We start from the raw sequence: 53,229 nt of genomic DNA on the forward strand, positions 1-53,229 counted from the left end.
AGTAAGGAAAGCACCTGAGGCACTCAGGTTTTTGGCGGGTGATAGGACTGCTTCGGACTGGGAAACTGCACTTTCCCAGTTTATCCGTAGCCGCTATCGGTTGTTCAGGCACATGGATGCTTGGTTGGAATTCAACCGAGAAATGGTCTCGCAAACCGTGGGGACACGCTTCCATGTGAATATGGCGTCGATGCTGTCCGGAGTCCCGGCTGTGTGGGTCACGCACGATGAGCGAACAGTTGAGTTGACGAAGACCCTTTCCCTACCAGCGGTGTCCCTTGAACAGGTCTTAGAAAAGCCTGTGCAGCAAATCGTGGAAGAGGCTGATTTCGACGCATTCCTGAAGGCAGTTCCGGAAAACTTCCGAAAGTTTAATTCGTTCTTGGCGGCAGCGGGCCTACCGCAGCAAGAAGTCCCCACGATTTAGTCCGGGTAAGATTCGGTTCGCAGTACGCGCACATTGGAGGAGAGACAAATGAGCAAGTTGGACATCGCGGTGTACGGCAGTTGCGTTGCTCGAGACGTCGTTCGTGTTGCATCTGAAAGTCTTGAGCTTCGCAGCTACTTTGCCCGGAGTTCTTGGATCTCATCAACGAATCCTGCGGTAGATATTCCTGGTGTAGAGTCCGCGCTGAGCAGTGCTTTTCAGCAAAGGATGCTAGAAAATGATTTCAGTTCCTCGGCGTTACGCCGCGCAGTGAACACAGAGAGTGATGTCCTTGTCCTAGATCTCGTAGATGAGAGACTGGGCGTCTATCCGGTAAACCGTGGGGGATACCTCACCTGGCTCAACGAATTGAACCACTCTGGATGGCTAAAGCGTGTTCCTCATGGCCCGTTGATTGAGTTCGGGACCGATGAACATTTCTCGCTCTTTAAATCGTCCGCGCAAATGGTGTCTTCCACCGTCGATCTAGAAAAGACTGTTCTTCTGCGATTCAACTTTGCAGAAGCTTCAAGGGAAGGCCAAGCAGTACCGGAGACAAAAGGCAAGCCGGCCAAGTGGTGGAACGAACAATACGCACGGTATTACGATGCAGCAGCTGATGAAGGCATAGCTGTTATCGAGGTTCCTTCTGAACTCTGTGTTTCCACGGAGCAGCATTTATGGGGAATAGCTCAATATCATTTTGTCAATGAGTTCTATGAATGGGTTTCCTTAGAGCTCGGGCGACGCTTTTCCAAAGATTCTTAGTATTAAGGGGACCGCGCAGGTACTTGACAAGGTTGTCGACTAGTCGTAAAAGCACATACAGGGCGGTGTGGTGAGTGGCCAAGGTTTACATTGTTGAACGCGGTCCATTATTGACAGCACTGCCTGATGTTTGGCAGCACGAGTGCTAGCAATACGGGCGCTCCCTGAATACGCAAAATTGCATGAAATCCTGGTCGAATGCATGATTTGCAGAAGCTTGGCGCATGCTCGCAGAAGCGTCGGACTCCGATCATCAAACGGTAGCGCCCCCTAAGGAAACTGCCAAATAACTCCATGTATTATCACGGATATGCGGATAGGATTCGAGTTACCTTTTGCCGGGGTGCCTGCCAGGCTGGCGCTGTTTGGAGACGGCGCATTCGAATATAAGGACTATATCATAAAATTTCAGTTTCCGGGGGTGACTCCTTCTGCAGATGTAGCGAGCGACCTCGGACTTTCGTTCTCCCCGGGGCTAAGGAGTCTATTCCTTTACAGTCCGGGAAGCGGGACGTCGACGCCGTCGACAACCAAGTTTTTTCCATTGCCCGAAGGGGCGGACCGTTTTTCTGTGCTTATTCAGCCGTGGTCAAAGAGGGATTCCTGCCCCAACATTGATCGAGTCGATCTTCAAGTTCGGGCACCCTGGTCCAACAACAATTGTCTCACCGTAGTAGGAGCGGAACCGCATGCATAGCAATGATTTCGCCGCATATGAAACAGGCGTGGATATTTCTGTTGTAATTGGATTCCGCGATTGGGGTTTGCGCCGCATTCGACTTGCGGTGGAAAGTATCCAAGCCTCGTTCGGCCGGTTCAACGGTGAGGTAATCATTTCTGATTACGGCTCTGAAAACCAGAAAGAAAATGAACTCCTGGCCGACAAACTTGGCGCCCGCTATGTGTACACACCGGACGTTGCGCAGTGGTCTCGGTCACGCGCACTGAACGCCGGTTTCGCCATCAGCACGGGCTCGCTCCTTGTTTCAACTGATGCAGACATGGTCTTCTCTCCGCAGTCGTTTGAGAGAATATTTGAGATAGCTCTGTCGCAACCGAAGGCGGCATACTTTTTGCAATGCCGGGACTTGCCTCAATCCATGAACGATGAGTGGGTAGAGGCCAACTCCGACGAGTGGCAGCAGATGGAACGAAACTCTCGGCTTCGACCGCGTTGGGGGATGGGCGGAATGATGGCAATTTCGCGCCAGGGCTTCTTTGAAATCCGCGGTTTTGATGAGCGGTTCCACACGTACGGGGGAGAGGACCTGGACTTCGCGCAGCGGGCCCGACGGGCAGGTTTTAAGACTGTTTGGATCAATGACTCAGCTGTACGCATGTACCACATGTGGCATCCGCCAACACGTCGAACCGTGGACCAAACTCCAGAGGGGCGCGCGGCAGTCGAGAACAACCGTGACATGCTGTACAACGACCGCTCCTTCGTCCGGAACTTTATACAGTGGGAACACAAGCCTGACGACGCTCCACCACTAGTTACTGTGGCGATTTGCACCCAAAATCGAGCAGAGTTGATTGGCGAGTCCATTCAGTCGGTCCTGTTCCAATCGATGCAGGATTTCGAAGTGGTCGTTGTTGATGACGGGGGATCCGACAACACCAGAGAAGTTGTTGAAAGCTTCGGTGATGACAGGGTTCGGTACGTGTGGCAGGAAAACGCGGGCATCGCTGCGGCACGAAATCATGCGGCACGGATCAGCCGGGGTCTATATACAGCGGTTCTCGACGATGACGACTTGATGCATCCAAGGCGCCTTGAGTGGCAAATTGGAAATCTCGAACCCGGAAACGTCGGCAATGTCGGTTCTTTTGTCAATTTTGACAACGAGTCGGGCGAGCTGGAGCTCATTGTGTCAAAGAAGCCGACCATTCAGAATGCGATGGAGAAGGGGACCGCTCCAGGGCACAGCACCTGGATGGTGAGGACAGACGTGGTCCGTCAGTTCCAATACAACGAATCATTGACCAGCGGCGTAGACAACGATTTGATGCTGCGAATGCTGCGATCTGGCGTCGCGCTGACTCATGTTGGGAAGCCGCTCACGCTGAGAAGGATGCACAGCAAGCAAGTTACCGTCTTAGACAGTGACCAGCAGCTTGCTAGCGCAGGATCAGCGCTCCGATTTATCCAGTGGCGTCTCAATCCCGGAGATTTGAGAAACATTGCTGAGAAGGCGAAGAAGCAGGGCGCTTACCCCCAAACTGCGCCTCGAGAGGAGATCGAGCGAGAGATCAGCCTCTTTCTCCCTGACCGACTTGCCAAGCGAAACTTGGCGTTGTCCGGTGACTTCGTAAACAGTGCTTCGACCGTACGCTGGCAGGGGGACTTCGTGCAGGCAAGTGTTAAGGTTGGCGCTGACGGCCCGCACGAGCTTCCGATTGCAGTCATTCAGAACGCTACCTTCCATGACATGGTTACCGCGCGGCGATGCGGCTTGGATTTTTCGGCGTCGCCAGCAGCACTTGATGACGAGTGCGTAGATATGAGACTTGGGCAATTGGCTTGGATGATCGAGGGTGCTTCAGTATCAGCCGCTGATCTAGACCTCAAGCCAGATTTTGTGTTGGCGAAGCGAGACGGAGATAGCGGAGCATCCAACGCAATCTGGGACGTACGAGTGTGTACGGAATCTGAGGCAAAAATGCTCCTTGAGGAAGACAAGACCTGGTTGATCTTCGGAAACGAGTTTTGGGGAGGCCAAATTGAAAATAACGAAGAGTAGGAATAGTTCCCATCAAATTGTTTACACGGCCGAGCTTTCGGAATACGACGCCGAGCCACCGACGAGAATGTGGATCCTCGACGGAGGACCGAATCGTATTAACCCCGAAATCGAAGCGATCGCACTCTATCTGATCTTCGGACCCTGGTGCGGCGGCGAGTTCATTTGCCCTCAGAAGATGGGGCCCAATACTGCGGCCGCGATTACGCGTCATTCACAGATGGATTTCTTTCCCGGGCCAATCGAGTACTATCCAAAGCCGCTCCCTACAGGGGCAACTGAGGTCACTGTCTCAGAGGAGTTCCCTCAGCCGGGAGTGAGGACTCTCAGTCTGATGTCTGCAGACAAATGGAATGGAGCGATGCGATCTACTAATTCGATGATTCTGAGCAGCAATTCTGAAGTGTTTCGTCTTGGTGATGATGACCCACGGCCAGTTTTGGCCCCAGCGGTACTAATGGCCGAGGAATTAAACGTGGGATCAATCGTATTGGCAAAGAGAGTGGGCGCAGCACGGCCTGAAGTGATTCAGCTTTGTTCTGAAGTACGTCTATTGGTAGCTGCCGAATCGTAGTGGGTAATGTAGTTCTCACTAACATTCGACCACGAAAACCTCAGTTATGAGGTTTGCAATTGAGACTCTACTGGCTATAGCGGTCACGACGCTGTGCCTTGCTGAACTAAAATGTCGACCGGAGTTTCTTGGTAGCAGAACAACCGATTTGAGGAAAATAACGAATGAGGCGCGACTCCTGTCATCATACGTTTCTGCCATATCAGTCTTAGTTGATAAAGTCGTAGAGTTTGTGACGGCACAGAGTCTCGCAGTATTGGAGAGAGCGGAATTGGGTAAAATGGCTCGCGCTTCCAAATAGACTTTGTACTCCGCTGCGGATCCAATCGAGAGGAACCATGAACTTTCACATTCTGACGATGTCAAGAGGCGACGAATTCAGGTTTGAGGATTGGATTCTTTATCATCAGCGATTGGGTTTTGAGCATTTCCATATCCTGCTCGATAACCCCAATGACAATAGTAAAGCCGAGCTTGATCGCATTCAGGCTGAACATGGTGTTGAACTCGATGTCTCGGTACTTGAACCAGATGGGCCATACTTCGATGGCTTAGACAATGAGGAGCGACTCCGACGAATCAAATCTTGGAAACTCGAACACAAAGACTACATTGCCAGGACCGGATACCCGATTGTCGATCCTCTTTCCGATCGACAATACAAGACCTTGCCTAAGGCGCTCGCAACGCTGAAAGAATCGTATCCGGAGGATTGGGTCGCGATAATTGATGTTGACGAGTACATTGCCGTTCCCGGCTCCGCCTCATTAGAAACTCTAATTTCTAAATCTGCGAGACCGAGACTTCGTTTGCTCAACTTTAACTTTGATATGAGTAATTGGGTCCCTGGTGAAAATGTACGTAGTCGCACACGGCGTTGGGCCCGCAAAGATATTGAAGCCTACGGAAAGGGCTGGGATCAGAGGGTAAAGTCCATCGTAAAACTATCGCACGCGTTGCCGATGGTTTCGGTCCATGCGGTTTCAGCTGGACCATTTGAAGTGCTTGACCCCCGCGTAGCGCGACTTCACCACTACAAATTCCCGAATCAGAAAATTTCCTTGGAGTACGCGGTAGATGACCGTTGCATTGAGAAGCTTGAACCAAGTCGAACTAGTAGTAGTCGCTCGGGGAAATTGACGCAGTCTCCTGTGGTACGTTCGGGTGCCCCTGGGCATGCCAAACTAGAAAATTTGCGTGGTGCTCCCGAATTCCGTCGACTGGCGATTGCAATCAAGAAAATCGCGAAAGGCGAAGGGGTTGTCTTTTCACCTTCCAAAGGAAATTGGGGCGACGGGTTAATAAATTTTGGCACGAGACAGTTCTTCGACTTTTTTGGAATTCGTTATGAGGAGTTGAATAAATCCGAGTTCGATGATGATTTGCGGCTTGGAAAATTTTCCGGGAAGGTCGTAGTCTTAGGCGGCGGAGGAGCATGGTCGCGGAACTTTAGTGGTGCGCGAAAGTTCGCAGCTTTGCTTGCAGACGAAGCACGTGCTGTTATTGTTTTGCCCACAACCTATGACCTGGGTGAAGTGTCAGCGCCCAATGTTCAGTACTTTGCACGTGACAAGTTCACGAGTCTTGAGCGAGTGCCATCGGCAACGTTTTGTCACGACATGGCGTTCTTTACCGACTTGCCCGTGGTAGAGCCTCAAAATCGCGTTTGGCGGCTTTTCGCGATGAGAGAGGACCGCGAAGGGCAGGGACTGTCGGAAAAAGTTCCGAATAATTTTGATTTGAGCAAGCTTGGGGACGGTGACTACCGTTTTGTCGACCCGTTCTTCAACTTGGCAAATAACTTTAGCGTACTAGCCACGGACAGGCTACATGTTGCGATAGCGGGGGCGATGCTTGGCCGAGAGGTAAGGTTGGTTCCGGGAAATTACGCAAAGAGCGTGGATGTGTTCAAGTCATCCATACAGCCGAACTATCCGAAAGTTCGAATAAGTTCGACCGGCGAGATTTTGAAATGGGTTGGTGGGAAATAGCGCTTGAGGGGCGGAGATCTATCGCTTCATTACTCCCGATGGCGGGAAGGGTGAACCACTAATGGCTCCTCCAACTGGGCTCGAACCAGTGACCCTTCGATTAACAGTCGAATGCTCTGCCAACTGAGCTATGGAGGAATGCGTGCGCCTTAGCTTACGTGGCGGATCCTGAGATCAAAAATTGGTGGCGCCAAAAAATCAGCAGGCCGACAGAAGAGCGAGGCAGCCGCCAAGGTATAGTTTCCTACGCGTAACACGCTGGAGGGGCTATAGCTCAGTCGGTTAGAGCCGCGGACTCATAATCCGCTGGTCGCGGGTTCGAGCCCCGCTGGCCCCACACATAGCCGGTGGCCGGAACCATGATTGGTCCGGCCACCGGCGTTTTGGCGTCAGCCCCGGTTTAGAACCCGGGGAAGAGGACCCGGTTCGTCTTGCCTGCTTGGATCAGGGCCATCTTGATGGTGTCAAAGACGAAGAGGTCTCCACCCGGTGCCGCGAAGACGGTGGCGCCGCCGCCGTTACGGACAGACATCGGGCTGAGCTTCTCCGGAGGCTGGGTGAAGCCCTGGTTCCAACAAAGCTCGCCGACCCAGCCCTTTTCCACCTTGATGGCTGGAATGAGCTGCTTCGGTGGATTGCACTCCGGGTGAGCGGGGCGCGCGGCGTCGGAAACACACAGGGTGGTGTGGGAGGTGGGGTAGTCGTAGATCTCGCAGCGGACATCGCCGCCTTGGTTCGAGTAGGTGTGCGTGGAGGCTTGGGCGGCGGGTGCGGCGAAGACCGCGGCGGCGAGGGTGGCGGCGCTGATGGCGAGGGCCGCGTGTGTACGGGTTTTCATGGCTTGCTCCTAGTGCGTCGGCAGGTCGTGCGGATGTATGGCATGTGTCACTGAGGGTAGTGATGAGTGAGGGAGCTGGCAAGCGTCGATAAGCGAGACGACCCGGGCAACGTGAAATCCCCGCACTCCGTCTGAACTGCTTTTCTAACTGGGCTCGAAGCAGTGACCCTTGGATTGCTACCTAAGACGCACGCTGAGTCCCTGTTGCGGAAGAATCGCGGGGATGGAGATCACTGACGGCGACCTCATGGAGCCCTGCGGCTGGGTACGAGCTTCGATGAGGTTCCATCAACGGGGGTGGACTCCAGCACCCTTCCCCGAAAGCTCCAAGGCGTAGGAGAGTTAGCGTTTTTGGTGTCAAGAAAAGCTGCCATCTTCTCCCCTCATCTGGAGAGCAGCCCTTGCACATTTGCGAGAGCATCACAGCCCCGACCGGCCGTTGGGGCGAAGAGCCAGAAGTAGAATTTCATGCTCTGGAGCTCCCCAATGCCGGCGGAGCTGCAAACCTTGTCTTGCCTCCGATTAGGCAAGGTCGTTCACGAGGCGCTCTGCGAGCTTCTGCGACGAAGCCGGGTTCTGCCCGGTGTAGAGGTTGCCGTCAACGGCGACGTAGGGCGCGCCCGCCTCGGGTGCCTTGGTGTACTCCGCTCCCAGGGCCACGAGACGGTCCTCGAGCAGCCACGGCGCCTTCTCGGCGAGCCCAGCGGCGCGTTCTTCATCATTGGAGAAACCCGTCATCGTCCGCCCGGAGAACGGGGAGCCACCCTGCGCATTCTCGGTTGCGAGGACAGCGGCCGGAGCGTGGCAAAGAAGGGCCACTGGCGCGTTGTTTGCCATGCGCTCGGTGAGGATGCGGGCGGACGTCTCGTTGACCGCGAGGTCTTCCATCGGTCCATGCCCGCCGGGGTAGAAGACGAGGTCGTAGTCCGCGGACTCGACGTCGTCCAGGTTGAGAGGCTTCGCCAGCACCGGTTCCAGTTCCTCAAGCTTCGCCTTGACTGTCGCCAGGGTGTCTGCGTCGCCCGCGCTGTCATCCAGGCTTACCTTGTCAACGGTCGGAGCGACCCCGCCCGGCGTTGCCACGTCTACGTCCCAGCGCGCTTCGGCGAAGACCGAGTACGGAGTCACCAGTTCTTCGGCCCAGAAGCCGGTGGGGTGAAGCGTGCCGTCGTTAAGCGTCCAGTGCTCCGCTGCTGAAACGATCATAAGTACCTTGGTCATGGTGTCCTCCTAAAATTTGACGATCATTTTGCCGGTGTTGCCGCCCTCGAACAGCTCGAGGAACGCGTTCGGCATGGTGTCGATGCCTTCGCGCACCGTGGTCTCGTAGCCAATTGATCCATCGACCACGAGTGGTGCGATCTTCTCCTGAAACTCCTCGGCAAGGTGCGCGTACTGGCCAACCACGAACCCGCGCAGCGTCAGGCACTTACCGATGGACAGCCCCAGATTTCGCGGCCCCGGTGCCGGCTCAGTGTCGTTGTACTGCGCGATTGCCCCGCACATCGCGATGCGGCCAAACGTATTCGCGTTCGCGATCGCGGCCTCGAGGTGGTCACCGCCGACGTTGTCGAAATAGACGTCGACGCCCTCGGGTGCCGCCTTGGCCAGCTGGCCTTTGACGTCGCCGTCCTTGTAGTTGAACGCTGCATCGAAGCCGAGGTCGGTGATGTAGTCGATCTTTTCCGCGGAACCCGCAGACCCGATCACCTTCGCTGCGCCCAGGTGCTTCGCAATTTGGCCTGCCGCGGAGCCCACAGCGCCTGCCGCGCCTGAGATGAACACGACATCGCCCTGCTTCATCTCGCCGACCGCCGTCAGCCCCACGTACGCGGTCAACCCAGTCAGGCCGAGGATGCCCAGATACGCCTCGGCCGGGGCGATGCTGGTGTCAATGTGTTCCGCCTGGTCCTCGTGCAACACAGCGTGGGTGCGCCACCCAGCAAAGTGCCGGACCGTGTCGCCCACCTTGAACTTTTCAGAGCGGGACTCTGTCACGGTGCCGACCGCAGTGCCGGTCAGCGGCTGGTCGACCTGAAACGGCTCGATGTAGGACTTCGTGTCGTTCATCCGGCCGCGCATGTAGGGGTCGACGCTGGCGAAGGTGTTCTCCACAAGGATCTGGCCATCGGCAAGCTGCGGCAGCTCTACCTCTTCGAGTCGGAAGTTCTCGCTGCTCGGCGCACCCTTGGGGCGCGAGGCGAGAACCCATTGCTTGGCTGTAGTCAACGCATTCCTCCTTCGTGGTTATGTCACCTGAGTAACCGTAGGAACGCAGTGCGGGCCCTCGTTATTCCTTGCGCGCGGACCTCGCGGACCAAACACGAAACCCCGCACTCCGTGGGGAGTGCGGGGCCTTGCAAGTACTGCTCCTCCAACTGGGCTCGAACCAGTGACCCTTCGATTAACAGTCGAATGCTCTGCCAACTGAGCTATGGAGGAATATTTTCTTTGTTGCTCTGTGCAACGGTTAATCATTTTGGCGCATATCCGGCGAAAAACAAAATCGCCAGTTCAGAGGGGGTAAATCGCGCATAAGGCACGCGCAAGTGTTAGTGTTTGATTCATGAATTCACGCATCATCGCCGCCGCTACCGCGCTCACGGTGGCCACCGCTTCGCTCACCGCCGCACCCGCCCACGCCGCGAATGGGGACACCGTCAATCTGGGCGGCAGGCCCGTGGTCCGCCAGGACGCGTCCGAGATTGTGGACAGCATGAGCTCGGTGAAGAACAACTACGAAAAGGCTGCGGGCTCCAGCCTGGACGACCTGGTCGCGGGCAGGGGTGGCTCCTCCGAGGAGGGCAAGTCCACCACCACGCAGGTGGTCATCTCCGTGCTGTTCGCACTGGGCGCGGTCGCGGCGACCGGCTACTACATGGTGCAGGAGGGCATGATCCCCAACCCGCTGCCGGGCGTGCTGCCCTCGCCGCAGCCGAAGCAGGACAATGACAAGGACGACTCGCGCCACCTCGACGACGGCGCAGCCTCGCTCAAGGGCCGCGTCTAGTTGCCCCACGTAGGGTGGGCCCATGCGATTTATTGATCACGATGACGTCTTCAGCACGGTGTCGCCGGCGGAGGCCGTCGAGAAGCTGCGCCAGACCCTCGCCGCGGGTTTCGACCCCGCCACGGACCCGCTCCGCACCAAGGTGCCGCTCCCGCACGGGGAGATGCACCTCATGCCGTCGGCGGCCGGCACCGCGGTGGGTGTGAAGATCCTGGGCATTCAGCCCGCGGGCTCCACGGTGGACGTCCCGCTCGTGCAGGGGTCCTACCTGCTCATGGGCTCCGAGACGCTGACCCCGCACATGCTTATCGACGCCACCGCGCTCACCACCCTCCGCACCCCCGCAGCCTCAATAGCCGGGGTGCTGGACCGACTCACGGCCTCGAACGAACCGTTGGACGTGGCCATCTTCGGCACCGGGGCGCAGGGCCTCGGCCACGCCGCCACCCTGGAAAGCGTCCTGGACGGGGTGCGCGAGCCGCGCATCACCTTCATCTCGCGCACGGAGCCCGCAGACCTGGCCTACCCCTGGGCCGCCTCCGGCTCCGCGGCGGCGCAGGATGCGGTCGCCCGCGCGGGCCTGGTCATCACGGCGACCACGTCGCCTGAACCCATCGTCACGGGCGCGGCGCTTCGCGATGACGCCACCGTCCTCGCCGTCGGCGCCCACACCGCGGACACCCGCGAGCTGGCCGCGGACGTCTTCACCGGCGCCCAGGTGATCGTGGAGGACCCGACCGTGGCCTACCGCGAGGGCGGCGACGTGGTGCTCGCCACCGAGGAAGGCACCGTGCGCCGCGAGGACCTCATCACGATGGCCCAGGTGGTGCGCGGCGAGGTCGCGCTCGACCCGGACCGCCGCGTGGTGTTCAAGACGGTGGGCATGCCGTGGCAGGACCTCGCCACCGCCCAGGCCGTCGCGCAGGCGGCCGAAAACCCGTTAGAGTAGTGGGCATGAAGAACACGCTGCTTTCCCTCGGCGTCGCCTCCGCCGTCGCCGTCACCGCCGTTTGCCCCGCCTACGCCGCCGAACCGGCCCAGGAGTCTTCGTCGCTGAGCCCCGGCGCCATCGCCGGCATCAGCCTGGGCGTGCTGGCGCTCGTCGGCGCCGGCAGCTACTTCGCCGTCTCGCAGGGGCTTATCGACGTCCCCGGTTTGGAAATCCCGGAGGTTCCGGGGCTTGGCGAGCTCGCCGCGCTGGCGGGCGCCGCCGGCATTGCCATCCCGGCGCTCGGCGCCGGCGCGGCTAAGGGCGGCGACGCGAAGGCCGCGTCCTGTCAGCCGGGCGCGTTTGATCAGCTCGTCCCCGGGTGGCCCAACCACACCGGCACGAACGTGGACTACTGCGACGGCAAGTGGGCGGTTGCGGGCGCGAACCAGACCGACTGGATCGTCGCCTTCCGCGCTGACGGCGAGCAGTGGCACGTGGTCGAGCCCGACGGCAAGACGGAGACCAGCTTCAAGTGCTACAACACCGGCCGCCTGCGCGAGCAGGGCGCGCCGCAGGAGTTCACCGACAAGCTGCTCACCTGCGCGGCGTAGCTGTTACTGGCGCAGCGCCCGGGCCGCGATCGCGAGCTTGCGGTGATTGGGTACGCGCACGCGGGTGGTGCGCAGCTGGGCCGGAGGGGTCGCCTCGATGCGGTCGGTGAGGTCCTCGAAGAGGGCGGTGGCGACCTTCACCGCCGGGCGGACCCGGGCCGGTAGATTGGGGATCTGCTCCTTGGCCTGGGCGAGTTCGGTGCGGATTTGGGCTATGAAGGGGTGGGTGGGGGCGTCGATAAGCGAGTGCTCGGTGTAGCTGCGGCCGAGGGCTGAGTCCTCGGCGGTATCGCGCAGGAAGTTGATCTTTTGAAACGCGGAGCCGAGCGCGCGGGCGCCGTCGGCGAGGTCGGGGGTGAGCGCGGCCTCGTCGCCGCGGAAGAAAACGCGCAGGCAGAGAAGCCCGATGGCTTCGGCGGAGCCGTAGATGTAGTCGTCGAGCGGAAGGTCCGGCTGGTCGGGCAAGTCCGAGCGCATGGAGGCGAAGAAGGCGCGCAGCTCGGCCTCGGGGAAGCGGCACGCGCGGGCCGTGGCGGCAAAGGCGTGCAGGACGGGATCGGCGTGGAAGCGGTGCGCGGGCGCGTGGAGGACGGCGGCCTCGTAGGAGTCGAGTGCGGTTTCGGCGCACTCGTGGGCCTGGGCGGTGGTGCCGTCGACGATCTCGTCAGCGATCCGCACAACCGCGTACAGGTTGCGGATGTCCGTGCGCATGGGCTGCGGCAGGAGCCTGGTAGCCAGCGAGAAGCTGGTGGAGTAGTGGGCCATGACCTGCGCGGCTGCGCGGTCGCAGGCGGCATCGTAGGTGTCGAGGTAGCGGCCGGTCATGGTGTATAAGCGTAGTTTGCTGGTGCGGGTTCGGCGTGTGTGGGTAGCATCGGTCGCATGATTATTCCGCTTGGATGGCCGCGGCCACGCGCGTTGGCGGGAGGGCTGCTCGCGCTAGGCGTGGTGATGCTGCTCAGCGCCCGGGAGCTGCCGGATTGGCGAGCACTCACGTTCCTGGGCCTGGCGCTGGCGGTGCCGAGCGCGGTCTGGCTCGCTGCGGATGTGTGGTTTGCGCGGCCGCGCGGGGTGCTGTGGTGGGTGCTCGTCGCGGTTGCCGTTGCCGTGGGTGTGTGGGGGATTGCGCTGTTTCCGGAGCGGTGAGTTTGCGGCTCGCTACAGTGAGATGTGTCATTGTTTCCCGCTGTACAAAGGGGTTTGAGTCAAAGTGAATCGTGTGGTGGTAGCGCTCGGCGCGGCGTGCGTGCTAGTGCTTTCGGGATGTTCGGGTGCTGGGACCGGACCGGGGGAGGCGGAGTCGACGACGGTGACGTCGACAACCTCCGTGCCGGAGTTCGCGGCGGTTGGAGATACCCTGCCCGTTGGCTGCGACGGTGGGGAGTGCCAGGGCAGCCTCGAGGTTGAGGAGATCCTGCTTGGCGGGCAGTGTGTGGCTGGCGGGGACGCCGCCGTGGCTGAGGGCGAGACACTCGTGCAGGTGCGTGGCGTGCTCACCGCTGAAGACGGGGAGGTTAGCCTGGACGCGCCGGTGGTGTGGGACAAGGAGAACTTCAAGAACACGGGCAAGCCTGTGGATGCGTGCGAGAAGCCATCGGGGTACGAGCCGTGGTCGACTGGCGCGTCGGCTGGAGAGAAGGTTCGTGTGTACGGGGCGTATGCGGTCCCGGAGGCTGCGGTGGCGCTGGGAATCGCGGATGCGAAGTTTGACCTAGCGGAAGTGGGAAAGGGCGGTGCTACCCCAGCCCCCGCGGCGACGCAGGCTACTGGGTCGGCGGACGCGCCTGCATCGGAGGCTTCCGCCACTGTGGTGACCGAGCAGACCCTCCCGCCGGCCGAGGCTGAGCCCGCTGAACCCGTCATCGGCTTTACGGAGGCGCCGGGCAACGAGGCGCCCCACGTGATAGACAAGCAGATTGCCTCGTGCGGCGACCCGAGCATCCACGAAACCGGGACCACGTTTTTCACCGACGGGACGAGCGGCTGGACGCAGCAGTGCGCGTCGCAAATGTGGCCCGCGCAGGAAGCGATGAACGCGGAGCAGGAGGCAGGTACGGATGGCGATGGGCCGGTCGGTGAGGGCGTGGGCGCTGACGACTGGGAGTAACCGGGCTAGACGTACGAAAGAGCGGTCCGAGATCGAAATCTAGGACCGCTCCATGAAGCTCAGACGAGTGAGCCGAACTACTTCAGTACCGGGGAAAGTGCTGCGAGGCCGTTGGCCGCTACACCTTTGTTCTCGTTGCGGTTGTTCACAGCTTCAAAGTAGATATGAACTCGACCGCCGCCGCGGACGTCGATCTTCTGTGACTTTTTCTGACCTTGCTTGATGTAAACCTTGCCACGTTCACCCCCGTCGAGGGTGACTGTGACGATTCCTACACCGCCGGAGTTAGGAACAGTGTCCGACCACGCAGCGGTGAAATTCAGGCTTTCGTATCCTGCTGGCACGATGAACTGCTGGTAGCTCGAGCGTGCTTTATTATCGGTCGAGATCAGAGATTTCGCATAGTCCTTACCGTTCACCGTGACGGACACGTTCGATTTGAGCTCACGCGGGTCAAACTTCTCTTGGTCGACCAGGTAGTTGCTGGAAGAAGTCTCCGGCTTCGAGAACCCACCCTTCGAGTCGGTCGGGCGGCTGTTGCTCGTACCGCCGTTGCCGCCAAGTGCGTTGCTGCTGGAGCCGTCTTCCAGGCTTGGGACGAGGACACCGATAGCTGTTGCGATCGCAACGATTGCGCCGACGATGGCGGGGACGAGCTGCTGGACGTCGTTGAGCATCCGGGTGAGTTCACGAGCGTTTGGCACGGGAAGTCTTCCTTTCGTAGCAGAGGGGGAAGCAATGACGTGTTTATGAAAGCACGTTTCTCCAGTGTGTGCACAGTGAAATCGGATAATTTTTTCAAGCTTGGGGTCCCGCACGCACCCTGGTGGGTAGCCCGGCCACTGGGGCAGTGCCTTTCCTGTCGTCCCGCGTATAGATACCGATACTAAGAACCCGAAGACGCTGCTCAGGAGCGTGTTGTCGGTATCTTACTAACGGTATCTGCGGAACGGTCGGCCAAACCCGCATGTCCCGGCGGGTCCCCCAGTCAAGACCCGAACCCAAAACGCCTACCTCGCAAAATCGATACAAAAACGTGTTACTGTGAGCGGCATGCAACATTGAGTCCCCGTCGTCGCCACCGCAATTGCTGTGGCCACCATGTCAATCTCCCCAATTTCTTCCCACGCAGCCACCCCGAGTCGTCCGAGCTACGACGAGTTCCAGCGAGACGCTACCGTAGTGGTCAACTCCGGCAGCTCGGTAAAGAACAGCTACGAGCGCGCCGTCGGCTCCAGCTTCGAGGATGCCATCGCCGCGGGCAGTCTCTCCGCGGTGGTGCGCAACGCGAGCCGCGCCGACATCGTGCTTACCGCGCTGCTCGGTGTATTCGCGGCCGGGTCGACCGGCTACTACATGGTGCTCCAGGGGATTGTGCCCAACCCGTTGCCTGGGATCATCCCGTCGACGTCGAAGTAAACGCCCAAAAACACCGAGGCCCCGCGCTCTCCCGGAACGGAGAAAGCGCGGGGCCAAAAACGCGTCGTTGACTTAGACCTGGTAGTGCATCGGCGAGCCCGGGCCGAGCGGGATGCCCACGTAGTACCAGATGAGGAAGAAGATGAACCAGCCCGCCAGCATGGCAATCGTGTACGGCAGGGCCAGCGACATGAGCGTGCCCACGCCGGCCTTCTTGTAGTAGCGCTGCAGGAACGTCAGCGCGAGGGCGAAGTATGGCGACATCGGGGTGATGATGTTCGACGGGGAATCGCCAATGCGGTAGAGCATCTGGGTCACCTCGGGGGCAACGCCTACGTACATCATCATCGGGACGACCACCGGGGCCATGAGCGCCCACTGCGCGGAGCCGGACGTGATGAACAGGTTGATCAGCGTGACCATGAGTACGAAGCCCAGGAAGAGCAGCACGTTCGGCAGGTTCCAGCGCTGCAGCAGCTCCGCGCCGTTGATCGCTGTCCAGGCGCCCAGGTTGGACCAGTTGAACCAGGCCAGGAACTGGGAGACGGCGAAGAAGAGCACCAGCATGGGCAGCAGCGTCTTCAGACCGCGGGCCATGAACTCGGGGATGTCCGCGGCCGAGGTGATCGTGCCGACAATGAGGCCGTAGACCAGGCCCATGAGGAAGAACGCCAGGGAAATCGGGACCGCGATCGCGCGGATCAGCGGAGACTCCATGAAGCCCTCCTCGGGGCGCGCGAACGGCGACCCCGGGATGAACAGCAGGCAGAAGTATGCGATCAGGAACAGCACCAGTGCGATCGTGGACCACACCATGCCCTTCCACTCGATGGGGGAGAGCTTGAGCTGGTCCTCGGTGAGCTCGCCCTCCTGGTAGTCGTCGGGGCGCCCGTCGGCCGCCGCGTTCTCGGCTGCGGCCTTCTCCTTGGTCTTGCCGGCGGCCTCCTCCAGCAGCGGGTCGCCGGATTCGGCCTCCTTCAGCGCCTTGGCGTGCTCGCGGCTCTCAATCTTGTCAAAGGAGAGCTCCTCGGTCTCGATGTGGTCGTGGTTGACCAGCGCCTGCGCCTTCTTGTCCACGTAGAACTCGGTCACGGCGGTGATCACCAGCGCGAGCACGATAGCGGACGGGATGACGAAGTAGATGTTGGCCAGCGGTGAGACCTCGTAGGTCTCGTCGACAATATTGGCGGCGGAGGTAGAGATACCGGCCAGCAGGAGGTCCGTGATGTTCAGGATCAGGGACGCGTTGAAGCCTGCCGACGACGCCGCGAACGCCACCATCGCGCCCACCACTGGCGAGCGGCCGAGCGCGTGGAACGCCAGCGCGCCCAGCGGGATGATGATGACGTAGATCGCGTCGGAGGCGACCGAGCCGGTCACGCCGGCCAGCGCCACCATGAAGGTGAGCATGCCGGGGCCGACCTTGGCCACCATCGCGCGCACTAGCGCGCCGAGGAAGCCGGTCTGCTCCGCCACGGCCACGCCCAGCATCACCGACAGCACCACGCCGAGCGGCGGGAAGGCGATGAAGTTTTCCACCGCGTCGGTGACCATGCGCGAGATGTTCTCGGTGGTCAGCAGGGACTGGACCTCGATTGTCTCGCCCGTGCCGGGGTCTACCGCGGACATGCCAGCCTTGTGGCCGATCCAGGACGTGACGGCTACGACACCCGCGAGGATGACAAATAGCCAGAATGGGTCCGGCAGCTTGTTACCAATCTTTTCAATGACGCCGAGGAAGCCAGCGCCCTCGCCGTGCGTGTCGTGCGCGCGGTCGTCGCGCTTGTCGGGTTTCGTCTTTGTGCCCGCGGAACCGGGCGTGACTTTGGAGGAACCGGTCATCGATTCTCCCTCTCGTGCTCGTTGGGGCCTGCCCGGGTCTCCGCGCAGGCTGCGTGCAGTTATGAAGGCCGTTCGGCCGGTGACCCGTGGCCCGGAGGCACTTAGGTGAGAGCTAGCTTACACGCCACGTGTGTCACGTCCACATCAGTGGAGTGCAGGTACGCTCGGCACCATGGATTTCCGCCTCGACGACTACCTCGACACCTGGCCCGCCGACAACGTCAGCGCCGCCCTGATCGGCACGCGCACCGCCACCTACGGCGACGCCGAGCGCGTCTACGAACTCGCCAGCGTGACCAAGCTGCTCTCGGCCTACGGGTTCCTCCTCGCCGTCGAAGAAGGAGCGTTCTCGCTAGAGAGCGCCTGCGGGCCCGAAGGCGCGACCGTCCGCCACCTCCTCGCGCACGCCTCCGGCGTCGGCTTCGCCTCCCGCGAGCCGCAGAAGCCGGTGGGGGAGCGACGCATCTACTCGTCGGCCGGCTACGAGATCCTGGCCGACTACCTGGAACAAGAGACTGGGTTCGCCTTCGCGGACTACATGCGAGAGGGGGTCTTCGAGCCCTTGGGGATGCGTACGGCTGAAGTGTATGGGTCGGCGGGGCATGGCGGGAGGGCGTCGATAAGCGATCTCGCCCTGTTCGCGCAGGAGCTTATGGCGCCGACGCTGCTGGCGGAGGAGACGCTGCGCGAGGCATTCAGCAACCAGTTCGGGGACCTGCGCGGCATCGTGCCCGGCTACGGGATGCAGAAGCCGTGCCCGTGGGGGCTGGGGTTTGAGATTAAGGGGGAGAAGGCGCCGCACTGGACGGGCGACGGGATGCCTGCAGACACGGTCGGCCACTTCGGTATGGCGGGCACCTACCTGTGGGTCGCCGATGGGCAGGCGATGGTGGCGCTGACGGACCGCGAGTTCGGCGACTGGGCCAAGCCCCTGTGGCAGGAGACCAACACCGCGATCTGGGCAGCGCTGGGGAAGTGATTTTGCACCCCATGCCCTAGGCTGATGGGTATGCAACCCAACCAGGCGCCCGGCGCGGCCGGGCACAAACTTCCGTCCTCGCAGGTCTGGCCGCTCATGCTGGCCCTGCTCACCGCTATTTTTGCGTTCCAGCTCAACGCATCCATGCTCGCCCCGGCGCTGGCGACCATGGAGGTGGAGCTCAACGCTACCACCAACCAGATCGGTATGACGCAGACCGCGTTCTTCACCGCCGCGGCGCTGTTCTCCCTGTTCATGCCCCGCTGGGGCGACCTGATCGGGCGCCGCAAGGTGCTCGTGGCCATGATGTGCGTGACCGTGATCGGCTCCATCATCGCCGCCCTGTCCACCAACGTGCCAATGCTCTTCCTTGGGCGCGTGGTGCAGGGCGTGTCCGGCCCGACGGTGGCGCTGACGTCGGTCATGCTGCGCCAGGCGGTGCGCGATGAGAAGCAGTTCGCCCTGCTGGTGGGCGTGCTGACCTCCATTAACGGCGGTATCGCCGGCGTGGACGCCCTGCTCGGCGGCTGGCTCACCTCCGCCTTCGGGTTCCGCTCCCTGTTCTGGGTCATCGGCGCGTTCGCGCTCGCGGCCGTCTTTACCATCCGCTTCGGCGTGGCGGAGACGAAGTCCAGCGAGACCCAGCGCATGGACTGGCTCGGCGTGGCCCTGCTGGTGGTGGCCATCGGCACGATCCTCACCGCGTTCAACGAGGCCGGCGCGCTTGCGGAGGCCAACTGGTTCCTGGTCATCGTGCTGCTCATCATCGGCGCGATCGCGCTGTTCTTCTTCTGGCGCGCCGAGAACTCGAGCTCCCACCCGCTGGTCCAGCCCGAGCTGCTCACCCAGCGCCGCACCTGGGCGCTGCTGACTACAACCACGCTCACCATGACCGGCATCTTCGCCGTCATGAATGGCTTGGTGCCCAACCTGGCGCAGGACGCGACGAACGGCCCGGGCCTGTCCGCCGGCACCGTCTCCTTCTGGACGCTCACCCCCTACGCCATCGCCGGCCTCATCTTCGGGCCCATCGCGGGCTACATGGCTGGCCGCCTCGGCTACACCACGGTGCTCAAGATCGGCATCGGCGGCGCGGCCCTGTCCGTCCTGCTCGGCGTGTTCGTGGTGGGCAACCCGACGCCGTGGCTGCTTTTCCTCGTCTCCGTCGCCGCCGGCGTCACCTACGCCGGTATCGCGAACATCATGCTCGGCTCGCTCCACGTCGTGCTCGCGCCGAAGTCCAACCAGGGCTACCTGCCGGGCCTGAACGCGGGCGCGTTCAACCTGGGCGCCGGCATCTCCTTCACCGTCATCTTCGCCGTGGTCACCTCGTTTGCGGACAACGGCGGCGGCTACCGCGCGGGCATGATCGCCGGCCTGGTGCTGCTCATCGCCGCGTTCTGCACCTCGTTCCTCATCCCGCGCCCGCAGGACCTCCCCGACACGATCGCCGCCGAGGAGGCCGCGCGTGCGTAAGATCATCCTGGACTGCGACCCGGGCCACGACGATGCGGTAGCCATTCTCCTCGCCCTCGGCGACCCCTCAATCGAGCTGTTGTGCTTAACGACGATCGGCGGCAACCACACCATCGACAAGGTCACCCGCAACGCAGCCCAGGTCCTCACTGTGGCCGGCCGCACCGACGTGCCCGTCTACCGCGGCGCGCACCGCCCCCTGGTGCGCCCGGTGGAAACCGCCGAGGCCATCCACGGCGACTCCGGCATGGAGATCCACGGCTTTGACCTTCCGGAACCGGAAGTTGCGGTCCAGGAGGGGCACGCGGTGCGCGCGATCATCGACACCATCATGGCCGAGGAACCCGGCACCGTCACCCTCGTGCCCACGGGCCCGCTGACCAACATCGCCCTCGCCGCCCGCCTGGAGCCCCGCATTGTGGAGCGCGTCCGCGAGGTCGTGCTCATGGGTGGGGCCTACGGCACTGGCAACTGGACCGCGTCCGCCGAGTTCAACGTGGTCGCCGACCCCGAGGCGGCCCACATCGTGTTCAACGAGTCCTGGCCCGTGGTCATGGTCGGCCTGGATCTCACCCACCAGGCCCTGGCCACGCCCGAGGTGGAACAGCGGTTCGCCGCGCTCGGCACGCCCGTGGGCGACCTGGTCGTCGGGCTTTTCGACGCCTTCCGCACCAACTACAAGGACAACCAGGGCTTCGACAACCCGCCGGTCCACGACCCCTGCTGCATCGCCTACCTCATCGACCCGTCGGTGGTAAAGACCGTGCCCGTGCCGGTGGACGTGGAGCTCTCCGGCGCGCTCACCGCTGGCCGCACCGTCGCCGACTTCCGAGCCCCCGCCCCCGCCGACTGCCACACCTCGGTAGCGACCGAGCTGGACGCCGACCGGTTCTGGGACCTGGTCGTGCGCGCCGCCGAGAACCTGGGGTAGGGGCCAGGGGATGTCTCCGGGGGCTGCGGGATGACGAGAATGCGTAAGGTTTTCCCTTTCCCGCGACCCCCTCTATCGTTTCCCCAGGTGGGGCGGTCTAGGCCATTCGCGGGACGGGGAAATATTGCGCGCCGCGCGATTGCCTGCACCCGACCAGATAGCATGAGTGCCTATGTTGCACCTCCCCATTGCGCTGGCGATCGGCGCGATCATCCCCATCCAAACCGCCGCCAACTCCCGCCTGCGCCAGAGCGTGAACAATAAGCCGGTGGTCCCGGCGCTGACGTCGTTTAGCATCGCGCTGCTGCTGTCCATCCTGGCCACTACCGTGCTGGTGGGAAACCCATTGCCGCAGTTCGCGCCGGGCACGGAGACGCCGTGGTGGATCTGGCTCGGCGGACTCATGGGGTCCTGCTTCGTGCTGGGCAATATTTTGCTGTTTCCCAAGCTCGGCGCGGTGCAGACGGTGGTGTTGCCCATCCTTGGGCAGATCATCATGGGGTTAAGCATCGACCACTTCGGCCTGTTCCACTCGCCGCAGGAGCACGTGAGCTTCATGCGCATCGTCGGTGCCATGGTGGTGCTGGTGGGCATCGTGGTCACGCTGGGCGTGGGCAGGAAGAATGTTGCGGGCGATGCTCACGGGCCCGAGGTGTGGCTCTACCGGCTCATCGGTGTGGGCGTGGGGATGTGCTCGTCGGTCCAGGCCGCGGTCAACGGGTACCTGGGCACGGTCGCGGGATCGTCGCTGCACGCGGCCGAGATCAACCTGGCCGTCGGCGCGGTGCTGCTGCTGGTCGCGGTACTTTTGACCAGCCCGAAGCAGCTGACCCGGAAGGTGCAGCCGGGGCCGTGGTGGATGTGGCTCGGCGGCGTGGTGGGCGCGATCTTCGTTATCGGCGGCGCCACGCTCGTGCCGATCCTGGGCACCGCCACCACGGTCATCGCGTTCAACGGGGGCACGATCGTCGGCGGCCAGGTGATGGAGTCGGTGGGGGCGTTCGGCGCGCGCAAGTCGCCTATCGACGCCACCCGTGCCCTCGGCCTCGCAGTCATCATCGCCGGCGTGTTGGCGGTGCGGCTGCTGTAGGGGGCGCGGTGGCGTCGATAAGCAAACTGCTAGGAAGTGTGGTGGACCTCCGCGAGCTCGTAGACGGGGGTGTCCATGCCCTCGTAGCGGGCCTTGAGCTGCAGGGCGAGGTAGCGCGAGTAGTGGCGGGACTGGTGGAGGTTGCCGCCGTGGAACCAGAGCTGGTCGACCTGGGTGGGCTTCCACATGTTGCGCAGCTCGCGCTCCCACGGGCCCGGGTCCTTGGTGGTGTCGGAGCCAAGGCCCCACACGCGGCCGACGCGGTCGGCGGTCTCCTTGTCAATGAGGCGCTCGACCCATCCGTTCATGGACCCGTAGCCGGTGGCCAGCACGATGACGTCGGCGGGGAGCTCGGTGCCGTTGTCAAGCACGACTGAATGCTCCTTGACCTCAGCGATCGTGGTGGGGGAGTGGACCGGGATCGAGCCGTCCGCGACGAGCTCGGAGGCGCCGACGTTGATGTAGTAGCCCGAGCCGCGGCGCAGGTACTTGAGGAAGAGGCCGGAGTCGTCGTCGCCGAAGTCCACCATGAATCCGCGGTCTGCGAGCGAGTCGTAGAACTCGGCGTCGTCCTTGCGGATCTGGTCGAAGGCGGGGCGCTGCGCGTCGGGGAGCACCTTGTACGGCCAGGAGGCAAACAGGAGGTCCGCGGTGTCGGTGTCGATGCCAGCCTCCACCGCATCCTCCGAGTACAGCGGGCCGAAGACGTACTTCATCAGCGAATCCGACTGCGAGATGTGAGTCGACGAGCGCTGGATCATCACCGGGCGCGCGCCGTTGTGCACCAGGTCCGCGGCGATGTCGTGGGCGGAGTTGTTCGCGCCGAGGATCACCACGTCCTTGCCCGCGTCCACATCACCGCCGGGGTGCTCAGAAGAGTGGCGAATCTCGCCGGCAAAGTTTTCCTGGCCCTTCAGCTGCGGGCGGTTCGGCACCCCAGACATGCCGGTGGCGAAGACGAGCTGGGTCGGATGCAGCGTCATCTCGTTGCCGTCGCGGGTCAGGCGCACGTCCCAGCGCTGCCGGGCCTCGTCGAACTCGGCGTGCTTGACCTCGGCGTTGGTCCAGTAGTCCAGGTCCATGATGCCCACGTAGTGCTCGAGCCAGTCGCCCATCTTGTCCTTCGGGGTGAACACCGGCCAATCGTCGGGGAACGGCAGGTAGGGCATGTGGTCGTACCACACCGGGTCGTGCAGGCACAGGGAGTGGTAGCGGCCGCGCCACTGGTCGCCGGGGCGATTCGCCTTATCGACGATCAGCGCCGGCACCCCCTGACGCTTCAGCCGCGCCCCCAGCGCGATGCCGCCCTGTCCGCCGCCGATGATGAGCACGTACGGCTGCTCCGAAACGCCGAGGGTGGCGCGGCGCTTCTCCCTGCGGTCGGCCCAGTTCTCCGGGTCCTGCGTCGGGCCGTGCTGCGCGCCGAGCTCGCGGTTGCGGCCCTTTTTCTCCGGGAAGTCTTTCAGCTCGCGGCCGGAGATGAGCAGGGTCCACGCCTTGCCGTCCCGCAGCCTGGCGATGCCGCGGCAGTGGAAGTGGCCGGTATCGCAGGTGAAGTGCACGCGCGTGACGCCGTCGCCTTCGTCCTCGACGTCAGTGAGCTCCGTGTTGGTGATCGTGCTGTCCGGGTGCGTCGCGGCGACCATGCGCGCGATCTCTTCCCGTCCTTCAGCGGTGTAGAGGTTCCAGGTCATGCCGATGAGGTCGCGCCAGAACCCCTCCGGCTCGAAGAGGTCGGCGGCGGCCTGGCCCGCCGCGTCTGGGTCGGCTGTCGCCGTCGCCGCTTCCAGGTCGGCGAGCCATTGCTGTGCAGCGTCGCGCAGGTGGTCCTTTTCGCTCACGTTCTCGGCGTTGGCCTGCAGGGTCTGAGTCATGGTGTACCTTTCCGGGTCTCAAGGGCAGGGTGTTGGTAGACACGGTAGACCCATGAGGGAGACGTAGCCCACATAAAGGGGTGGATATGGCAAATCGCGGATCGGTTTAACAAGGCCTCACGGCACTCACCCTCTACCTCAGCTTGAGCAAATAGGGGGATCAACCTGGGGTTTAGGGTTGCCGGAGTGTACGCGTGTGGCGCAAGATTGGTCGCGTTAAGCCAGAGGCCGTTGGGGAAGACGAACCTCTCGTCTTGCACCCCGCCGGCGCGCCTAGTCACCGCGCCGGAACCCGCCTAGTCACCGGGTGTGGGGTGTTGTTCACCGAAACCGCGAAGCAATCCACGGAAGGTCCCCCACACCATGACTACGACATTGGTCGCGCCGTACACCTCGTTGACTGCGCGCGAAGCCACCCACACCCGCCAGCACAGCACCGCTACGGCCACGCTCACGGTGGCCGGGATGGAGGGGCGGTGGAGGCGTGGCGTCGAAAAGCTGCTCTGCGAGCTGCCCGAGGCCCCGACCACGAGCGAGGACGACGCGATCTGGTTTACCCGGTGGCGCCGCGCGGCCGACGGCACGTACGAGTGTCGCGAAACCTTGCGGGCGCCTGCGGAGGCGCTGGTCACGTTCGCCGATCGTCTGGACGCATACGCCAAATCGCATGGGTTTGTAGCGAGCGTCACGCCACGGCCGTACGATGGGGCGCATGTCTGATCAGTATCGAGTACAAAACCCCGGAAACGACCAGGTCGTCGAGACCTTCGACTTCATCTCCGACGAGGACCTCGCCACGGCCCTCGACCGCGCCGACGCCGCCTTTGCGCAGTGGCGCGAGGTTAGCTTTGAGGACCGCGCGGCCCTGCTGCACAAGGTCGCCGAGCTTTTCGACGCCAAGCGCCCCGAACTCACCCGCATTATCGCCGAAGAGATGGGCAAGCCGCTCGACCAGGGCGAGGCCGAGCTCGACGATGTAGTCAACATCTTTAACTACTACGCGGACCACGGCGCCGAGCTGGGCGCCGACGAGCCGATCGAGCACACCGGCGGCGAGGCTGTGATCCGCAAGGTCCCCACCGGCGTGATCGTTGGCGTCATGCCGTGGAACTTCCCGTACTACCAGGTCGCGCGCTTCGCTGCCCCGACCCTCATGGCGGGCAACACTGTGCTGCTCAAGCACGCCGAGATCTGCCCGCGCTCCGCCGAGGCCATCCAGGCGATTATCGACGAAGCGATCCAGGCCACCGGCGTACCTGCCCACCTGTACACCAATATCCGCGCTACCCACGACCAGGTCGCCGACCTTATCGCCGACATGCGCGTCCAAGGCGTGTCGCTCACCGGTTCCGAGCGCGCCGGGCGTGCCGTCGCCGCGACCGCCGGCCAGCACCTGAAGAAGGCGTTGCTGGAGCTCGGCGGCACCGACGCCTACATCATCCTGGACACCGACGACGTCGAGGCCGCCGCCGACACCGCGTGGGGCAAACGCATCGCCAACACCGGCCAGGCCTGCACCTCGAACAAGCGCATCATCGTCATGGAGGACATCTACGACGACTTCGTCGACGCCATGGTGCGACGCGCGAAGGCGTTCACCCAGGGTGACCCGATGAACCCCGAGGAGGGGCACTTCTACCCGCTGTCCTCCCGCGACGCCGCAGAGATCCTGGACGAGCAGGTGAAGAAGGCTGTCGAGGAAGGCGCGACGCTGCACACCGGCGGCGAGCTGACCGGCGAGGGCGCCTACTTCACCCCCGCCGTGCTTACCGACGTCCCCGTCGGCTCCGAATCCTACTACGCCGAGTTCTTCGGCCCCGTCGCCGAGATCTACAAGGTGGCCAGCGAGGACGAGGCCGTCGAGGTGGCCAACAACTCCAACTACGGCCTGGGCGGCGCCGTCTTCTCGCAGGACGAGGAGCGCGCGAAGAAGGTGGCCAACCGCGTGGTCACCGGCATGATCCACGTGAACATCCCGCAGGCGCGCGGCCCGGAGCTGCCGTTCGGCGGCGTGAAGAACTCGGGCTTCGGCCGCGAGCTCGGTACGCTCGGCATGGACGAGTTTGTGAACAAGCAGCGCTTCTACGTCGCTGACTAGTCCCCGAACGGGTCGCGGATCCGCCCAACCAGATCCGCGACCGAATCCACGATCTGGGTGGGGCGGTAGGGGTAGCGGGCGATCTCGGCGTCGTCGCTAATGCCCGTGCGCACGAGCACGGTGCGCATGCCGGCCTCCATGCCGGATTTCACGTCGGTGTCCATGCGGTCACCGATCATCACGGTGTGCTCGGAGTGGGCGCCAATGTTGTTCAGCGCCGAGCGCATCATCACCGGGTTCGGTTTGCCCACGTAGTAGGGCTCGCGGCCAGTCACCGCGGTGATCATGGCGGCGACCGCGCCCGTCGCCGGAATAACGCCGCTGGGCCCCGGGCCGGTGAGGTCCGGGTTGGTAGCGATGAAGCGGGCGCCCCCGCGGATCAGGTTGCAGGCCGTGGTCAGCGCCTCGAAGGAATAGGTGCGGGTCTCGCCCAGCACCACGAAGTCCGGGTCCGCCTCGGTGAGGATCCAGCCCATCTCGTGCAGCGCGGTGGTTAGCCCGGCCTCGCCGATCACGTAGGCGGACGCCTCGCCGGCCTGCTGGGAGAGGAACTTCGCCGTCGCCGTGGCGGAGGTCCAGATCCGCTCCGGCTCAATGTGCAGGCCCATCCGCGTCAGCTTCGCGGACAGGTCCCGCGGGGTCTGCATCGAATTGTTCGTGAGCACCATGAACGGGATGTCCTCCTCGCGCAGCCGCGCGATGAACTGGTCCGCGCCCGGAATCATGTCGCCCTCGCGGTGCAGGACGCCGTCCATGTCAGTTAAGTACGCGATACTCACTCGTGTTCCTCCAAGAATTCTGCGAGCTGGCCAACAGTCTCGTACTCATCGTAGATCTGCTCGGTCACCCGCGCGCCGAACTCGTCCTCGATCCGGATGGCCAGCTCGACCCGGTCCAGCGAGGACACGTCCACGTCCGACAGCCGCGATTCGCGGTGCACGCTGTCCTCCTCGCCGGTGATGCGCTCGATCAGCGCGGCGAGACGGGAGAACGCGTCGTTGCCTTCGGGTTCGGTGGGGGAGTCGGTCGAAGGGGCGTCGATAAGCTTGCCCAAGTCCCCAAGATTGAGGCGTTGTGAGAGTTCCATACCCTCATAATAAGGTGTAAATATGCTGCATCCGCTCGCGTACCTTCGCACCCTCACGCCCGCCGCGCGTCGCAACCTGCTGGACACGCGCGCCAAGCTGCACGACGCCGACGGCACCTTCGGCCTCAGCTACGAGCGCTCGGGCACCACGCTTATCGACGCCACCGCCCACCACCCCAGCGTCCACTGGTACGAAGTCGGTCCGACCGACCCCGCGGCGCCCACCGTCATTTATGTCCACGGCTTCAACATCTCCGCGGAAACCTATTACATGCAGGTCCGGGACGTGCGCGAGCAGTGCCCCGAGGTACGCCAGCTCCTCGTGGACCTGCCCGGCCACGGGCAGAACTCGACCGCGGCACCCGCGACGCTCACCATTGACCACGCCGCCGACGCTTGCGCCGCCGTCCTCCGCGAGCGCGGCGCCACGGGCCCCGTGATTGTGGTGGGGCACTCGCTGGGCGGGCCGGTGTCGCTGTCCATGATGCGGCGCTACGCGGACGAATTCACCTGGGCCGGAAGCGTTCAGGTGTCCAGCGCCGTCGAGCCGTTCACCATGCAGGGCCTGCCGCAGGTGCTCGCGGGGCCGATCGGCGGGGTGCTGGAGAAGGCGGTGCGCTACACGCCGAGGTTTGCCGAGGGTGTGCGCGAGATCGTCACGGACACCATCTCACCCATCCTGGCGCTGGCATTCTACTTCCGGCCGATGCCGTACGACATCGTGGACTTCCACGCCGCCATGATCCGCGAAACACCCCTGGAGACCTACGCCGGCTACTTCCAAGACCTGCTTTCTCACTCCGAGCTGCAAGCAGGTATAGTCCTTTCTGAGATCCCTGGGTATATCCTGGTGGGAGACCGTGATGATGTCACCCCCGTCACCCAGTCGGAGAAGTTGCACGAGATCTGGCCGCGCGCGTACATGCAGGTGCTGCCGGACTCCGGGCACATGCCTCCGCTCGACGCACCCGGTGCCGTCACCACCGCCATCGTCCGCCTGATCCAAGGAGCCTAGCCGTGCTGCGAATCGCCCCCACCTCGGTCACCTGCGCCGTTGCCCTCGCCGTGGGCGTGAGCGCCGTCGTCGCGCCCGCAGCACAGGCCGCCGAGGCGATGAAGGACACCTACCAGCCCTACGTTTCCGCCGAGCCGCAGGTGGTGCGCACCGTCCCGGGGCAGTGGATCAGCACCTCGGCCTTCTTCGACCTCGAGGGCATGCCCGACGGGGCGACCTGGAAGCTGATCGCGCAGGACAACCTGACCAAGCCGCTGATGACCAAGCGGGAGAAGGACCAGCTGCAGGTCAACCTCACCCATTCGCGCCCCACCCTGGTGCACGCCGGGCCGAACACCTCGGACAAGGTGGACATCCGCATCAACTACCCGGACGGCTCGACTGAGATCGTGCAGGTGACGCCGAAGCTCGCGCCCACCAGCGAATACCTCTACGAGCCGCTGTATGACTCGGTCGAGGGCGACCCCGGCCAGAAGCTGACCATCTCGCCGTTCAACCTGTACGAGACGCCGCTTGGCAGCGACGTAAACAGGTGGCACGTCGAGTCCTCGGAGAAGTGGGACGTGCACGTGGACGAGCACGGGACCGTCACCACGACGATCCCCAAGGACACGGCGTGGGGCTCCAGGTTTGCCGTCACCACTACTTACGCGGACGGGACCACCGACAACACGACGTTCGTGGTGAGCAACACCGGCAAGGGAGTAAGCAAGGGCACGGGTACTGCAGGCACTGCCGATACCGGGAAGCCGGCGGGGCCCGGGCACACCGGAACCGCGCAGGCGGGTTCCTCTAACGCGCAGGTGGCGGCCCTGGTCATTGGGCTGATTGCCGCTATTGGCGGCGCCGTCGCGTTCCTACTCCCGCAGCTGGCGGGTATTTTTGGCGACGGCATCACCGTCCCCACGCGCTCGGCCTAGAGTGTGAGCCTCGGGCGCGCCTGATGCGCGCTGTTTCCTGAAACGCGGGACGCCCCCGCCGCGCGTGGCGCGGCGGGGGCGACGGGGCGTCGAGAAGCGAAAGCTCCTTACTCGGTGCCGCCATTCGGGTTCGGCTCGGTCGGGTCGTCGATGTGCAGGTCCTTCGCTGCCTGGGCGGCGACGGACTTGTCAATCTTGCCCTCGTTGGCCAGACCGAGGAGGGCGGCGACGGCCATGGACTCCGCGTCGATGTTGAAGTAGCGACGGGCGCCCTCGCGGGTGTCCGCGAAGCCGAAGCCGTCCGCGCCGAGCACGATGTACTGGCCCGGAACGTAGGCGCGGATCTGCTCCTGCAGGCTGGTGGTGAAGTCCGAGGTGGCGATGTACGGGCCCTCGGTCTGCTTCAGCTGCGTGGTGGCGAACGCCTCGCCGGCGTCCTCACCCGGGTGGAGCAGCTGCTCCTTGGCAACGCGCGCGCCGTCGCGGGCCAGCTCGACCCACGAGGTGACGGAGTAGATCGCGGCACCGACGTTGTACTGCTCCTGCAGGATCCCCTGTGCGCGCAGCGCCTCCTGCATGCCCACGCCGGAGGCGAGCAGGGAGACGTTGTGCTCCTTCTTCTCGCCCTCGTCGTACAGGTAGATGCCCTTGTGCAGGCCCTCGACGTCCAGGTTCTCCGGGCGGGCCGGCTGGTGGGTCGGCTCGTTGTAGACGGTGATGTAGTACATCACGTTCTCGTCCTCGCCGGAACCCTTGCCGTACATGCGCTCGACACCCTTGGAGATTAGGTACGGCATCTCGTAAGCAAACGCCGGATCGTAGGTGACCACGGCCGGGTTGGTGGACGCCAGAACCGGGGAGTGGCCGTCCATGTGCTGCAGGCCCTCACCGGTCAGGGTGGTGCGGCCTGCGGTGGCGCCGATGATGAAGCCGCGGGCCATCTGGTCACCAGCAGCCCAGAAGTTATCGCCGGTGCGCTGGAAGCCGAACATGGAGTAGAAGATGTACATCGGGATCATCGGCTCGCCGTGGGTAGCGTAGGACGTACCGGCGGCGATGAAGGATGCGGAAGAGCCGTCCTCGTTGATGCCCTCGTGCAGGATCTGGCCCTGCGGCGACTCACGGTAGGACAGCTGCAGGTCGTGGTCGACCGGCACGTAGTTCTGGCCCTTCGGGTTGTAGATCTTCTGCACCGGGAACCAGGAGTCCAGGCCGAAGGTGCGGGCCTCGTCCGGGATGATTGGGACGACGCGCTTGCCCAGCTCCTTGTCGCGCATCATGGCCTTGAAGGTGCGCACGAGCGCCATGGTGGTGGCGACCTTCTGCTTGCCCGAGTCCTTGAACATGGCCTTGTAGGTCTTTTCAAAGTCGGCCTGCTCAAGCGGCGTGTACTGCTCGCGGCGCTCCGGCAGGTAACCGCCGAGCTCCTTGCGACGCTCCTTGAGGTACTTGATTTCCTCTGCGTCCTCGCCCGGGTGGTAGTAGGGCGGCATGTAGGGATCCTTCTCCAGCTCTTCGTCGGAGATCGGGATTTCCTGCTTGTCGCGGAACTGCTTGAGGTCCTCGAGCGTGAGGTTCTTCATCTGGTGGGTGGCGTTGCGGCCCTCGAAGTTGTGCCCGAGCCCGTAGCCCTTGATGGTGTGCGCGAGGATGACGGTCGGCTTGCCCTTGGTCTCCAGTGCGCGCTTGTAGGCGGCGTAGACCTTGCGGTAGTCGTGGCCGCCGCGGCGCAGCGCCCAGATCTCCTCGTCGGTCATGTCCTCGACGAGCTTCTTCGTGCGCTCGTCGCGGCCGAAGAAGTGCTCGCGGACGTAGGCGCCATCGTTCGCCTTGAAGGTCTGGTAGTCACCATCCTTCGTGGTGTTCATGATGTTGACCAGCGCGCCGTCCTCGTCCTTCTCCAGCAACTCGTCCCACTCGCGGCCCCACACGACCTTGATGACGTTCCAGCCAGCGCCGATGAAGAAGGTCTCCAGCTCCTGGATGATCTGGCCGTTGCCGCGCACCGGGCCGTCGAGACGCTGCAGGTTGCAGTTGATCACGAAGGTGAGGTTGTCCAGCTCGTACAGCGACGCCATCTGGAGCAGGCCGCGGGACTCCGGCTCGTCCATCTCGCCGTCGCCGAGGAATGCCCAAACGTGCTGCTCGTCGGTGTCCTTGATGCCGCGGTCCTGCAGGTACTTGTTAAAGCGAGCCTGGTAGATCGCGTTCATCGGGCCAAGGCCCATGGACACGGTCGGGTACTCCCAGAACTCGGGCATGCCGTGCGGGTGCGGGTAGGACGGCATGCCGCCCTGCGGGCGGGAGTGCTCCTGGCGGAAGCCGTCCAGGTCGTCCTCGCTCAGGCGGCCCTCGAGGAACGCGCGGGAGTACATGCCCGGGGAGGCGTGGCCCTGGAAGAAGACCTGGTCGCCGCGCTGCTCCGCGTCCTTGCCGTGGAAGAAGTGGTTGAAGCCGACCTCGTAGAGTGCGGCCGCAGAGGCGTAGGTGGAGATGTGGCCGCCGACCTTCACGCCCGGGCGCTGCGCGCGGTGCACCATGATGGCCGCGTTCCAGCGCATCCAACGGCGGTAGCGCTTCTCAATCTGCTCGTCGCCCGGAAACTCGGGCTCCATGGTGGTGGGGATAGTGTTGACGAAGTCGGTCGAGGACAGTGCGGGCAGGTGGACGCGCTTGGCGTTCGCCCGCTCGAGCAGGCGCAGCATGAGGTAACGCGCGCGCTCGGGGTCAGATTCCTCGAGCAGGCCGTCGAGCGAGTCCATCCACTCTTGGGTCTCTTCCGGGTCGCTGTCGTGTAGGTAAGACGCCACACCGTCGCGAATCAGCTCGATGTTTGACGCTTTGGCCTTGTCTTTCTCAGCCACGAGAAATCCTCCCTAAATGGTTGGGCAATGTTTCCTCCCACATTACTTGGTTTTTTGTTTTTGCCCCTGCGCGGGGGGCAGTTGCTTATCGACGCCCCCCTTTTCCCCTTTCACCCCTCACTCCCATCACAACAGATGTAAGCTCTATTGCACTGTCGTTCATTACCAAACATGGAGGAAACAAGACTTTGGGCGCCGCAGGTGTCAACACGTACGCAGACCGCTTGGGTATTCACGCCGACGACATCGTGCAGGAGATCGGCTGGGACGAAGACGCCGATTCCTCCATCTCGGAGGCCATCGAGGACGCGGTCGGCGAACAGCTTCTGGACGAGTCCACCGACGAGCTCTGCGACGTCGTCCTGCTCTGGTTCCGCTCCGACGACGGCGACCTCGTCGACGCGCTCATGGACGCCATCCGCAACCTCGGCGACTCCGGCCGCGTCTGGCTTATGACCCCGGGCGCCTCCAAACCCGGCGGCGTCCACCCGGGCGAGATCTCCGAGTCCGCCCAGCTCGCCGGCCTAATGCAGACCAAGGCCGACCGCTTCGGCGAATGGCAGGGCTCCTGCCTCACCCCCGCGGGCACCAAGAAGTAGCGTCGAGTCACGGCGTGACCTGCGCGTTAGGCGGCCGGGGGCAAGTTCTGCTAACCTTTACCGCTAGCGCGCCGTTAGCTCAGCTGGGAGAGCAACTGGTTTACACCCAGTAGGTCGGGGGTTCGAGCCCCTCATGGCGCACAGCCTGGAAGCCGCCTTCCGCCCCCATCCCGGGGCCGGGAGGCGGCTTTCGTCATTCCGGTGCGGGGGTGGGGCGGTGGGTCGCGCGGACGCGTCGCGGGCAGGGCGCCGGAGCGCTCAGTTTTGCAGATACCCGATAGTAAGACCCCGATTTCGCTGCTCTGGAGCTGCATCCTCGTCATCCTGGTATCGGTATCTGGTGAAACAGAGCACATCCGGGGGGCGCACAGCATGTTCAGCGTGCCGCGGGTGTGCCTCGCTCGGGGCGCCGGGGCGCTCAGTTTTGCAGATACCGATAGTAAGACCCCGATTTCGCTGCTCTAGAGCTGCGTTCTCGTCATGCTGGTATCGGTATTTGGTGAAGCGGGGGCGCATCCGGAGCACCCCCGGGGGCCTCCCGGGCGAACCAGGCGCGCGTCGGCGGCCCCACCCGGGCCACGAGCACTTCGCGCTCAGGCCGCCCACTAGCCTGGAGGTGTCATGTCTAGGGACTTTTTGGACGAGGAGTCCAGGAAGTTTTTGGACAGGATGTCTAATGGCTTTTTGGACACCTACAGCGGTGGAATATCCGGATGGCTATTCCATTGCACAAGCGCAGAAAAGTCGCAGATTTCGATCCCATTCTCGACGGCAAAACAATCACACAGTTTTGCAAAGAACTGGGCATCTCGCGGCAGACGTATCACAACATCAAAAACCGGATCACGCAGAAAGGACGATCTGGCATCGTGCCAGATTCGACTGCACCGAAGCACCCGGCCGGAAAATTTCAGGACGCCGACAAGATCGCAGTCGTCCACGCCAGGCAGACGTTGATGGAGCAGGGCTTGGATTATGGTCCTTGGTCGATCTACTACTTCTTGTTCGACTCCGTTGGTCCCGATCGCACCCCTTCACGTTCCACAATCGCCGCATGGCTCCATGAGCTGGGGTTCGTCGACGCTAATGCCCGCAAACGTCCACGGAGTTCCTATAGGCGCTTTGCCCGTGATTTCGTTGGTGAACTCTGGCAGATCGATGGACTGGTCTATCGCCTCTTCGACTATGCGCACACGCTCGTGACGATCTACCAGGTCATCGACGACGCCAGCAGATTCGACGTCGGAACCAAAGCGTTCGCGTTGCCGGAAAACGGTACTGATGCGCGCGCCGTGCTGGCTGAAGCGTTCGCCACCTACGGCAAACCCCAAGAGATCCTTTCCGACAACGGCGATGCGTTTGCCGCCTACCACCGTGGATACCTTTCAGCCACTGAAACGTGGCTCGCCAGCGAAGGTGTACTCGCAATTGCGGGATTCGCTCCGACAACCCAGGGAAAAGATGAGCGCTCCCACCGCACGCTGACCCAGTTTCTTGATGCACGCCACCCCACAAGCCTTGCCGAGGTCAACACATATCTCGCTGAGTATCGACAGGTATACAACGAGCGACGACGGCACCAATCACTGCTGGTCGGCAAAATGCACATCACCCCGCACCAGGCGTTCGAGACCTTCCCTAAGGCGCCTTCGCCCACGCAACCACTTGATCCAGATCAGGTCTGGGCCCGCGTGCTGGCCTACAACCAGGCACACAACCCGCAGGCAGCATCCGAAGTCAGAAACGGCCCCAGGGAAGCGGCAACTTCACCCGAGGCCAGCACCGATGACATGGCAGCTCAGCAAGGCTTACCTGGCACCGATACCCCCACAGTAACGGTGCCGACGACACAATCAACAAACGATTGGGGTATCCCAGACCAGACCCGCGTGAGCAAAGACGGTGTCGTTCGTGTGTGTAGCTACGGTCTCTACATCGGCCTGAGGTTCAAAAACCGCCAGCTCTACGCCACGGTCACGAACGGCGATGTCGCGGAGTTCTTCACGGCCCATGACGGTGAGTTCCTCTTCAGCGTGCCACTGCCGGTCACACTGAGCCACAGGCCACCAGGTGGGCAGATCAACATCAACCTTGTTGAAGGGATGAAGCACCGCCACCCGCCGCGGATGAACCCGAAACTGTCCAAGCCCCGACCGAAGCGCAGGCCACCAGAATGACCCGCTAGAAACTGTCCAAGAACTCCATGGATTCCATGTCCAAAAAGTCATTGGACTCCTTGTCCAAAAACTCTATGGACATAACACCACTAGCCTGGAGGGAACAGTCGCGCGACGCGGAGGAGGATGTCAGCGGTGGGCCAGGACAGCGGTTATGCGGTCATCGACCTCGAGACCACGGGGTTTGGCAAGTTCGACCGGATCGTGGAGATCGGTGTCGTCCAATTGGGGCCGGACCTGTCGGCGGAGCGGACGTGGCGGACGCTGGTGCAGCCCATGCGTGACATCCCCAACACGCACATCCACGGCATTTCCGCGACCGATGTGGTTGACGCGCCGACATTCGACCAGGTCGCGGACGAATTGCGCGGCCTAATGCAGGGGCGCACGCCGGTCGCCCACAACGCGTCGTTTGAGAAGCGGTTCCTACAGACCGAGCTGGCCAGGGCGGGGATGGCCAACTGGGTGTCGGAGGCGTGGGTGGATACGATGCGGCTGGCCAGGGAGTATATGGGCGTCGGTAAGCTGAGCGAAGCTCTCGCGCTGGCGAACATCACGAACAAGCGGGCGCACTCCGCGCTGGCGGACGCCGAGGCCACGGCGGAGCTGCTGCGGTACTTCTACAGCCAGCAGGCGCGGCAGGCGGGCACGCGGATTGCGCAGCTTTCGTGCGCGCTGCCGTCGAGCGGCGAGTGGGGCGAGGAGACGTATCGGCGCAGGCTGGCGCACGCGCTCAAGGACAAGGAGATCACCCGCGACGAAGCCCGTCTGCTCGAGGCCGCCGCGACCGGGTTGGCGGCGGAGGACGTCGAGGCGATCAACGAGGAGTTCACCCGCCAGCTCGTCGTCGAGGCCTGGGCCGATGGGGTGATCACCGACGATGAGCGCGCGGAGCTGCTCGCGGTCGCCGCAGCCCTGGGCGTGAACACAGCCGGCCTGCTCGAGGACCCGCAGGCTGTTGACGACGGCGTCGTGCTCAAGCCCGGCGACCGGGTCGCGTTCACCGGCGCGCTGGACATCCCGCGCGACGCGTGGACCGAGCGCGCCACCGCCGCGGGCCTGGACGTGGGCGGGGTGACCAAGAAGTGCGCGGTGCTCGTCGCCGCCAACCCCGACTCCATGAGCGGCAAGGCGCGCAAGGCCCGCGAGTATGGCGTGCCCATCGTGAAGGAGGCGAGGTTTGCCCAGCTCATCGCCGCAATGGGCTCAGGCAGTGCGGGGGCGATTATCGACGCCACCGCCACCGCCCCCTTCTCCTGGCTCACCCCCGAGGACGCGCAACGGACGGGCGCGTCGCCGGCGCAGATCGCGGCGCTGTGGATCGCACGCAACCCCGAACGCCCGCTGTACGAGATGTCCGACCACCTCCGCCCGGAGCACCGGCCCGAGGCGACGGGCACCGGGATTGACAAGTACCTCGATGCTTGGCGCGAGCAGCATCCGTTGATGCTCAAGGCCAGCGCCGCCGACCTGCTTCAGCTGCGCGGCGTGGGGGAGAAGCGCTGCAACAAGCTCGTCGAGCTCGTCGTGGAGCTCGCCGCCGATGGCGCGCCCGAGCCGGCGGCGCCTGAAACGCTGGTAGAGCCAGCGCCGGAGCCGCTCCCGCGCCCGGTGGCCACCCCGGTGCCGGGGAGTCCGTACGGGTACTCGGCTGCGGATGAGTTGTTTGAGGACCCATTGGCGTCGTCAAGCACCCCATCGAGCGCCCCGGCGAGCACCCCGCCTAGCGCGGTGACCGTGCCGGACGCGGCGCCGCTGGCGAAGAAGCGGAACGGCGCCGCGCGGTTGTGCAAGTGGTCGGCGATCATGATGGCCGTGACCGCCGTGCTGATCATCGTGCTCGGTGCCGGGCTGGGAATGCCGGGCGAGCACCCGGTCGCGATCACGGTCGCGCTCGTGTTCATGGGGGCGGCGCTCAGCACGATCCTGTCCGGAATCGTCGCCGTGATTAAACTGCTGCGGAAGTAGCTCCCGAGAACGTCTCGGTGTCGATGACGAAGCGGAACTTCACGTCGCCAGCCACGACGCGCTCGTAGGCGGCGTCGACGTCGTCCACGCCGATCTTCTCAATCACCGCGCCGATGCCGTGTTCCGCGCAGAAGTCGAGCATCTCTTGGGTCTCGGCGATGCCACCGATGTTGTTGCCGGTCAGGACCTTGCCGCCGCCGACCAGGCTGCCCATGTGTACGCCCAGCTGCTCCGGCGGCAGGCCGACGACGGACATGATGCCGCGCGGCTTGAGGAGCTGCAGGTAGTCATCAAGCGAGTAGTGCGCGGAGATGGTGGACAGGATCACGTCGAACTCGCCGCGGTGGTTGGCAAAGAAGTCCTCGTCCTCGCCGGTGGCCAGCACGTGGTGGGCGCCGAGCTCGTACGCCTCCTTCTCCTTGCGCAGCGAGCGCGAGATCACGGTGACCTCGGCGCCCTTCGCGGCGGCGATTTGTACGCCCATGTGGCCGAGCCCGCCGAGTCCGACGATGGCCACCTTGTCGCCCTCCTTCACGTTCCAGCGGGCGAGCGGCCCGTAGGTGGTGATGCCGGCGCAGAGGAGGGGCGCGGCGACGTCGAAATCCAGCCCATCCGGGATCGTGCAGACGAAGTTCTCGTTCACGACGACCTTTTCGGCATAGCCTCCCTGGGTGATCGTGCCGTCGACGTCCTCGGAGTTGTACGTGCCCACGTTGCCGTTGAGACAGTTCTGCTCCTGGCCGTTCTTGCACTGCTCGCACTCGCCGCAGGAGTTGACCAGGCAGCCGACGCCCACGCGGTCGCCGACCTTGAACTTGGTCACCTTGCTGCCCACCGCTTCGACCACGCCCGCGATCTCGTGGCCCACGGTGAGCGGGAAGTGGGCCTCGCCCCACTCGTTGCGGATCGTGTGGATGTCGGAGTGGCAGATACCCGCGGCCTTGATGTCAATGACCACGTCGTCTTCGCGCGGGTCGCGGCGCTCGATCTCGACGACCTTGAACGGTGCGTCGGGGCTGACTTTCTGCAGGACTTTGCTGGTGATTGTCATGTCACCAACCCTACGCGTCTACTTCGGACTCCGCAGCCAGGACCGTGAGCAGGTTGTCAATCGCCGTGTTGCGCTCCGCCGCCCGCGCGGCCGCGGCGGTGACCGGCTTCTTTGCATCCGGGGAGGTGTGCGGCGCGGGGCGGCCGTGCGCAACGCCCGCATCCGTGCCGGTCTCCGGCGTGAGGTAGATGATCGCGGTGTCGCCGTCGGCGGTGGCAAAGAGGGCGGCCTCCCCGCCCGTCGGCAGTGCGGCGGCGATGAGGTCGGGGACCAGCCCGCGCGACCCGTTCACACGGTCCGGCTCCCATCCGCCGTTTGCCAGGTCGTAGGAGACGTCGACCACGTCCCACTCGCCGAACTGGAGGCGCAGCGTGCCGGCGGTGGCGGAGCCCGGGTCGGGCACGACGGCGACGTCGCGTAGGTCCGTGCCGGCGGGGTCGCAGATCGCGTGCACGTAGGCCGGCAGCTGCGCGTGCGTGGTGGGGATGCGGGGACCGTCGAGGCCGTCGGAGAAGGTGACGGAGGTGAAGAAAGGGTGTGCGTCGGCGTCGATAAGCGAAAGCACCGTTGTCGCGGGGGCAACGCGGAAGCCCTCGAGGTCGTCGCAGACGCCGTCCTCAACGTCTGCGATCTCGATGCCGGGGGCGAGCGTCAGCCCGGCGCGGCGGAAAAGGTCCAGGTGGGCGGCGAGAATGTCGTGGTCGGTGACGGTCAGTTGCGGTGGCATCGGGATCCTTCCTGCGCCGGGGTCAGCGTTCCTCCTGCCTATCGTAGGCGCGCTGCCACGGGTTGCGCCGACCGTCGCCGTAGCGCGCCCGCGACCGCGCGGGGGCCGGGGGCATTGGGGCATGCTTTTCGATGCCACCCTCATCCTCCCTATCCGCAGACTCGGGGTCGGGCCCGGGGCCGGAGGCGGGGGCGTCGAGAAGCATTTGCTCCTGCTCCTCGCGGAAGCGGCGGCGCTCGCGGGTCTCGGCGACGATGAAGTAGATGAGGCCCGCCGGCGCCATGATGCCGAACGCGATCCACTGCAGGCCGTAGGAGAGGTGGTTGCCGGTCTCGAGCACAGGCAGCGGGATGGCGGTGAGCTCGCCGGGCTGGCCGGAGAGCAGCTGCAGGTAGGGGGCGACCGGCTCGGTGCCGGTGAGCTCGCCGACCTGGGCGGGGGCGATGGAGTAGACCATGTCGTAGCCCTGGTCCTGCATCGGCGCCTTGGGGTGCGTGGGCTCGCCGGCAAGGAGCATGGCCTCCAGCGTGACGTCGCCGGTGGGGGCAGGCGCGATGTCGGGCACCTGGGTGGAGTTCTCGGCGGGGACCCACCCGCGGTTGACCAGGATGGTGGGGCCGTTGTCCAGCGCGAAGGGGGTGAGGACCTGGAAGGCGGGGTTGCGGTCCACGGGGCGCAGGCGCAGCAGCACGGTGCAGTCTAGGTAGTGGCCGGTGGCGGTGACGCGGGCCCACTCGCTGTCCTGGCTGATGGTGCCGTCCGCTCCGAGCAGGTCCGAAAGCGGGACCGGGTCGTGGTCGAACGCTTCGCTGATGTGCTCGTTGCGCTGCTCGAGCGCCTCGTTCTTCCCCAGCTGCCAGGGGGCGAGGAAGGTGAACGCGTAGTAGGAGAACAGGGCGATCAGGATCGCGGCGATGATCCAGCCCGGGGTGAGAAAGGTTTTCCACCACCGCTTCTCGGCGGTTCCGCGCGTGCCGTCTCGCTTCTGTTCTCGTTCCTGTTCGCCCTTCACGCTGGCCTAGTTTAGTCGGTGCGGGGCTGGGACTGAACCCGGTCGCGGACCCAGGCGACGATGCCGTCGGCGGCGGCCTCGATCTGCTCTCGCGTGGTGGTAAAGCCGGCCGGGCCGCCGTAGTAGGGGTCGGCGACCCCGGCGCCCTCGGGCGCGGCGGGGTCGAAGGAGCGGATCAGGCGCACGCGCTGCTCCGGTACGCCGCGCGCGACGAGCTCGGAGACGTGGTTGGTATCCAGGGCAACGATGAGGTCCGCGTCGAAGCGGTCGCCACCGAACTGTGTGGCCCTGTGCTGCGTGCCGTCGTAGCCGTGTGCGGCGAGCTCGGCTTGTGCGCGCTCGTCGGCCGGGCCGCCGACGTGCCAGCCGCCGATGCCGGAGGAAGTGACGCGGACGTCGCCACCCAGTCCCGCTGCGGTGAGCGCGTCGCGCACGATGACCTCGGCCATCGGCGAGCGGCAGATGTTGCCGGTGCAGACGAAGTCGATGTGCAAGGGGTTAGCAATACTCACGGACAATGTCCTCCAGTTCAGTCGAAGTGTGCGCCACGTAGGTGGCCTGTTCCCATTCTTCTTCGGCGCCGTAGCCCCAGGTCACGGCTATGGACGGCAGGCCGAACTCGGCCGCGCCGGCGAAGTCGTGAATCCGGTCGCCCACCATCACCGGGTGGTACGGGTCCGCGTTGTCCAGCACGTACTGGATGACCTCGATCTTCGTGCTGCGCCCGGCGTCCCAGTTCGCCGCGCCGAGGAAGTCGATGTGCTCAAGCACGCCCGCGCGCTCCAGCGCCAGCCGCGCGAAGTGCTCGCTTTTCGACGTCGCCGTGCACACCTTCCACCCCTCGTCCTTCCACCGGGCGATGAGCTCCGCCATGCCGTCGAAGACGGTGAAGCGCTGCCAGCCCTCGCTGCTCATGTAGTCGGAGTACGCCTGCATGGCACGCTCGACCTGGTCGGGTGCCAGGCCTGCTGCCACCATGGAGTCGCGCATCGGCGGACCGGGGATGCGGCGGATGAACTCTTCGGCGGGGCGCGTCGCGCCCACCGCGTCGAGCCCGCGGAGGAATCCCTCGCGGATGCCGGGATAGGAATCGATGATGGTGCCGTCCACGTCGAGCAGGATGGTGTCCTGCCCGCCGTTGTTTGCTGTATCAATCACGGACCCCAGCATGGCAAATTTGTAGGCTTGGTGCCATGACTGTTGTAGCTGATGTTGTCCGCGCCCTGGAGACCGCCTACCCGCCGCAGTTGGCCGAGAGCTGGGACAAGGTGGGGCTGGTCTGCGGGGACCCGGACGCGGAGGTGACCAAGGTGGCCTTCGCCCTCGACTGCACGCTGGAGGTCGCGCAGGCCGCGGTGGACGCGGGCGCGCAACTCCTCGTGGTCCACCACCCGCTGCTGCTGCGCGGGGTGAGCTCGGTGGCGGCGAACACCCCGAAGGGCAAGGTGGTCCACACCCTGATCGCGGGCGGGTGCGCCCTGTTCGCCGCGCACACGAATGCGGATTCCGCCCGGCCTGGCGTGTCCGATAAGCTCGCCGAGCTGGTGGGCATCACCCCGGGCCGCCCGATCAAGCCCATCTTCCTCGATGGCACCGACCGCTGGGGCGTCCACGTGCCGCCCGCCGACGCCGACAGCGTCAAGCGCGCGCTGTTCGACGCCGGCGCCGGCGCGATTGGCAACTACCGCGAGTGCGCGTTCAGCCACGACGGCACCGGCGAGTTCACCCCCGTCGAGGGCGCCGACCCCACCGACGGCGAGGTGGGCGCGCACTTCACCGCGCCCGAGGTCCGCGTCGAGTTCGTCGCCCCCACGCGCCTGCGCGCCTCGCTTATCGACGCCCTCCGCGCCTCCCACCCCTACGAGGAACCCGCCTTCGACGTGGTCCAGATGGCGCAGCCCGCGGGCACACGCGAGCAGGAGCACGCCTACGGGCTCGGCCGCGTGGGCGAGCTGCCCGAGCCGATGACGCTGCGCGAGTTCACGCAGCAGGTGGCCGACGCGCTGCCGGAAACGGTGTGGGGCGTGCGCGCCGCGGGGGACCCGGACCGGCTGGTGCGCCGCGTCGCGGTGTCCTCGGGGGCGGGGGATGGGTTCCTCGGTGACGTCGCAAAGCTTGGCGTTGACGTATACGTGACCTCGGACCTGCGGCACCACCCGGTGGACGAACACCTGCGCGCGGGCGGGCCCGCCGTGATTGATACGGCGCACTGGGCGAGCGAGTTTCCGTGGACGGAGCAGGCGGCGAGTATCGTTGAGCCGCTAGGCGTGCAGACGCAGGTGCTGGACATCCGCACCGATCCGTGGACGGTGTCTGCACACCCCGGACGCCCCGGGGAAGAGAAGTAAAACAAGGGAGGAGTACCCGTGAAGCTTTCCGCAGAGGAGCAGCCGATCCTGCTCGAGTTGGCCAAGGCGGACCGCGTGGCCGCGCACCCGGACTCGGCGCGGCCGGAGGAGCAGGAGCTGGAGAGGCTGCTCAAGGAGCGCAAGGACCTGCAGGCGGCGTCGGCCGCCGCGCAGATGGCCGTGGACGACATGGAGCTGGAGATCCTGCGCATCCAGGAGGACGAGCGCAAGCTGAAGAAGCGCGAGATTGATGACAAGCGCCAGCTCGGCGCCGAGACCAACCCGGAGCGCCGCAAGGACCTGGAGCACGACCGCTACGCGGCGAAGTCGCGCATCGCGGACCTGCTCTCCGAGCTCAAGGAGGCGCACAACGAGATCGCCGCGCTGCGCAACAACCGCGACAACCACGGCGCGCGCCTGGACGAGGCGGACCGCAAGGTGGAGGCCGCCCGCCGCGCCGTCGAGGCGCTGCCGGACCGCGAGCAGGTGGACACCGCCGCGCTGCGCCACAAGCTCCCCGACGACGTCCTCGAGGTCTACGACGAGATGGGTGCCGCCGCGTTCAACGGCCGCACCTGCAACGCCTGCTTCATCCAGCTGCCCGCCTCCGAGCGGGCCGCAGTGATGGGCACGCCCGCCGACGAGGTCCCCGCCTGCCCGAACTGCGGCGCCCTGCTCGTGCGCGTGCGCCTCACCCCGGACGAGGCCGCGGCCCGCACTGGACTGACCATCGAGGAGTAGGGGAGCCGATGAAGGTCAGCGTCTTTACTGACGGCGGCTCGCGCGGCAACCCCGGCGTGGCCGGCTCCGGCGCCGTTGTCTACGGCGAGGGCGGGGAGACCCTCGCCGAGATCGTCTACGTGGTGGGCGCGAAGTCCTCCAACAACGTCGCCGAATACCACGGCCTGTTGCGCGGCCTCGAGGCCGCCGCCGAGCTGGGAGCCACCGAGGTGGCAGTGTCCATGGACTCCAAGCTCGTTGTCGAGCAGATGAACGGCCGCTGGAAGATCAAGCACCCTGACATGCAGAAGCTCGCCGTGCAGGCTCGCAAGCTCGCCGGCGGCTTCGACCGCGTCACCTACACCTGGGTGCCGCGCGCGAAGAACAAGAAGGCCGACGAGCTGTCCAACAAGGCGATGGACGCCGCCACGAAGGACGGCACGCCCCGCATCGTGGAGGAAGCAAGCCTGCACAGCGGGCTGCCCGCCCGCGCCACCGCCAAAGCTCCGAACGACCGTGCAGCGGCCGGCCACCCCGGCGCGCTGGTCTACGGCAACAGCGGCGCGACCCGCACACGCTTCATCCTGCTGCGCCACGGGCAGACCGCGCACTCCGCAGAGCACCGCCTCTCCGGCACCTCCAACCCGGAGCTGACCGAGCTGGGCCGCGCGCAGGCGCGCCGGGCCGCCGGGGCGCTCACCGCGCTGGCGCAAGAGTCGCAGTTTGGGCCCATCGACGCGATCGTCGCCTCGCCGCAGGCGCGCGCCCAGCAGACCGCGGAAGCTGCGGCCGACGCGCTCGGGTTCGACGCGTTTGCAACCAACGACGGATTCCGGGAGATCAACTTCGGCGACTTCGAGGGGCTGACGAGGGACGAGGCCCGGGGGAAGTTTCCGCAGGAGTTTGGGGAATGGGAGGCGTCGGTAAGCAAGGCCCCGCCACGGGGCGAATCGCTCGCCGCGCTGCACCGACGGGTGACCCGCGCGCGGCTGAAGCTACAGGAGGAGCGCGCCGGGCAGACGATCCTGGTGGTCAGCCACATGATGCCGATCAAGAGCGTGATCCGGCAGGGGCTCGGCGCCGGGGCGGAGGTGTTTAAGCACACCTATCTGGACTTGGCCAGCGTGTCCGTGGTGGATTTCTACGACGATTTTGGTGTCGTACGCTGCGTCAACGATGTCGCGCACCACAGGTAAGGTACAATAACCGCTTGCGAATGAGTCGGCCGGGTGACCGCGGCCGCCCGAACCGCCGCGCATGCGGGCTGGCGGGTGGCCGAGGAAAGTCCGGACTCCACAGGGCACGGTGGTTGCTAACGGCAACCCGGAGTGATCCGCGGGAAAGTGCAACAGAAAGTAGACCGCCTCGCGCTTGTCGCGGGGTAAGGGTGAAAGGGTGCGGTAAGAGCGCACCGGCGCCGGTGGTGACATCGGCGGCCAGGTAAACCCCACCGGGAGCAAGGCAAGAACCGCTGCGCGTGCGCAGGGGTCGTCGGACGCGATGAGGCTGCCCGCCCATGTTCGAAGGTAGCTGCTTGAGGCGCCCAGCGATGGGTGGCCCAGATGGATGGTCACCGCCCCGTCCGGGGCACAGAATCCGGCTCATAGGCCGGCTCATTCGCACTGCGCGCTCCCGCAGACTCTGGCACGATGGCGGGGTATGAAACTGTATGCCGCGCCGCTGAACTTTCGCGCTATCGCGAGCGAATTTTCCGTCCCCACAGACTTCCCGCCGCAGGTGCTCGAGGAAGCGACGCAGCTCACCGATCGATTCGCCGGGCAGCGTATCGACGCCCGCTCGATCCCCCTCGTCACCATCGACCCAGTCGGCTCCCGCGACCTGGACCAGGCGGTGCACATTGCCGAGCGCGGCGAGGGAGGAGGCGGCGGCTACACCGTCACGTACGCGATCGCGGACGTCGCCGCCTTCGTGGAGCCGGGCGGGGCGGTCAAAGACGAGTCGCTGCAGCGCGGCCAGACCATCTACCTTCCCGACGAGCCGGCACGCCTGCACCCGCCGAGCCTGAGCGAGGGGTCCGCCTCGCTGCTGCCGGACGTGGACCGGCCGGCGGTGTTGTGGACGTTCGAGCTGGACCAGGACGGAGAGGTGGACAGCGCTCACGTCGAGCGCGCCCTGGTGCGCTCGGTGGCCCGGCTGGACTACGACGGGGTGCACGAGGACTTCGCGCGGGGGGAGCCGCACGCGTCGATACGCTTGCTCCCGGAGGTCGGTCAGCTGCGGCAGCGCAGCTCGCTGCGGCGCGAGGCGATCAACCTGCGGCTGCCCAGCGTGCGCGTGGTCGGCGAGGGCGGGACCTTCGAGCTGGTCATCGAGCCGCGCCACCCCGTCATGGACTACAACTCGGAGATCTCCCTGCTCACCGGCATGGTGGCGGGCAGGATGATGGTGGAGGCTGGCGTCGGGTTCCTGCGCACGCTCGGGCCCGCGACCGGTGAGGCAGAGGCCGAGTTCCGGCGCGAGGCGTCGAACCTGGGCTACGAGGTCGGCGGCAACATCGGCGAGTTCCTCGCCGGGATCGACGCGGACACCCCACGCGGGATGGCCATGATGCGCGAGGCGCAGAAGCTGTTGCGCGGCGCGGGCTACGTGGACCTGTCGGAGAAGGAGCCGGAGGTACACGCGGGCATCGGCGGCTACTACAGTCACGTCACCGCGCCGCTGCGCCGACTGGTCGACCGCTACGCCACCGAAGTCTGCCTGGCTATCTGCGCGGGCGCGGAGGTGCCGGAGTGGGTGCGCGAGGACGCACCAAGGGTGATGAAGACGATGGGGCGGACGTCCCAGCTGGCCAACACCGTGGACAAGGCGTGCTTGAACCTGACCGAGGCGACCGTGCTCGAGCCGTGGGTCGGCCACAACTTCGAGGGCGTGACGCTCACGGTCAACGAGGAGGACCGCGCCCGCATCTTCATCGCGGACCCGCCGGTGCTCGCGCCGTCCGTCGGCGCGCCGGGGGAGGGCACGGAGACGAAGTTTTCGCTCGTGCTTGCCGACGCCACCCAGCGCGAAGTCTCCTTCGCCTGGCCCGCCGACTAGGTCTGCCGACTAGGACGCGGGGGCGTCCTCGAGGCGCGCGGTGGTGCCCGGCGTGATCTCGACGACGTCGAACTGCTCGGCCATGCGGCGGGCGAACTCGTCCGCGTCCCGGCGTGGCACGAGTGCGAGCACCGCCCTGGAGGTGCCGGTGGCCGCGGGCCGTGCCGCGAGCGCGCCCCGCTCGCGGCACAGGGCCACGAGCTCGGTGGGGACAGTGAGTCCGCGCAGCTCGGTTGGCGAGTTCACCAGGGCGAACAGGTCGTTGGTGTGGCGAGAGCGCAGCGCCCTGGCTACGGCCATGCTGCGCAGCGTCTCCGCCTCGCAGAAGTGGACCCACGCCCGTGCCGTCTCCGGCGCTGGCGCGGTGGTGTCGCCGACGGTGTGGCGCGCCTGGACCCACTCGACGACGCGCTCGATGGCGTCGGGCAGCTTGCGCAGCGAGTGGACGCCGAAGTTGGCGCACGCCGCGCTGATGAACGCGCGGTGCGTGGCGATGCCCTCCACCTGGCCCGCGTCCGCCTCACCGAACGCTTCCGCGACGGAGAAGATGCGCACGCCCTCGCGGGTCGGGTGCGGGGCCTCGGTGAGCGAGCCGTCCGCGTAGTCGATCACGGCGATGCCGTTGCCGGTGGCGCGCAGGGCCGCGGTGTGGCGGGAGCGCAGGCCGTTGAGCGATGAGTACGTCTCCACCGCGTGGGCGGCGATGTCGGCGAGTCGGGCGCGGAAGGGCGCGTCGTTGATGTCGCTGTGCCCGGCGGCGAGGGCGAGGCACAGGGCCGAGTCCGCGGCCCACAGCGCCCCGAGCCCGGCGCCGAGTGGGATGTCAGAGACGACCGTCACGTCCAGGCCCGCCGTGTCGCGCGAGAGCACCTGTCGCTGGATCAGCTGGTGGACCAGGCCGGCCCACCGCTTGCCCAGGGGGTGGTCGGCGCCGTCGGGGTCGCCGAGCGGGGCGGTGGCCAGGACCGGTTCCGAGCCCGGCGCGGAGGCCGCGAAGCGGAGCTTATGGTCGTCGCGCGGGCTCACCGCCACCGAGGCGCGCAGCCCGCCGAGCCCGATGAGCGTGGCGCCGCCGAAGTGGTCCACGTTTTCCCCGGCGAGGATCCACGTCGCCGGGGCGGATGCGACGTGTGCCGGCTGCGCGCCTACGCGCCGTTCGTGCTCCTTGCGAGCGCGTTCCACCAGGCCGGATGGTTGGGCGTCGGGGGCAGGCCACAAAGACATAAAGCGTTCTCCACTCTGCGCAAAGGGGGATTGGTACGAGGAAACTCCAGACTACCAACCGCCGTCGGCGGGTATGGTGGGCCAAAATGTCCACCGTTCGCGGCCCACCGCGAACCCCCGGAATACACGAAGGAGCCGACCATGGCAGACGAAAAGTTCTACTTCAACCCGTCCACCGGCGAGGTCACCCAGGGCAAGGTTGCGTCCTGGGACAACCGCATGGGCCCGTACGACACCCGCGAGGAGGCGGAGCGCGCGCTGGAGACCGCGGCGCAGCGCAACCAGGTCGCCGACGACCAGGATGAGGCCTGGGAGGACTAGGACGCGAGCCCCGCCCCCGGCTCTACACCTGCTTGAATGCCTTCTTGATGTCCTTGATCGCCTTCGGGTAGTCCTCGAGCGCCGCGCGCCCGATCTCCAGTTCTCGCTGGTAGAGGATGCCGTACGCGAAGGTATCCTCGCCGCGGTCGCGCGCCGCCCGGGCGAGGCGCTCGATGTGCTCGCGCGCGGTCACCGCGTCCTGGAAATCGCCGAGGATGGTCTGCAGCCGCTTGCACGCCTTGGCCAGCGGCCCAGTCTTCAGGCCCGCGTCCTTGGCGGCTACCGCGGCGTAGCGCAGCTTCTTCGCCGTCTTGCGCACGTCGTGCACGTACGACTCGCGCTGCAGCAGCGGCAGGGAGGTGTCGCCGTAGTATTTTTCCACCTTTGCGTTGCGCTTCTTCAGCTTCTTGTACGCCGCCCGCAGGTGCGCGTAGAGCACCGCGTCGGCGGGCTCCTCGGGCTCATGCTTGTCGACGCCACCCTCATCCTCATCAACCTCACCGGGGAGGTGGGGCGTGAGGGCGTCGTGAAGCAGCGCGTCGACCTCGGCGAGCAGGGCGGTGAAGCGCTCCGAGTCGAACATGTCGACGATGTCGGCGTGGGCCTCCTCGTAGACGCCGCGCATGTCGCGATTGATGTGGGCGGCGGTGATCACGTCGATCTTGTCGGACTGGTCGCTGGCCAGCAGGTCGTGGAAGCGCTGCTCGACTACTTCGGCGTCGCGGGCCATGCCGAGGACCGCCGCGGCGTGCTTGAGCTCCGCCTCGAGGTGGGCGAGGTCGCCGGCGGTAATCACGCCGTCGAAAGTCTCCAGCAAGGAGCGCAGCTCGCGGGTGGCTACGCGCATCTGGTGGACCGAGTCGTATTCGTCGGCGCGCACGCGCGGCTCCCAGCTCATGATGGCGTCGCGCTTGTCGCGCAGGGAGGCGTACACCGCGTCGGCGGCCGCGTCGCCGGTGCCCGAGGACGGCAGGGGCGCGTTGTTGAAGCTGTCGCCAAGCGCCGTGGCCAGCTTGGACGGCGAGTCCGCGCGGCGGGCGCCCGCGGCCAGCATGGCCTCGGTGGCGCGGCTGAGCAGGCGCTCGCCGGCGGGGGTGCCGGCGATGGCGTCGGTGAGCTCAAGCTCCCACTCGCGCCACTCGGAGGCCGTGCCGCCGGGCAGGTAGGACTCGGCGGAGACGTGGTCGTCGCAGAACTCCGCCACCGCGAGCGAGTCGGCCGGGTCCGGGTAGCGCACGCCGATCACGGTTTCCACGCGCCGGTTGTCCACGCGCGCGATCGGCTTCAGCGGCGGGTGGACGGGGCCGAGGACGTCGCGCACCGCGTCCAGCAGCGGCTCGGGGACGGTGTCGGCATCGCTGCCAACCCCGTTGCCACTACCGGTGCCATCCGACAGCGGGTGCTGCAGCTCGCGGCGCCCGCCGGACTCGCCGGGCAGCTTGACGTGCCAGCCGGCGTCCTTGCCGCCGGTGCGGCGGCGCAGGGTGATCTTGGAGCGCGTCAGGCGCAGGTCCGCGGTATCGAAGTAGATGGCGGAAAGTTCGTGGGTGGTGGTGGAGATGGGGGACAGTGTGGCGTCGATAAGCGAAAGCCTGGGTGGCTTCGTGTCGGCGTCGACGGCGAGCTTGACCTCGAGTTCCAGAAATTCCTGTGGTTGTGGCATGCGTTTCTCTCCTCACTTCGGCTGGCATAGAGTCTAGCCCGGCTACAGTGGGCCGTATGAACACTCAACAGGAAGAGGTCCTGCGCAAGGTAGAGCAGCAGGACATCGCGTTTCTGCGGCTCTGGTTCACCGACATCTTCGGCTCGCTGAAAACCGTGATGATGTCGCCCGCGGAGCTGGAATCCGCGTTTGACGAGGGCGCGGGGTTTGACGGCTCCTCCATCGAGGGCTTCACCCGCATCTCCGAGTCCGACACGCTGCTGAAGCCGGACCCGTCGACCTACCAGGCGCTGCCGTTCGACGAGGACTCCGGGCTGCAGACCGCGCGCATGTTCTGCGACATCACCATGCCGGACGGCGACCCGCTCTACGCGGACCCGCGGCAGGTGCTGCGCCGCCAGATCCAGAACGCCCGCGACATGGGCTTTGAGTTCCTGGCCAGCCCCGAGATCGAGTTCTACGTGGTCAAGCCCTTCGAACCGGGCGAGCATCCGCGGCCGGCCGACAAGGGCGGCTACTTCGATCAGGCCAAGCGCAACGAGGCGCCGAAGCTGCGCCGGCAGGCGATCAGCGCCCTGGAGTACATGGGCATCGTCACCGAGTTTTCGCACCACGAGGCCAGCGCCGGCCAGCAGGAGATCGACCTGCGCCACACTGACGCGCTGACCATGGCGGACAACGTGGTGACGTTCCGCTACATCGTAAAGACGGTCGCCGAAGCCAACGGCGTGCACGCGACCTTTATGCCCAAGCCGTTCCGGGACATGGACGGCTCCGCCATGCACACGCACTTCTCCCTGTTCGAGGGCGACGAGAATGCCTTCCACGACCCGGACGATGAGATCAGCCTGTCGCGCACCGGCCGCCAGTTCATCGCCGGCATCATCGAGCACGCCAACGAGATCTCCGCCCTGACCAACCAGTACGTCAATTCCTACAAGCGCCTCCAGTTCGGCTCCGAGGCGCCCACCGCCGCGACCTGGGGCGTGTCCAACCGCTCCGCGATGGTCCGCGTGCCCACCTACCGGCTGCACAAGGCGGAGTCGCGCCGCGTAGAGGTCCGCTCGCTGGACTCCGCCGCGAACCCCTACCTGGCCTACGCGGCGGTCCTGGCCGCCGGCCTGCGCGGGATCGAGCAGGGCTACGAGCTGGACGAGCCCGCCCGCGACGACGTCTTCTCGCTCACCCGCCGCGAGCGCCGCGCGATGGGCTACCGCGACCTGCCCAACTCGCTCGACCAGGCGCTGCGCTACCTCGAGCAGTCCGAGTTCATGGCCGAGGTGCTCGGCGAGCAGGTCTTCGAGTACTTCCTGCGCGCCAAGTGGGACGAGTGGCACGACTACACCTGCCAGGTCACCCCGTGGGAGCTGGAGAGCGGGATGGACCTTTAATATGGCGCTTCCCACCCCAGCAAAACTCGGCCTCGTCTCGCCGCGCGCCGCGGAGGACATCGAGGAGCTTTCGCTTGTCGACGCCCCCTCGCTCTGGACCCTCGCCGGCACCGGTGACCCCGACCTGGCCCTGAACAACACGCACCGTTTCGCCGGGGCGCTGCAGGAGCACGCGCCGGGCGAGTGGGCCGAGGTGCGCGACCAGCTGGCGGCCGATCCGGCGTTTTGCACGCGCTTCTTCGCGCTGCTCGGCGGCTCGACGGCGCTGGCGGACCACTTGGTGGCCAACCCGGGGCAGTGGCGCGCGCTGGCGGGCGAGTTGCCCACCGCCGAGGAGATGCGTGAGGCGATGCTCGCCGCCGTGGACGCCGCGCCGATCGCGGAGGCGACGTACCGCGCCGGCGCGCGCTTCGACGACAAGCACGCCGCGAAGGAGGCGCTGCGCGACGCGTACCGCACGCTCATGATGCGGGTCGCCGCCGCGGACCTGGCGGGCACGTTCGCCCCGGTGAAAGGCCACGGCGGGACGGAACCGCTCGGCTACACCCGCACCACCGAGACGCTGACCGCGCTTGCCGACGCCGCGCTGACCGCCGCCCTCGCCGTCGCCGTCCGCCACGTCTACGGCGACGAGGAACCGGACACGCGGCTCGCTGTCGTCGCCATGGGCAAGTGCGGCGCCCGCGAGCTGAACTACATCTCGGACGTGGACGTCATCTTCGTCGCCGACGACGCCACCGCCAAGGCGACCCGCACCGCCAGCGAGTTCATGCAGCTGGGCACCGCCTGCTTCTTCGAGGTGGACGGCAACCTGCGCCCCGAGGGCAAGGCAGGCGCGCTCGTGCGCACCCTGGACAGCCACGTGGCGTACTACAAGCGGTGGGCCGAGACGTGGGAGTTCCAGGCCCTGCTCAAGGCGCGGCCGCTGACGGGGTCGCTGGAGTTGGGGCAGTGCTATGTGGATAAGCTTGCTCCGCTCGTGTGGGAGGCCTCCCAGCGCGAATCCTTCGTGGAGGATGTGCAGGCGATGCGGCGGCGCGTGCTGGCCAACGTGCCCGAGTCGCTGCGGCAGCGCGAGCTGAAGCTGGGGGAGGGAGGCCTGCGCGACGTGGAGTTCGCCGTGCAGCTGCTGCAGCTTGTGCACGGGCGCATCGACGCCGACCTGCGCAACCCCAACACGGTCGCGGCGCTCGAATCGCTTCGCGACGGCGGCTACGTCGGCCGCGAAGACACGAGCAAACTCATCCGCGCCTACGAGTTCCTCCGACTCCTGGAGCACCGCCTGCAGCTGCAGCGCTTCAAGCGGACCCACCAGCTGCCCGACGCGGACGACGAGAAGCGGCTGCGCTGGCTCGCCCGCGCCGCCGGGTTTCACGCCACCGCGCGCCGCACCGCGGTCGAGGAGATGCAGCGGGCGCTGTCGCAGCTGCGCCAGGTGGTGTCCAACCTGCACGAGCGCCTCTTCTACCGCCCGCTGCTGGAGGCCGTCGTAGACCTGTCCATCGGCGAGGCGACCTTCTCCGCCGACGCGGTCAAGGCGCAGCTGGCCGCGCTGGGCTACCGCCACCCCGCGCGCGCCTACGACCACCTCAACGCGCTGGTCAAGGGCACCTCGCGCAAGGCGAAGCTGCAGGCGATCCTCCTGCCCACGCTCATGCACTGGCTCGCCGGCACCGCCGACCCGGGCGCGGGCCTGCTCAACTACCGCAAACTGTCGGACGCCGCGCTGGATCGCAGCTGGTTTCTGCGCATGCTTCGCGACGAAAGCGTCGTCGGCATGCGCCTCATGCACATCCTGGGCAACTCGCCGTACACCTCCGACCTCATCATCTCCGCCCCCGACGTGGTCAAGCTGCTCGGCGACGGCTCCAGCGGGCCGCGCCTGCTCGAACCCGCGCCGGACCAGGTGTACAAGGCGATCATCAACTCCGCCAACCGGCACCGAGGCAACCCCGACAAGGCCGTCGCGGTGGCGCGCTCCCTGCGCCGCGCGGAGCTGGCACGCATCGCGTCTGCGGACCTGCTGGGCCTGATGGAGGTGCGCCAGGTGTGCACCGAGCTAACCATCGTGTGGGAGGCGGTGCTCCAGGCGGCGCTGGAATCTGAAATCTACGCCGACCTGCAGGACCAGGAGCTGGCCGAGCAGCCGGCGCGCATCGCGTTTATTGGCATGGGCCGCCTCGGCGGCGCGGAGCTTGGCTACGGCTCCGACGCCGACGTCATGGTGGTTGCCGAGCCCGTGGGGGAGACCTCGGAGTCCGACGCCACCGCGTGGGCGGCGCGCATCGTGGACCAGATGCGCAAACGCCTGGCCAAGCCGTCCGGTGACCCGCCGCTCGAGGTGGACCTGGGGCTGCGCCCCGAGGGCCGCTCCGGCGCCGTCGCGCGCACGATCGCCTCCTACGAGCGCTACTACCGCGAGTGGGGCGAGGTGTGGGAGAAGCAGGCGCTGCTGCGCGCCACCGGCGTCGCCGGCCACGCGCCGCTCGGCGAGCAGTTCCTGCACATGATTGACCAGTTCCGCTACCCCAAGGGCGGGGCGAGCAGGGCCGACATCCGCGAGATCCGCCGCATCAAAGCCCGCGTGGACAACGAGCGCCTCCCGCGCGGGGCCGACCGCGCCACCCACACCAAGCTGGGGCGCGGGGCGCTTGCCGACGTCGAGTGGACCGTCCAGCTCCTCACCATGATGCACGCCCACGAGCACCAGGGGCTCCACACCACGTCCACCCTGGACGCGCTGGACTTCCTCGCTGAGTTAGACGACCCGGAGGTGCTGGCCGCGTCGAAGGCGGAGATCCTCCGGACCGCCTGGCTCACGGCCACGCGCGCCCGCAGCGCGCTCGTGCTGGTCGCGGGCAAGCGCACCGACCAGCTGCCCGCGCCGGGTCCGCACCTGGCGCAGGTGGCGGGCTCAGCCGGCTACGACCCGGACGACCAGCAGCAGTTCTTGGAGGACTACCTGCGCATTACGCGCCGGGCTCACCAGGTGATTGAAGAGGTGTTCTGGGGAGAAAAGCCCACCCGCGAGTTTGATTAGCGCCGCCTCCCGCTCGCGCCCGTAGAGTGGGGGCATGGCTGTTCACTTTTCTATTGATCTGACCGATGCGACCTACGCCGACCTGGTGGCGCTGGTGGAGGGGGCGCGTGTGGCGGGCGTCGATAAGCGTGCCGCGCTGCACCTTGAAGATACGACGCTGTCGCTCGAGGTCGAGCCCGATGCGCGGACCGAGCGCAGCGCCGCGCGCGAGCATGCGCCTGTCTCTTATACACACCTAGATGTGTATAAGAGACAGACCGAAGTCTGCCTGGCTATCTGCGCGGGCGCGGAGGTGCCGGAGTGGGTGCGCGAGGACGCACCAAGGGTGATGCACG

General features: G+C 65.2%; 45 protein-coding genes, 4 tRNA genes, 1 other RNA gene and 1 pseudogene (1 of these 51 only partly in view). 32 read left to right on the top strand and 19 right to left on the bottom strand.

Annotated features, from left to right (window positions below):
* From CKJ84_RS08050 to CKJ84_RS08060, 4 genes are all read left to right on the top strand, one after another.
* Positions 1–427: the end of a polysaccharide pyruvyl transferase family protein gene (locus tag CKJ84_RS08050; RefSeq protein ID WP_095546572.1), read on the top strand. 728 nt of this gene lie to the left of the window's left edge; the window shows 427 of its 1,155 coding nt (coding positions 729–1,155); its start codon lies off the left edge, out of view; its stop codon occupies positions 425–427.
* Positions 428–475: 48 nt separating this feature from the next.
* Entirely contained in the window at positions 476–1,195 is a 720-nt protein-coding gene (locus CKJ84_RS12075) for a DUF6270 domain-containing protein (RefSeq protein ID WP_143340341.1), read from the top strand.
* 689 nt (positions 1,196–1,884) lie between these two features.
* A complete protein-coding gene (locus CKJ84_RS08055; RefSeq protein WP_095546573.1) occupies positions 1,885–3,939 on the top strand; it encodes a glycosyltransferase in 2,055 nt (684 codons plus the stop codon).
* 912 nt (positions 3,940–4,851) lie between these two features.
* Positions 4,852–6,504, top strand: coding sequence for a glycosyltransferase family 2 protein (locus CKJ84_RS08060; RefSeq protein ID WP_095546574.1), 1,653 nt, complete (start codon positions 4,852–4,854; stop codon positions 6,502–6,504).
* Between the two features lie 62 nt (positions 6,505–6,566).
* Here CKJ84_RS08060 and CKJ84_RS08065 read toward each other — a convergent pair.
* Positions 6,567–6,642 (bottom strand) — tRNA-Asn (locus CKJ84_RS08065).
* Between the two features lie 125 nt (positions 6,643–6,767).
* On the opposite strand from CKJ84_RS08065, the gene CKJ84_RS08070 reads away from it, so the two are divergent.
* Positions 6,768–6,841, top strand: a tRNA-Ile gene (locus CKJ84_RS08070).
* 63 nt (positions 6,842–6,904) lie between these two features.
* Here the strand turns inward: CKJ84_RS08070 and CKJ84_RS08075 are convergent.
* The 4 genes from CKJ84_RS08075 to CKJ84_RS08090 form a co-directional block, all read right to left on the bottom strand.
* Complete coding sequence (locus CKJ84_RS08075) at positions 6,905–7,342, bottom strand: hypothetical protein (RefSeq protein ID WP_095546575.1); 438 nt, start codon at positions 7,340–7,342, stop codon at positions 6,905–6,907.
* A 522-nt stretch (positions 7,343–7,864) separates the two neighbouring features.
* Positions 7,865–8,563: a type 1 glutamine amidotransferase domain-containing protein gene (locus CKJ84_RS08080; protein WP_095546576.1), complete on the bottom strand. Its 699-nt coding sequence runs from the start codon at positions 8,561–8,563 to the stop codon at positions 7,865–7,867.
* Between the two features lie 9 nt (positions 8,564–8,572).
* The gene (locus tag CKJ84_RS08085) at positions 8,573–9,571 is read right to left on the bottom strand and encodes an NADP-dependent oxidoreductase (protein WP_095546577.1); all 999 of its coding nucleotides are present in this window, start codon (positions 9,569–9,571) and stop codon (positions 8,573–8,575) included.
* Between the two features lie 140 nt (positions 9,572–9,711).
* Positions 9,712–9,784: transfer RNA gene (locus CKJ84_RS08090), tRNA-Asn, on the bottom strand.
* A gap of 124 nt (positions 9,785–9,908) precedes the next feature.
* Here CKJ84_RS08090 and CKJ84_RS08095 point away from each other — a divergent pair.
* Genes CKJ84_RS08095 through CKJ84_RS08105 form a run of 3 tightly spaced genes read left to right on the top strand, consistent with a single transcriptional unit; the run spans position 9,909 to position 11,894 of the window.
* A complete protein-coding gene (locus CKJ84_RS08095; RefSeq protein ID WP_095546578.1) occupies positions 9,909–10,352 on the top strand; it encodes a hypothetical protein in 444 nt (147 codons plus the stop codon).
* A 22-nt stretch (positions 10,353–10,374) separates the two neighbouring features.
* The gene (locus CKJ84_RS08100) at positions 10,375–11,301 is read left to right on the top strand and encodes an ornithine cyclodeaminase family protein (protein WP_095546579.1); all 927 of its coding nucleotides are present in this window, start codon (positions 10,375–10,377) and stop codon (positions 11,299–11,301) included.
* Between the two features lie 5 nt (positions 11,302–11,306).
* Positions 11,307–11,894 (top strand): hypothetical protein, encoded by a 588-nt coding sequence (locus CKJ84_RS08105; protein ID WP_143340342.1) that lies wholly within the window; start codon positions 11,307–11,309, stop codon positions 11,892–11,894.
* Positions 11,895–11,897: 3 nt separating this feature from the next.
* Here CKJ84_RS08105 and CKJ84_RS08110 read toward each other — a convergent pair whose 3' ends face one another.
* Positions 11,898–12,719 carry a phytoene/squalene synthase family protein gene (locus tag CKJ84_RS08110; protein ID WP_095546581.1) on the bottom strand — a complete coding sequence of 274 codons (822 nt, stop codon included), beginning with the start codon at positions 12,717–12,719 and terminating at the stop codon, positions 11,898–11,900.
* A 57-nt stretch (positions 12,720–12,776) separates the two neighbouring features.
* On the opposite strand from CKJ84_RS08110, the gene CKJ84_RS08115 reads away from it, so the two are divergent.
* Both CKJ84_RS08115 and CKJ84_RS08120 read left to right on the top strand, forming a co-directional pair.
* Positions 12,777–13,040 (top strand): hypothetical protein, encoded by a 264-nt coding sequence (locus CKJ84_RS08115; protein WP_133064915.1) that lies wholly within the window; start codon positions 12,777–12,779, stop codon positions 13,038–13,040.
* A 73-nt stretch (positions 13,041–13,113) separates the two neighbouring features.
* Positions 13,114–14,001: a hypothetical protein gene (locus CKJ84_RS08120; protein ID WP_095546583.1), complete on the top strand. Its 888-nt coding sequence runs from the start codon at positions 13,114–13,116 to the stop codon at positions 13,999–14,001.
* A gap of 77 nt (positions 14,002–14,078) precedes the next feature.
* On the opposite strand, the gene CKJ84_RS08125 is transcribed toward CKJ84_RS08120, so the two are convergent.
* Positions 14,079–14,705: a hypothetical protein gene (locus CKJ84_RS08125; protein ID WP_095546584.1), complete on the bottom strand. Its 627-nt coding sequence runs from the start codon at positions 14,703–14,705 to the stop codon at positions 14,079–14,081.
* A 397-nt stretch (positions 14,706–15,102) separates the two neighbouring features.
* On the opposite strand from CKJ84_RS08125, the gene CKJ84_RS08130 reads away from it, so the two are divergent.
* Entirely contained in the window at positions 15,103–15,420 is a 318-nt protein-coding gene (locus CKJ84_RS08130; protein WP_143340343.1) for a hypothetical protein, read from the top strand.
* A gap of 72 nt (positions 15,421–15,492) precedes the next feature.
* On the opposite strand, the gene CKJ84_RS08135 is transcribed toward CKJ84_RS08130, so the two are convergent.
* Positions 15,493–17,262, bottom strand: coding sequence for an AbgT family transporter (locus tag CKJ84_RS08135; RefSeq protein WP_095546586.1), 1,770 nt, complete (start codon positions 17,260–17,262; stop codon positions 15,493–15,495).
* A 172-nt stretch (positions 17,263–17,434) separates the two neighbouring features.
* On the opposite strand from CKJ84_RS08135, the gene CKJ84_RS08140 reads away from it, so the two are divergent.
* The 4 genes from CKJ84_RS08140 to CKJ84_RS08155 all read left to right on the top strand — a co-directional run bounded on the left by CKJ84_RS08140 (position 17,435) and on the right by CKJ84_RS08155 (position 21,738).
* Positions 17,435–18,241, top strand: a complete 807-nt coding sequence (locus tag CKJ84_RS08140; protein ID WP_095546587.1) for a serine hydrolase — start codon at positions 17,435–17,437, stop codon at positions 18,239–18,241.
* Positions 18,242–18,271: 30 nt separating this feature from the next.
* A complete protein-coding gene (locus CKJ84_RS08145) occupies positions 18,272–19,717 on the top strand; it encodes an MFS transporter (protein WP_233125605.1) in 1,446 nt (481 codons plus the stop codon).
* Positions 19,710–20,648: a nucleoside hydrolase gene (locus tag CKJ84_RS08150; RefSeq protein ID WP_095546588.1), complete on the top strand. Its 939-nt coding sequence runs from the start codon at positions 19,710–19,712 to the stop codon at positions 20,646–20,648. The genes CKJ84_RS08145 and CKJ84_RS08150 overlap by 8 nt, the downstream gene beginning before the upstream one ends.
* A gap of 172 nt (positions 20,649–20,820) precedes the next feature.
* On the top strand, positions 20,821–21,738 hold the full coding sequence (locus CKJ84_RS08155) for a DMT family transporter (protein WP_095546589.1): 918 nt from the start codon (positions 20,821–20,823) through the stop codon (positions 21,736–21,738).
* 29 nt (positions 21,739–21,767) lie between these two features.
* On the opposite strand, the gene CKJ84_RS08160 is transcribed toward CKJ84_RS08155, so the two are convergent.
* Positions 21,768–23,612, bottom strand: a complete 1,845-nt coding sequence (locus CKJ84_RS08160) for an NAD(P)/FAD-dependent oxidoreductase (protein ID WP_095546590.1) — start codon at positions 23,610–23,612, stop codon at positions 21,768–21,770.
* 363 nt (positions 23,613–23,975) lie between these two features.
* Here CKJ84_RS08160 and CKJ84_RS08165 point away from each other — a divergent pair, with 363 nt between their 5' ends.
* Together CKJ84_RS08165 and CKJ84_RS08170 are read left to right on the top strand one after the other, a co-directional pair.
* The gene (locus CKJ84_RS08165) at positions 23,976–24,332 is read left to right on the top strand and encodes a hypothetical protein (protein ID WP_095546591.1); all 357 of its coding nucleotides are present in this window, start codon (positions 23,976–23,978) and stop codon (positions 24,330–24,332) included.
* Positions 24,325–25,710 carry an NAD-dependent succinate-semialdehyde dehydrogenase gene (locus tag CKJ84_RS08170; protein WP_095546592.1) on the top strand — a complete coding sequence of 462 codons (1,386 nt, stop codon included), beginning with the start codon at positions 24,325–24,327 and terminating at the stop codon, positions 25,708–25,710. Before CKJ84_RS08165 ends, CKJ84_RS08170 begins: the two co-directional genes overlap by 8 nt.
* Here the strand turns inward: CKJ84_RS08170 and CKJ84_RS08175 are convergent.
* Both CKJ84_RS08175 and CKJ84_RS08180 read right to left on the bottom strand, forming a co-directional pair.
* A complete protein-coding gene (locus CKJ84_RS08175; protein WP_095546593.1) occupies positions 25,707–26,465 on the bottom strand; it encodes an HAD-IIA family hydrolase in 759 nt (252 codons plus the stop codon). The genes CKJ84_RS08170 and CKJ84_RS08175 overlap by 4 nt on opposite strands.
* Before the next feature lie 20 nt (positions 26,466–26,485).
* Positions 26,486–26,797, bottom strand: coding sequence for an acyl carrier protein (locus tag CKJ84_RS08180; RefSeq protein ID WP_095546594.1), 312 nt, complete (start codon positions 26,795–26,797; stop codon positions 26,486–26,488).
* 22 nt (positions 26,798–26,819) lie between these two features.
* Here CKJ84_RS08180 and CKJ84_RS08185 point away from each other — a divergent pair, with 22 nt between their 5' ends.
* The gene (locus tag CKJ84_RS08185) at positions 26,820–27,812 is read left to right on the top strand and encodes an alpha/beta fold hydrolase (RefSeq protein WP_095546595.1); all 993 of its coding nucleotides are present in this window, start codon (positions 26,820–26,822) and stop codon (positions 27,810–27,812) included.
* 2 nt (positions 27,813–27,814) lie between these two features.
* Positions 27,815–28,732: a YPDG domain-containing protein gene (locus CKJ84_RS08190; protein ID WP_095546596.1), complete on the top strand. Its 918-nt coding sequence runs from the start codon at positions 27,815–27,817 to the stop codon at positions 28,730–28,732.
* Positions 28,733–28,839: 107 nt separating this feature from the next.
* Here the strand turns inward: CKJ84_RS08190 and aceE are convergent, their stop codons facing one another.
* Positions 28,840–31,596 carry a pyruvate dehydrogenase (acetyl-transferring), homodimeric type gene (gene aceE / locus CKJ84_RS08195; protein ID WP_095546597.1) on the bottom strand — a complete coding sequence of 919 codons (2,757 nt, stop codon included), beginning with the start codon at positions 31,594–31,596 and terminating at the stop codon, positions 28,840–28,842.
* A 188-nt stretch (positions 31,597–31,784) separates the two neighbouring features.
* On the opposite strand from aceE, the gene CKJ84_RS08200 reads away from it, so the two are divergent.
* The 4 genes from CKJ84_RS08200 (at position 31,785) to CKJ84_RS08220 (ending at position 36,340) form a co-directional block, all read left to right on the top strand.
* Complete coding sequence (locus CKJ84_RS08200; RefSeq protein WP_095546598.1) at positions 31,785–32,195, top strand: DUF3052 domain-containing protein; 411 nt, start codon at positions 31,785–31,787, stop codon at positions 32,193–32,195.
* Between the two features lie 68 nt (positions 32,196–32,263).
* Positions 32,264–32,336 (top strand) — tRNA-Val (locus tag CKJ84_RS08205).
* 572 nt (positions 32,337–32,908) lie between these two features.
* A complete protein-coding gene (locus CKJ84_RS08215) occupies positions 32,909–34,372 on the top strand; it encodes an integrase core domain-containing protein (RefSeq protein WP_095546138.1) in 1,464 nt (487 codons plus the stop codon).
* 135 nt (positions 34,373–34,507) lie between these two features.
* Positions 34,508–36,340, top strand: a complete 1,833-nt coding sequence (locus CKJ84_RS08220; protein ID WP_158221686.1) for an exonuclease domain-containing protein — start codon at positions 34,508–34,510, stop codon at positions 36,338–36,340.
* Here CKJ84_RS08220 and CKJ84_RS08225 read toward each other — a convergent pair.
* From CKJ84_RS08225 to CKJ84_RS08245, 5 genes are read right to left on the bottom strand one after another with little or no spacing between them, the layout of a single operon-like run.
* Positions 36,321–37,391, bottom strand: a complete 1,071-nt coding sequence (locus CKJ84_RS08225; RefSeq protein WP_095546601.1) for an NAD(P)-dependent alcohol dehydrogenase — start codon at positions 37,389–37,391, stop codon at positions 36,321–36,323. The two genes, CKJ84_RS08220 and CKJ84_RS08225, sit on opposite strands and share 20 nt — an antisense overlap.
* Positions 37,392–37,401: 10 nt before the next feature.
* Positions 37,402–38,118 carry a hypothetical protein gene (locus CKJ84_RS08230; protein WP_095546602.1) on the bottom strand — a complete coding sequence of 239 codons (717 nt, stop codon included), beginning with the start codon at positions 38,116–38,118 and terminating at the stop codon, positions 37,402–37,404.
* A 22-nt stretch (positions 38,119–38,140) separates the two neighbouring features.
* Entirely contained in the window at positions 38,141–39,130 is a 990-nt protein-coding gene (locus CKJ84_RS08235; RefSeq protein WP_198949263.1) for an SURF1 family protein, read from the bottom strand.
* A gap of 11 nt (positions 39,131–39,141) precedes the next feature.
* Positions 39,142–39,636, bottom strand: a complete 495-nt coding sequence (locus tag CKJ84_RS08240; protein ID WP_095546628.1) for a low molecular weight protein-tyrosine-phosphatase — start codon at positions 39,634–39,636, stop codon at positions 39,142–39,144.
* Positions 39,629–40,288: an HAD-IA family hydrolase gene (locus CKJ84_RS08245; protein ID WP_233125607.1), complete on the bottom strand. Its 660-nt coding sequence runs from the start codon at positions 40,286–40,288 to the stop codon at positions 39,629–39,631. Before CKJ84_RS08245 ends, CKJ84_RS08240 begins: the two co-directional genes overlap by 8 nt.
* Positions 40,289–40,323: 35 nt before the next feature.
* On the opposite strand from CKJ84_RS08245, the gene CKJ84_RS08250 reads away from it, so the two are divergent.
* From CKJ84_RS08250 to CKJ84_RS08270, 5 genes are all read left to right on the top strand, one after another.
* On the top strand, positions 40,324–41,478 hold the full coding sequence (locus tag CKJ84_RS08250) for a Nif3-like dinuclear metal center hexameric protein (RefSeq protein ID WP_095546604.1): 1,155 nt from the start codon (positions 40,324–40,326) through the stop codon (positions 41,476–41,478).
* Positions 41,479–41,496: 18 nt separating this feature from the next.
* Positions 41,497–42,219 (top strand): zinc ribbon domain-containing protein, encoded by a 723-nt coding sequence (locus tag CKJ84_RS08255; RefSeq protein WP_095534939.1) that lies wholly within the window; start codon positions 41,497–41,499, stop codon positions 42,217–42,219.
* 8 nt (positions 42,220–42,227) lie between these two features.
* Positions 42,228–43,394: a bifunctional RNase H/acid phosphatase gene (locus CKJ84_RS08260; protein WP_095546605.1), complete on the top strand. Its 1,167-nt coding sequence runs from the start codon at positions 42,228–42,230 to the stop codon at positions 43,392–43,394.
* Between the two features lie 21 nt (positions 43,395–43,415).
* Positions 43,416–43,818: RNase P RNA component class A (rnpB, locus tag CKJ84_RS08265), an RNA gene on the top strand.
* Between the two features lie 39 nt (positions 43,819–43,857).
* Positions 43,858–45,255: an RNB domain-containing ribonuclease gene (locus tag CKJ84_RS08270; protein ID WP_095546606.1), complete on the top strand. Its 1,398-nt coding sequence runs from the start codon at positions 43,858–43,860 to the stop codon at positions 45,253–45,255.
* Positions 45,256–45,264: 9 nt separating this feature from the next.
* Here CKJ84_RS08270 and CKJ84_RS08275 read toward each other — a convergent pair whose 3' ends face one another.
* Positions 45,265–46,479, bottom strand: a complete 1,215-nt coding sequence (locus CKJ84_RS08275; protein WP_095546607.1) for a hypothetical protein — start codon at positions 46,477–46,479, stop codon at positions 45,265–45,267.
* A gap of 141 nt (positions 46,480–46,620) precedes the next feature.
* On the opposite strand from CKJ84_RS08275, the gene CKJ84_RS08280 reads away from it, so the two are divergent.
* Entirely contained in the window at positions 46,621–46,800 is a 180-nt protein-coding gene (locus CKJ84_RS08280) for a hypothetical protein (RefSeq protein WP_095278206.1), read from the top strand.
* Positions 46,801–46,822: 22 nt separating this feature from the next.
* On the opposite strand, the gene CKJ84_RS08285 is transcribed toward CKJ84_RS08280, so the two are convergent.
* Complete coding sequence (locus CKJ84_RS08285) at positions 46,823–48,463, bottom strand: CYTH and CHAD domain-containing protein (RefSeq protein ID WP_095546608.1); 1,641 nt, start codon at positions 48,461–48,463, stop codon at positions 46,823–46,825.
* A 56-nt stretch (positions 48,464–48,519) separates the two neighbouring features.
* Here CKJ84_RS08285 and CKJ84_RS08290 point away from each other — a divergent pair, with 56 nt between their 5' ends.
* The 3 genes and pseudogenes from CKJ84_RS08290 to CKJ84_RS08300 all read left to right on the top strand — a co-directional run.
* Entirely contained in the window at positions 48,520–49,854 is a 1,335-nt protein-coding gene (locus CKJ84_RS08290) for a glutamine synthetase family protein (protein ID WP_095534934.1), read from the top strand.
* Position 49,855: 1 nt separating this feature from the next.
* Positions 49,856–52,894 carry a bifunctional [glutamine synthetase] adenylyltransferase/[glutamine synthetase]-adenylyl-L-tyrosine phosphorylase gene (locus CKJ84_RS08295; RefSeq protein WP_095546609.1) on the top strand — a complete coding sequence of 1,013 codons (3,039 nt, stop codon included), beginning with the start codon at positions 49,856–49,858 and terminating at the stop codon, positions 52,892–52,894.
* 34 nt (positions 52,895–52,928) lie between these two features.
* Positions 52,929–53,229 (top strand): annotated as a pseudogene (locus CKJ84_RS08300) (hypothetical protein); the annotation flags it as partial.

This window comes from Corynebacterium sp. NML 120412, assembly GCF_002285155.1.
In the GTDB taxonomy this organism is placed as follows: Bacteria; Actinomycetota; Actinomycetes; order Mycobacteriales; family Mycobacteriaceae; genus Corynebacterium; species Corynebacterium gottingense.

Excerpts from the sequence above, each read along its gene's own strand:
- CKJ84_RS12075 (WP_143340341.1), top strand. The coding sequence starts at position 476 with ATGAGCAAGTTGGACATCGCGGTGTACGGCAGTTGCGTTGCTCGAGAC.
- CKJ84_RS08055 (WP_095546573.1), top strand. The coding sequence starts at position 1,885 with ATGCATAGCAATGATTTCGCCGCATATGAAACAGGCGTGGATATTTCT.
- CKJ84_RS08060 (WP_095546574.1), top strand. The coding sequence starts at position 4,852 with ATGAACTTTCACATTCTGACGATGTCAAGAGGCGACGAATTCAGGTTT.
- CKJ84_RS08075 (WP_095546575.1), bottom strand. The coding sequence starts at position 7,342 with ATGAAAACCCGTACACACGCGGCCCTCGCCATCAGCGCCGCCACCCTC.
- CKJ84_RS08080 (WP_095546576.1), bottom strand. The coding sequence starts at position 8,563 with ATGACCAAGGTACTTATGATCGTTTCAGCAGCGGAGCACTGGACGCTT.
- CKJ84_RS08095 (WP_095546578.1), top strand. The coding sequence starts at position 9,909 with ATGAATTCACGCATCATCGCCGCCGCTACCGCGCTCACGGTGGCCACC.
- CKJ84_RS08100 (WP_095546579.1), top strand. The coding sequence starts at position 10,375 with ATGCGATTTATTGATCACGATGACGTCTTCAGCACGGTGTCGCCGGCG.
- CKJ84_RS08105 (WP_143340342.1), top strand. The coding sequence starts at position 11,307 with ATGAAGAACACGCTGCTTTCCCTCGGCGTCGCCTCCGCCGTCGCCGTC.
- CKJ84_RS08110 (WP_095546581.1), bottom strand. The coding sequence starts at position 12,719 with ATGACCGGCCGCTACCTCGACACCTACGATGCCGCCTGCGACCGCGCA.
- CKJ84_RS08115 (WP_133064915.1), top strand. The coding sequence starts at position 12,777 with ATGATTATTCCGCTTGGATGGCCGCGGCCACGCGCGTTGGCGGGAGGG.
- CKJ84_RS08130 (WP_143340343.1), top strand. The coding sequence starts at position 15,103 with ATGTCAATCTCCCCAATTTCTTCCCACGCAGCCACCCCGAGTCGTCCG.
- CKJ84_RS08135 (WP_095546586.1), bottom strand. The coding sequence starts at position 17,262 with ATGACCGGTTCCTCCAAAGTCACGCCCGGTTCCGCGGGCACAAAGACG.
- CKJ84_RS08140 (WP_095546587.1), top strand. The coding sequence starts at position 17,435 with ATGGATTTCCGCCTCGACGACTACCTCGACACCTGGCCCGCCGACAAC.
- CKJ84_RS08145 (WP_233125605.1), top strand. The coding sequence starts at position 18,272 with ATGCAACCCAACCAGGCGCCCGGCGCGGCCGGGCACAAACTTCCGTCC.
- CKJ84_RS08155 (WP_095546589.1), top strand. The coding sequence starts at position 20,821 with ATGTTGCACCTCCCCATTGCGCTGGCGATCGGCGCGATCATCCCCATC.
- CKJ84_RS08160 (WP_095546590.1), bottom strand. The coding sequence starts at position 23,612 with ATGACTCAGACCCTGCAGGCCAACGCCGAGAACGTGAGCGAAAAGGAC.
- CKJ84_RS08165 (WP_095546591.1), top strand. The coding sequence starts at position 23,976 with ATGACTACGACATTGGTCGCGCCGTACACCTCGTTGACTGCGCGCGAA.
- CKJ84_RS08170 (WP_095546592.1), top strand. The coding sequence starts at position 24,325 with ATGTCTGATCAGTATCGAGTACAAAACCCCGGAAACGACCAGGTCGTC.
- CKJ84_RS08175 (WP_095546593.1), bottom strand. The coding sequence starts at position 26,465 with ATGGACGGCGTCCTGCACCGCGAGGGCGACATGATTCCGGGCGCGGAC.
- CKJ84_RS08180 (WP_095546594.1), bottom strand. The coding sequence starts at position 26,797 with ATGGAACTCTCACAACGCCTCAATCTTGGGGACTTGGGCAAGCTTATC.
- CKJ84_RS08185 (WP_095546595.1), top strand. The coding sequence starts at position 26,820 with ATGCTGCATCCGCTCGCGTACCTTCGCACCCTCACGCCCGCCGCGCGT.
- CKJ84_RS08215 (WP_095546138.1), top strand. The coding sequence starts at position 32,909 with ATGGCTATTCCATTGCACAAGCGCAGAAAAGTCGCAGATTTCGATCCC.
- CKJ84_RS08225 (WP_095546601.1), bottom strand. The coding sequence starts at position 37,391 with ATGACAATCACCAGCAAAGTCCTGCAGAAAGTCAGCCCCGACGCACCG.
- CKJ84_RS08230 (WP_095546602.1), bottom strand. The coding sequence starts at position 38,118 with ATGCCACCGCAACTGACCGTCACCGACCACGACATTCTCGCCGCCCAC.
- CKJ84_RS08250 (WP_095546604.1), top strand. The coding sequence starts at position 40,324 with ATGACTGTTGTAGCTGATGTTGTCCGCGCCCTGGAGACCGCCTACCCG.
- CKJ84_RS08260 (WP_095546605.1), top strand. The coding sequence starts at position 42,228 with ATGAAGGTCAGCGTCTTTACTGACGGCGGCTCGCGCGGCAACCCCGGC.
- CKJ84_RS08270 (WP_095546606.1), top strand. The coding sequence starts at position 43,858 with ATGAAACTGTATGCCGCGCCGCTGAACTTTCGCGCTATCGCGAGCGAA.
- CKJ84_RS08275 (WP_095546607.1), bottom strand. The coding sequence starts at position 46,479 with ATGTCTTTGTGGCCTGCCCCCGACGCCCAACCATCCGGCCTGGTGGAA.
- CKJ84_RS08280 (WP_095278206.1), top strand. The coding sequence starts at position 46,621 with ATGGCAGACGAAAAGTTCTACTTCAACCCGTCCACCGGCGAGGTCACC.
- CKJ84_RS08285 (WP_095546608.1), bottom strand. The coding sequence starts at position 48,463 with ATGCCACAACCACAGGAATTTCTGGAACTCGAGGTCAAGCTCGCCGTC.
- CKJ84_RS08290 (WP_095534934.1), top strand. The coding sequence starts at position 48,520 with ATGAACACTCAACAGGAAGAGGTCCTGCGCAAGGTAGAGCAGCAGGAC.
- CKJ84_RS08295 (WP_095546609.1), top strand. The coding sequence starts at position 49,856 with ATGGCGCTTCCCACCCCAGCAAAACTCGGCCTCGTCTCGCCGCGCGCC.